Raw genomic sequence first — 57671 nt, 5'->3', positions numbered from 1 at the left:
CAAAAACAAAATCATGCCAGGACGAGAGCCTTCGAGCGATCGCTTACCTAAGTCGATCGAGTCTTTCCGAACCGTGTAGCTAGCATTTTTCTCAATCAATGCAGCGAGGTGAGGATTGCGAAGAAGAACCATACCGATTCCTATTGGCAAATAGAGTTGCTTGTGACCGTCAATGGTGACAGAATCGGCATGTTCGATGCCAGCCAGCTTATGAGCGTGTTGTTCGGAAAATAGCACTGGACCACCCCACGCGGCATCCACATGAAAGTGAACTTTGGCTTCCCGCGCGATCACGGCTATTTCTGCCAACGGATCAATACTGCCAGACTCCGTGCTGCCTGCAATCCCAACAATTGCCAAAATGAGTTGCTTGCGATCGCGGCACTCAGCAACCGTTTTCCGTAGAACTTGCACATCCATATGATGATTGTGATCAACTGGAATTTTGAGTAGATTGCGATCGCCAATTCCTAACAGTCCTGCTGCTTTCTCAAAGGAATAGTGCATCAAGCTAGAACCAATGATCACCGCGCCTTTGTAGCCGTAGAACTCTAGCGCAGCCAACAATCCCTCTTGTTCAACGCCCGCAAAATCAGCTTGAGGCTTGAGGGCAGCGTTGCGAGCACACCATAGCGCTGTGATATTTGCCAATGTACCCCCGGTCGTCAGAATGCCCAGCGTACTTTCACTCGTTTGAATGTGTTGACGGTAGAAATCGTCTGAACGACCGTAAATTAATCGGTGCAACATTGCTAGAGCTTGACGCTCATAGAAGCTGAATGTTTTAGCCGTTTCTACTTTGACGACATTTTGATTCATCGCCATCATCAGCTTCCCCAGAGGACGCACGAAGTAAGGCAGAGCAGTGGTCATATGCCCAATAAATTGTGGTGAGGAAGTATGAATTGAGTGGGAAACAACGTTGGAAGTTAGTTCGTTGAAATACTGATCCACGTTACAAGCAGTTAGTGGAATTTGGCTATCTGTGAACTGATCTGCGATCGTCACTAAATCAATGTCTGTACTGATGGCTTTGGCATTAACAAATGCTTGAACGATCGCGTCAACGCGAACTTCCAATTCTCGCTCAGTTAACAAAGTAGCTTCTGAGCGAGAAAACAATGTCATTATGTCCGTCAGGCGATCAGAGGGTTCGGCAAGTTGAATATCATCACGCAGATTGTGCACCCGAAATACTCCTTGAATTAGGAAGGGCTGAGGTTTGGGGATTATGACGTCGAAATGCTCTGTGCTGTTGCTGTTTCATCCATTGCCTCTAGTTGATCTAGCAGGCGATCAAGATCGGTGGGATTGGACTGAGCAAGAATGGCATTCTCGATCGTTTCCGCCAGTTTCCGAATGGTGGCAGCAGCAAAGAAGTCAGGTAAACTTAACTCTACCTCAAACTGTTTACGCACGCGGGATACAAGCTGCATTGCCAGGAGGGAGTGTCCTCCTAAATTAAAGAAGTTATCTCCAATGCTCACTTGCTCTAACCCCAACACTGCCGCCCAAATGTTCGCTAGTTCTACTTCGATCGGGGTTTGCGGTGGCACAAACGAATGGGTTGACGCTCGTTGGTACGTTTCTGGAGCGGGTAAGGCACGACGATTAATTTTACCGTTGGGGGTAAGTGGAAACACTTCCAGCAAAATAAACGCGATCGGCACCATGTACTCTGGTAATTTCTCGCTTAAAAAATTTCGCAACACGTCGCTGAGAGAAGGCTCAACGGATTGCTGTTGCCCTAGGCGGGAAACTACATAGGCAATCAAATGAGAAGTGCCAGGAGAGTCTTCTCGCGCAATCACAACGCTTTCCTGGATAAAGGGATGCTGATTGATCCAAGACTCGATTTCTCTCGTCTCGATGCGAATTCCGCGCAGCTTTACTTGATGATCCGATCGTCCCAGAAACTTAACTTCCCCATTGGGCAGGAAGTATCCCAAATCTCCCGTTCTGTAAAGCCTCGATTGCTCATTCTGAGCCCGGAACGGGTTAGAAATAAATTTTTCGGCTGTGAGTTCTGGACGGTTCCAATATCCCTTTGCTAAACCTGCGCCAGCAATGTAAAGCTCACCAGTCACACCAATCGGAACAGGTTGCAGATGACGATCGAGGATATAAATCTGAGTATTTGCGATCGCTCGACCAATAGGAACGCAATCAGAAAAAGAATTAGTACTGGTGTCATGCCAAGTGACATCAGCAGCAACCTCGGATGAACCATACAAATTAATTAGAATATGGCGGGGCATTTGTTGGCGAAAGTGCTGACAAAGCTCGATCGTCAATGCTTCACCACTGCTGACCCAGTATTGCAATTTAGGCAAGCGATCGTGTAAATCTGGAATCGTTTCTAACAAGACGCGCAGCAGCGAGGGAACTAAAACCAAACGTGTCACCTGTTGTTCAGCCAGCATTTGCACAAACTGCAACGGGTCTTTTACGGCTGAATCTGGCAAGATCACAGAGCGAATCCCGTGCAGCAAAGGCGCGAAGATTTCCCAGACAGAATCGACAAAGTTGAGAGAGGTCTTTTGGCAATAAATATCATCCGATGTGAAGGGGTAGGGATTCCAATTCAATCGATTGACTGCACCTCGATGCAATCCCATCACTCCTTTGGGCGTTCCGGTTGAGCCAGAGGTGTAGAGCACGTATGCCAGGTGATCTGCTGTAATGGTTCGGGTGAAATTCTGTTCACCTGCTTGGCAAATCACGTCCCAGTCAGTATCGAGACACACACACTTTGCTGAATGTTTAGGTAGGGTGTTTGCTAAGTGCGATCGCGTCAACAAAACAGTTATTTGAGCATCGTTCATCATGAATGCCAAACGCTCTTGTGGATAGGCTGGATCTAAGGGCACATAAGCCCCTCCAGCTTTGAGAATGCCTAAAAGCGCTATCACCATTTCTGGCGATCGTTCTAGACAAACGCCGACCAAAACTTCTGAAGTAACTCCCAGAGTTTGTAAATAGTGAGCCAGTTGATTAGAGCGTTGATTTAATTCTCGATAGGTAAATTGTTCATTGCCATACACTAATGTAATGGCATCAGGTGTACGTTCTACCTGTGCTTCAAATAATTGATGAATACATTGATTAGGATACTCAACGTGTGTGTTATTCCATTCCATCAACTGCTGCTGTTCTGCTTTGGTTAGGATGGGCAAATCAGACAAACATTGATTTGGATGAGTAACCATCCCTTCTAGAAGAATCTGGAGATGTCCCAACATACGGGCGATCGCGTCTAAGTCAAAGCGCTGACCATCGTACAGAACTTTCAGTCCCAACTCTGATCCTGGAAATGCGATTAGCGTTAGCGGGTAATTTGTTTTCTCAAAAGCACGAATATCTCGGATTTCTAAATGCGTTTGCGTTTGTAGAGCAGCATCGATCGGATAGTTCTCAAACACCACTACACTCTCAAATAGAGGCAAGCCGCGTGGTACATCACTCCATCCCTGCACCTCCACCAAAGGGCTGTACTCATACTGACGCGCTTCGACCTGTTGTGCCTGAAGTTGCTGAAGCCAGGGTAACAAATTCTCTGCTGCCTGCACTTGCACCCGAACAGGCAACGTGTTGATGAATAGCCCAACCATTGCGTCAGATCCCGCTAGTGTGGGTGGACGACCAGAAACCGCTGCACCAAATACAATATCATCCTCGCCACTATAGCGGCTTAGGAGAAGTGCCCAAGCTCCTTGCACCAAAGTATTCAGCGTTAGTTGATGCTGACGCGTGAACGACTGGAGAGCTGTAGTTGTGGCAGTTGATAGTTGAATGTGCTGTTCGTCGTAGCTGACTTGAGCATCAGCGGCGTCTGAATGAGTTGCAATTTTCTTTAAGAGGATTTGCTCGATCGTCGTTGGTGTTGAGAAACCCTGAAGGCGTTGCTGCCAAAATGCTTTAGCCTTTGATAAATCTTGCTGCTGTATCCAGGCGATGTAGTCTCGGTAGGGTCGAGGACGAGGCAAGGATGAGGATTGTTCTTGGCAAAGGGCTTGGTAATCTGCAAAGACTTCCTTGAGCAGCAATGGAGTAGACCAACCATCGAGCAACACATGGTGATGGCTCCAGATAAAGCGGTAGCTCTGCTGCTCTAGACGAATCAGCGTGAAGCGCATCAAGGGAGCTTGGGTGAGGTCAAATCCTTGTTCTTGGTCAGTTTTGAGGAAGTGTTCTAATTGCTCTTGCTGCTCACGAGGAGAGAACGCTTGCCAGTCCAGTTCTTGCCAAGGTAGTGTCACTTGTCGATGCACGACTTGCACAGGTTCCTTAATTCCTTCCCAAACAAAAGCAGTGCGTAAGATCGAATGACGATCGCACAAAGCTTGCCATGCCTGTTGGAACAATTCTATGTTCAGGTTGCCGTTCAACGTACAGCTTAACTGTTCGTAGTACATCCCCGATCGAGGTGCACACAGGGTATGAAAGAGAATGCCTTGCTGCGTCGGCGAAAGTGGATAGAAGTCTTCAATATTGCGGTTGCCCATTTCAAGCGTCTCCAATTGCGGTCAGAATATCGTTCAGATCAGTCTGGCTCCATTGACTCCACTGAAAATCTGAAAAATCAGAGGGGGTATAGTTGATCGTGTTTTCAGACGGGTTGTGCGCAATCAGCGATCGTAGAGCTTCGATAAATCTCTGTGCCAAGCCTTCGACTGTAGAATGTTGGTGTAAGGCTTCGCTATACGTCCAGTTGAAATGCAATTGTTCGCCTGAAACAAAACTGTTGATTTCAAGCAAATGGCTACGATGTCCTCTGGGGCTAAAGGCTAAGCCGCTAGACGCTTGAGATAATCGAAATAACCTTCCCTCTGATAACCCTTGATCAAACTGACCAAGATAGTTGAAACTAATGTCTGCGGTTGGTAAGGCTTGCAGTTGTTCAACAATTTGGCGATCGCGGCTGAGATAGTGCAGAATGCCATACCCAATACCGCGATTGGGAAGCGATCGGAGTTGTTCTTTCACGGCGTTGAGCGTCTGACTGAAAGTTGCTGTTTCTTCTAGATGCAAACAGACCGGAAACTGCGTGGTAAACCAACCGATCGTGCGGGATAAATCAACATCCGCAAAAATTTCTTCTCGTCCGTGTCCTTCTAAGTCTATTAGTAAAGTGGGCGAGCCTGTCCACGGCGCAACTGCCTGCACTAGAGCAGTCAGCAATACCTCATTGATTTGGGTGCGGTAGGTTTTAGGAATGTCGTGTAGCAACGTTTGAGTTTCTGCTGCACTAAGAGCAATCTCGAAGGTACGAGACGTGGCGATCGTGTTTGCTCCGCCAAGATAATCAACGGGGAGTTGAGCCGTTGGATGTTGTAGAGCAGTCAACCAATCGTCGAGTTCTGCTGCCACTGATGGCGCATATTGGTTTAGGCGTTCTGCCCATTGTTTGTATGAGGTGGTTTTCGCAGGAAATTGAATAGACTCACCTCGCTGAAGCTGTTGGTATGCGGTCTCAAAATCCTCCAGCAAAATTCGCCACGAAACACTATCGATCGCTAAATGATGGATCACAATCAACAATCGATCGGGTCGGTTCTCGCCTAAATTGAAGAATGCAACTCGCAACAAGGGTTCTTCAGAAAAGTTCAAACTTGCCTGTAGTTCTGTCGCCGTTGTTTCTAGTGTAGAAAGTTGTCGATCAAGTGGCAGTGTTGACAGGTCAATATAGCTGAACGGAATAACATCATCTGGCTCAACATTGCGCTGCTGCCAGCCCAAGGCATCACGGGTAAACCGCGAACGTAAAGCGTCATGGTGCACTAGTAAGTGTTGCACTACACGTTTTACCAACGAGGGGTCTAACGTTTCATGCACTTCCAACAATACTGCTTGATTCCAGTGGTGCGGTTCTGCAAAGTCTTGCTCAAAGAACCATTGTTGAATCGGTGTAAGAGGAACTCGTCCGGTCACTACACCTTGTTCAGCCTGAATTAGTTGATTTGCGTGAACAACGGCTGCTAATTCCGCGATCGTTTGATGCTGGAAAAGTTGTTTAGGCGTGATGTGTAGTCCTACTTGATTCGCTTTGGCAATGATTTGAATACTGAGAATTGAATCTCCACCCAATTCAAAAAAGTTCTCATGAATATCAACTTGCTCAAGCCCTAGTACTTCAGACCAAATTCTCACAAGCTGCTGTTCAGCCTGGGTTAAGGGAGCAAAAGTGGTGGGGACGGGGCGAGTTTGGTCTGGAAGGGGAAGCGATCGACGGTCAATCTTACCGTTGGCAGTCAAAGGCAGAGCATCCAACACAACAAACGTTGCAGGCACCATATATTCCGGCAATTTTTCTTTCAAAAAGTGTCGGAGTGCGTTGAGATCAAGCGTTTTGCTTGACTCTGACACTGACTCTGTCACCAGGTATGCAGCCAACCGTTTTTGCTCAGGATGATCTTCCCGCAGCAGTACCACGGCAGTCTGCACCATTGCGTGGCTATTGAGTGCCAGTTCAATTTCACCCAGTTCAATCCGAAAGCCGCGAATTTTGACTTGATCATCAATGCGTCCCAGGTACTCCAGGTTGCCGTCAGGGAGGTAGCGCACCCAGTCTCCTGTTTTGTAGAGCCGTGCTTCTGGGTCAGAGCTAAAGGGGTTGGCGATAAATTTTTCACGATCGAGATCTGGACGGTTGCGATAGCCCCTCGCAAGACCAACACCTCCAATGTGCAATTCACCCGGCACTCCCACGGGTACGAGTTGCAAGAACCGATCTAATACATAAGCCTGAGCATTCGGAATCGCTGAACCGATCAATAACGTTGAGTATGTATTCTCGTTGGACTCCCATTGGGTTGAAACGATCGTAGCTTCCGTTGGACCGTAAGTATTCAGAAGCCGTACAGAATGGTTTACATGCTTTTGCCAAAGGGCAAAGCGATCGCACTGCGCTTTTTCGCCTCCAATAATCACCAGACGAACAGAAGCTGGCAGCGCTAAGCGATCGCGCTCCAAACTAGTCGTTAGTTCATGCCAGTAGGCGGTTGGCAAATCTAATACAGTAATGTTCCAGTCCTGGCAGGCTTGCAGAAACTCAGCCATCGACCCTGATAGAGCGTCTGTTCGTAACACCAGAGTTGCACCACACGTCAGACAAGGAAAGATTTCTTCGGCACTGGTATCGAAGCTGAAAGAGGCAAATTGCAGAATGCGATCGTTATGTACCAGTTTCCAATTCTCTACCGCAACTTGAGTGTAATTGACGAGCGATCGATGCTCAATCATCACGCCCTTGGGCTGTCCTGTTGAACCTGATGTGTAGATGACATAGACCAAATGGTTTGGGGTTGAATGCCTAACCGGATTGGTTTTCAGCTCCTGAGCGATGCGTTGCCAATCTGTATCCAGACACAACACGGTAGCATGTGTAGCTGGGATGCGATCGCGCAGATGCTGTTGTGTGAGCAGTACCGGAACTTGGGCATCCGCTAGCATGAATGCTAAACGACTTGCAGGGTAAGCCGGGTCCAAAGGAACGTAAGCACCCCCTGCTTTCAGAACGCCGAGAATACCAACGATCATGTCGAGAGAACGATCGACGCAGATTCCCACTAAAACATCTGCACCCACCCCCAATGTTTGCAAATAGTGGGCAAGCTGATTGGCACGCTGGTTTAGTTCCTGGTAGCTGAGTTGTTGGTCTTGAAAGATAACAGCGATCGCGTCTGGTGTAAGTTCTACCTGAGCTTCAAATTGCTGATGAACACATTGCTCTAAGCAATAATCAACATGTGTTTGATTCCATTTCAGTAATTGTTGTTCTTCTGTTGCTGTTAGTAATGGCAGGGTGGATACAACTTGATTTGGATCTGCCACAATTTCGGTTAGCAGGGCTTGAAAATGCCCTAACATCCGAGTGATAGTGCTGGCATCAAACAAATCTGTGCTGTATTCAATTAATACCTGTAACCCATCTGCCGCTTCTGTCACATCCAGGCTCAGATCAAATTGAGTGGTGTCAGTTTCAATTGGCAGCACGCTGAGGGTGACACCCGGTAGTTTCAAATCTGGCATCAGCGCATTGCGGAATTGGAACATCACTTGAAACAGCGGATTATAGCTGAGGCTACGATCGGGTTGCAGTTCTTCCACCAACTTCTCAAACGGCAAATCCTGATGAGCATACGCTTCTAAAGTTATCTGTCGCACTCGTTCCAGCAAAGTGCGGAAGCTGGGATTGTCTGAAAGATCAGTCCGCAAAACTAACGTATTGATGAAAATACCAATTAACCCTTCAACTTCAGCCCGATTGCGGTTCGCGATCGTGGTTCCTACCACCAAATCAGCTTGATTGGTGTAGCGATACAACAAGATCTTGAATGCTGCCAACAGCGTCATGAACAGCGTCACATTCTCTTGATGGCTGAGATCTTTCAGCGCTTCACTCAATGACTTGGGTAGCAGCAAAGACTGAGTTGCGCCTCGAAATGTCTGTTCTGGGGGGCGAGGTCGATCGGCGGGAAGTTCTAAAAGCGGAGGCACATCCTGAAGCTTCTGTTTCCAGTAGGCAAGCTGCGTTTCTAGCATGTCTGTCTGTTGCTGCTGCCAAACTGCAAAGTCAGCATATTGGATAGGCAGGTCAGGCAGATTTGGAGGTTGTCCAATCGAGAACGCTTGATAGAACGCTGCTAATTCTCGAATCAGCACACCGATCGACCAATCATCCGCAACGATATGGTGCATTGTGAGGAGTAACACAGACTCCGTTGCACCCAGTTGCAGTAATGTCGTTCGCAGCAACGGACCACGCTCTAGATCAAACGGTTGTTGAGCTTCTTCGAGGGCGAGTTGCTGTACCTCTGCTTCTCGTGCAGCTACAGGCAATTCTGGCAAATCTATTAACGATAGAGGAATAGAAAACGCAGAATTAGCAGGGGTGTTTGTCTCCGATCGGCTTTTTGCGATCGCTTGAACAGGTTGCCCGTTTACTTGCTTAAACGTAGTTCGCAACGCTTCGTGGCGCTGAACAATGGCATTAAAACTCTGTTCCAGAACACCCACGTTCAGATGTCCTTGTAGGCGAACCGCTGCTGAGAGATTGTAGAACGGTTTTTCAGGTTCAAACTGATCTAAAAACCACAGTCGCTGTTGAGCAAAGGAGAGCGGAGCCGTATCACTGGCAGGTTGGGCAGGAATGCCTTGTGTAGGGGCTTTCATCCCTTGTTCACGCAGCAACACGTCCAATAGCGCCCGTTTTTGAGCAGAAAATTTGAAAGAACTCATAGATTACCCTCCTCAAACGCTAACTTGCAGGTGTGATCGCTTTTCTTCGAGCAAAGTTTCAACTTCGTGATCAGAAAGCTCTGCGATCGTTAACAACAATTGAGCGGTTTGCTTGACTTGCTTTGCTTGAACAGGATCTTTGAGTAAATCTGCTGCTTGCTCTGCGATCGTGGGTGAGTCAAACAAGCAGCGCAAGCCCAAGTTTACTTGCAGAGTGTCCCGAACGGCGGATACCACTTGGGTTGCTAGTAAAGAGTTGCCGCCTAAATCAAGAAAGAAATTATCGTGAATGCCAACCTGTTCAAGTTGCAACACGTCTGCCCAAATCCCTGCTAGCACCTTTTCTAGAGCAGTCTGAGGCGCAGCAAAATCTCTTTGAGATGAAATGCCATCGAGATTGGATAAGGGAAGTGCGGCGAGCGAACGACGATCAACTTTGCCGTTGGGTGTTAGAGGCAGTGCATCCAACATCAAGAATGCAGCAGGCACCATATATTCTGGCAGTTTTTGGAGCAGAAATTGACGCAGTTCTTCTACGGTGGGAGTCGCTTCTGATGCTGTGACAACGTAAGCCGCTAGAATCTGACGGTTAGGCTGTTCACCCACTGCCATCACAACGCTCGATCGCACCAGTGGATGATGATTGAGAACTGCTTCGATTTCTCCTGCCTCAATTCGTTGTCCGCGAATCTTGAGTCGGAAGTCGTCTCTACCTAGAAACTCAATGTTGCCATCGGGTAGATAGCGCCCTAAATCCCCGGTGCGATACAATCGCACACCTGTTACGGGATGTTGAATAAAACTCTCCTGCGTCTTTTCAGAATTGCGCCAGTAGCCTTGTGCTAAACCTACCCCCGCACAGTACATTTCACCGGGAACCCAGACAGGGCATTCTTCCAAGGCTTGATTCAAAATGTAGTACTGGGTATTGGCGATCGGTTTGCCGTAGGGGATACTTTTCCAGCTAGGGTCAACGGTTTCAACCGGATACCAAATGTTCCATAAAGTCGTCTCGGTCGGTCCTCCGACGCTAACGACTTGCGCTTCTGGAACCAACGCTTTAAGACGATCGGGCAACGTTACAGAAATCCAGTCGCCGCCTAAAAATGCCCACTGCAAACTCCCAGGAAGTACGTCGGAACGTTCGGCAGCATACTCTAACAGCATCTCCATCATGGCAGGAACCGAGTTCCAAATCGTTACCTGTTCGCACCTCATTAACTCTGCCCAATGCGCGGGATCGCGTCGAAGCGCTGCATTCGGGATCACTAGGGTTCCGCCTGCGGCTAACGCGCCGAAGATGTCGTAGACTGACATATCGTGATGCAGCGCTGTTAGTGCCAACACGCGATCGCGACTGCCAATCTGGAAATGCTGATTCGTCTGAACGATCGTATTCACCACACCTCGGTGAGCAATCATCACACCTTTAGGCAATCCTGTTGAGCCAGAGGTGTAAATTACATAGGCGAGATCATCGAGTTGCTGTACGGGTTCAAGTAGCGTTACTGGTTCCTTGTTCAATACATTGGTATCGACGCAAATGGATTGGGCGATTGTTAATTCTTGTAATCGCTCACACAACCACGATTGGGTTAATACAACCGCTACTTCAGCATTCTCTAAAACATACTGAAGCCGTTCTAGCGGCAATTCTGGATCAATCGGTAAATAGGCAGCTCCAGCATTGAGAATACCCATCACTGCAACAATTTGCTCCCAGCCTTTATCCATGACAATCGCCACAAGCTGATTCGGGTGTACTCCTAATTGGCGCAACCGATGTCCTACCTGATTCGATCGCTGGAATAATTCCTCGTAGGTGAGAGTGCAATCAGACGCAATCACAGCAACCTGTTGAGGCCGTTGAACAACTTGATCGGCAAACAGCGTATGCAAGAGCTTGTCTGGAATCGAAGTTTGGTTGGTACGAATTGCATTCTGTTGTACTTGCTGAACTGAAGGCAATAATTGTCGGTTAGTTTCCTGCCATGTTGTCTCTTCGGTTGCGAGCCGTTGTAGTAAGCCACAGTAGGCAGCAAACATATCATCTAACATGCCCGCTGGGAAGAGTTCTTCTACAGCATCCCAGTTCAAATACAGTGCGCCTTCTGCCTCACTAAACTGGCTATCAATCCAAACTTGGGGAGTTTGTCCGAGGATATAAATAATGTCTCCCAGTTCTTGAATCAGGGTCGCGATCGAGGAATTGGTTTCTCCAGGTGTATTTTGTGGATAAGTTGTGAACACGATCGGCATGGGAATTCCCGTCGTCTTACCATGAGCTTGCGCCAGTTCCCGCAGCACTCGCACACCACTAACATAGGGATGCTCTAAATCTTGCCAAAGTTGGGCCTGCAAGCGTTGTGCCCTAACCTCAAAAGAAGCAGGATAAGTGTGATCAACCTCTAGCAGCGTAAACGAGGCAAATTCACCAATCAAGTCATTCACCTGCGGGTGGAGTGGCAGTCGGTTAAAGCGCGGTACGTTGAGCGTAAAGCGTGGACTCTTACTCCAAGTCGCAAGAACTTCAGCGTAGACCGCTAACAAAACGCCTGTGGGAGACAGTCCGGATCGACCCGATCGAGCCTTTAACCGTTGCCAAAGTTCAGGAGCTAAAGTAGCGCTCCAACGCTTGAAGCGGGGTTGCGTGAGCGAACTCGGAGCCTTCGCTAGAGGTAGCTCCGGTGCAGGAGGTAACGTTGCTAGACGATCGCGCCAATACTGCAAAGATTGCTCGTAAATTGGGGAGTTTTGCAGATCCAGCACTGCCAAAACATAGTCCCGAAAAGAAACTTCTAGGGGCATCAATGCGGCATCTGGATTTCGGTAAAGCTGCATCAAATCCCGGAACAGAATTTGATAGCTCCAGCCATCTAAACAAATGGCATCCATGCTGATGTGCAGACGAATTCGACGATCGCTCAATCGAGACGCTCGCAGATCAAATAAAGGAAAACGATCGAGCGGTAAGACTTGATGCGACAATTCCTCTCGAATGGCTTGCAATTGCGACTCTACCTGTCCCGGTTCTTGTCCCCGCAAATCCAATACTGGAATTTCATAGGTCGGCACCTGCTGCAAAATTTGCTGGTGTCCATCTGGTGTCACGATCGCTCGCAGCATATCGTGACGTTCTACTAATCGCTGCCATGCTAGATTAAACCGTTCTAGGTCTAGCTCGTCGCTTTCAATCTCGACATAACCGTGAATCGCGACATTCCCCATTTCAAAAATGCTCGTTCTGCCTAGCCAATAAGCTTGCTGCATTTCATTCAAGGGGAACGGCTGGTAGCGTTGGCTCAGATCGGGCGCGATCGTAGGTAGGCTATTTAGGGGTTGGAGTTCCAGCAATTTTGTCTGAGCAATGGTATTTGCTAGGCTAGCGATCGTCGGAGTTTGGAATAGACAGCGCAACGGCAGTTCCACGTGCAGCGTGTCTCGTATTTTGGCAATCAGTTGGGTTGCCAGCAGCGAGTGCCCTCCTAACTCGAAGAAATTGTCATGAATTCCAACCTGTTGCAGCCCTAGCACCTTCGCCCAAATCTCAGCTAACTGTTGCTCTGTGGCAGTGCGAGGCGCAACAAAAGAGGTCTCTCGTTCTAGCTTGTCTGGTGCAGGTAAGGCACAACGATCTACTTTGCCATTTGAAGTGAGAGGCAACGCTTCTAAACATACAAAGTGCGATGGAATCATGTATTCCGGCAGTTTTGCCGACAAGAAAGAACGGAAGTCGGCAGTTGTAGGTGAGAATGCCTGATGCGGCACCACATGCGCAACCAAACTCTGGTTGTTATGTTCGTCTTCTCGAACCACCACAACGCTCGTTTGCACTGCTGGATGTTGGCTGAGTACCGTCTCAATCTCACCCAACTCAATGCGGAATCCTCGCAGTTTTACCTGAGTGTCTAAACGACCTAAAAACTCAATGTTGCCATCCGATCGATACCGCGCCAAATCTCCAGTTTTGTGGAGTATTGGACTATCATGCTCTCTCTGAAACGGATTAGGAATAAATCGCTCAGCCGTCAGCTCTGGACGATTGAAATAACCACGGGCTAGTCCATCACCGCCGATGTAAAGTTCTCCAGGAACGCCGATCGGGACGGGCTGTAGTTGAGCATCTAGGAGATAAACTTGCGTATTAGCGATCGGGCGTCCGATCGCCACAGTTGCTTCCACTTGGTCAGGTACGATCGAATAGCAGCAGGTGAATGTCGTATTTTCAGTAGGTCCATACCCATTAATTAGACGCAATTCTGGCACAGCTTGCAGCAACTTTTGCACATGAGAAACTGATAAAACGTCACCCCCGGCTAACAGTTGCCGTAATGGTTTCAAGTCCTCTAGCTGCTCATCGACCATTTGATGAAACAGCCCTACCGTCAGCCACAAAGTCGTAATTTGGTGCTGCCGAATTGCTTGACCCAACTCTTGCAGTGAAGGAACGCCAGGAGGCATCAGCACTAATCGCGCTCCGTTGAGCAAACTGCCCCAAATCTCAAACGTTGAAGCATCAAACGCGATCGATGCTAGCTGAAGAAAAACTTCTTCGGCAGTTAGGTTTGCGTAATGGTTGTTTTGAACTAATCGCACGACTCCCCGATGAATGATGCTGACCCCTTTGGGTTGCCCAGTAGAACCGGACGTATACATCACGTACGCCAAGTTATTAGGTGTCGCTGAGGATGTAGGATTTTGATCCGTCTCTTCAATAATTTCCCAATCCGTATCTAAGCAGAGCAATTTTGCTTGAGTTTCGGGCAATTGGTCTAACAACGGCGATCGCGTCAGCACAACGGGCACTTGTGTATCGTTTAGCATGAATGCCAAACGCGCTTGAGGATAGCTTGGATCAATCGGTACATAAGCTCCTCCAGCTTTGAGGATGCCGAGGATACCAATAATCATTTCAGGAGAGCGATCGATGCAAACCCCAACCGGAACTTCTGGTTTGACCCCCAGCTTTTGCAGATAATGGGCAAGCTGATTTGCTCGTCGGTTTAATTCTTGATAGGTTAATTGCTGCTCTGCACATACGATCGCAACTGCATCAGGTGTTTGTACAACCTGTGCCTCAAATCGCCGATGAATACATTGATCATGAGGATAGTCTGTCTGAGTTTTGTTCCACTCAACTAACAGTTGGTGCCGTTCATCAGAGGTCAATACGGGTAGATCAGACAGCCGTTGATCAGGATTGGCGGCAATGCCTTCTAATAGGGTTTGGAAATGCTCGATGAAACGCGCGATCGTGGTTGCTTGAAATAAATCAGCGTTATATTCCAGCGTGCCGACGAGTCCCTCAGCCGTTTCCTCTACAAATAACGTCAAATCAAATCTTGCAACTTCTGTATCGACCTCCTTCAGACTCAGCGTCAGATCGGATAGCGACAGAGCTTGAGTTAAAGCATTTTGCAGAACAAAAGAGACCTGAAACAAGGGTGAATAACTTAAGTCGCGCTCTGGTTGTACTTCCTCTACCAGCTTCTCAAACGGCAAATCCTGATGTGCGTATGCTTCTAACGCAACTTGTCGAACTCGGCTCAATAACTCTCTGAAAGAAGGATTGCTTGCCAGATCAGTCCGCAGCACCAATGTATTTACAAAGAACCCAATCAAGCCTTCTAGCTCAGCCCGATTCCGATTCGCGATCGGTGTTCCAACTAAAATATCTTCCTGCCCAGTGTAGCGATGCAGCAACGTCTTGAATGCGGCTAACACTGTCATGAACAATGTCGTGTCTTCCTGTTGACTCAGTTTGAGCAGTGCTTGGTGCAACGGCTGAGACAGAACAAACGCTCGTCTTGCCCCGTGAAATGTTTGCATCGGTGGGCGGGGAAAATCGGTTGGCAAATTGAGAACAGGTAAACTACCCGAAAGCTGCTGTTTCCAATACGTGAGTTGAGCGTCTAAAATCTCCCCCTGCAACCACTGACGCTGCCAGGTTGCAAAGTCGGCGTATTGAATTGGTAAAGCGGGAAGAGGTGAGGGGGTTTGATCGAGAAACGTTTGGTAAAAAGATGCGAGTTCTTGGAGGAAAACATCAGTTGACCAACCATCAAAAATGATGTGGTGAGCGCACAGTAATAGGACATGCTCATGCTTACTCAAGGACACCAGTTGACCACGTAACAAAGAACCCTGCTGAAGGTCAAACGACGATCGCGCCTGCTCTAACGACAATCGACGGACTTCAGATTCTTGTTCTGTGGATGAAACGTTGCTCAGATCAATGATGGGTAGATCAACACGAGCAGCCGAAATGATCTGAATTGGCTGACCATCCACAATGTCGAATCGCGTGCGTAAGATTTCGTGCCGTTCAACTAGCGCATTCAAGCTTTGATGGAGGGCTGCAATATTAAGATGTCCCACCAATCGAACTGTCGCTGCAAGGTTATAGAACGGATTGCCTGGTTCTAACTGATCCAGAAACCATAGTCGCTCCTGCGCAAAAGATAGCGGTAGGGTGCGATCGCGCGCGACTGGCGTTAGGGGCAGAACGGGTGCGGCAGTTTCAAGCTGCGCGAGAATCTGCTGTGCTAATTGAGTAATGCTTGCACCACTAAAGAAACAGGTCATCCCAATCTCAATTCCCAAATCCGTCTCAATCTGATTTTTGAGTTCAACGATCTTGAGAGAATCTAATCCCCAAGCCGCTAGCGATTGGTGAAGGTCAGGAGAAGCCGCTTTTAAGACACGGGTAACTTGGTGCTGAAGATACGCTTCTAACTGGGTTCGGCGGGCTTCTGAAGACGTTGCCAGTAGAGTTTCACGGTTGAGATGACGATCGTCACTATCAGTCTCGGTTACTTCTAGAATGCTGCTCCCCAACACTTGTAGCTTGCCTACAAGAAACTCCGATCGACACGCACGACGCTGAATTTTACCACTGGAAGTTTTCGGGATGGTTCCTGGCTTGATCAGCACAACGCCGTAGGCTTGTACCTCATACGCTTCTGCGATCGCTTGACGAATGGCCGCTGTCACCTCTGCTACATCTGGTTTTTGGCGAAATTCGACCTCTTGCACCACGACCAATTGTTCTTCAGTGCCAACTTCAACAGCAAACGCCGCACTACTGCTTGCTCTCAAAGCAGAATGACTTTGTTCTGCTACAAGTTCAAGGTCTTGTGGATAAAGGTTACGTCCCCGAATGATGATTAAATCTTTGGCTCGTCCGGTAACAAATAGTTCCCCTTGATACAAGAAGCCTAAATCACCAGTCCGTAAAAAGGGACCCTCGTGGGCATCAGATAAATAGGCTTGAAACGTGCTAACTGTCTCCTCAAACCGATTCCAGTAGCCTCGACCTATACTCGGACCTGATACCCAAATTTCTCCAATCTCATGCTCAGCACAAAGAGTCCCACTTTCAGGATGAGCAATCGCAATTTGCTGTTCAGGAACAGCCTGACCACTACCTACTAACACACACGAAGCTGTCTGATTTTCAGATACAGTATCTACAATCCGGTTTTGCTCTAATGCAACTGCGTCTACAGTCTTACTAACAGGTCGATCGGCTTTGCAACTGCCTGACACCATTAAGCTAGCTTCAGCTAACCCATAGCAGGGATAGAAGGCTTCAGGTCGAAACCCACATTCAGCAAAGGTATCTGCAAATCGCTGTAACGTAGACTGCCGAATCGGTTCAGCCCCATTGAATGCGACACTCCAACTGCTTAAATCCAGGGTTTTCCGTTGTTCGGGCGTGATCTTCTCAATGCAAAACTCATAGGCAAAATTAGGACCTCCGCTGGTTGTTCCTCCGAAGCGGGAGATTGCTTGCAGCCAGCGATAAGGACGTTGAAGAAACGAGGCAGGCGACATCAATGTACAAGGAAACCCACCATAGAGCGGCTGTAAAACTCCGCCAATTAATCCCATATCGTGGTAGACCGGTAACCAAGAAACAAACTGGCTCGCGTCGGAGTGCTCCATGCAGTGGTAGGTGATGGCAGCATTGTGCAACAAGTTGCCATGACTTAACATCACTCCCTTGGGCGTTCCCGTTGACCCAGAGGTGTATTGCAGAAATGCCAAACTATCTGCCGCGATCGCGGGAGCCTGCCAATCTTCAGCAAGGCGATCATCCAAAGTGTCGGTTGCCAGCCATTGGAGGTTGTTTAATTCTGTTTTGTCTGCAAGCAGGAATTGAGTTCTGTCTTGGATAGTGCTGGTTGTTAGCGCGATCGCAGCGTTAGCGTCTGCAACAACTGCCCGAATTCTAGGAGTGTTGCGCTGATTGTGTGGAGGATACGCTGGAACCGCAATCACGCCAGCATACAGACAGCCAAAGAAAGCAGTAATGTAATCTAATCCTGGTGGATAGAGCAGTAACGCTCGTTCGCCCCGCAAATTGAATGCTTGCAGTTGCGCTGCAATAGCTCGACTGCGCCGATCCAATTCTTGGTAAGTGAGGCTAGCAGTCTCTGTCTCTCCATCACCTAGAAAGCGATACGCTGTTTGGTCGGGCTGATGCATCGCTCTGTGACGCACAAGGTCAACCAATGTACAGCGATCGAGAGGTTGTTTGAGAAAATGATGATGAGGGGCGAACATTGAAGTCTTCCTGCTTGATGAACCCAGAACTTTAGAAGCAGCCAATCTGGCTATCGGTAAGAAATAGTTGCCAAATCTGATATCAACTTTGAAGCAGTTTGCTCGTGCATATAGTAGCGATCGCGCGCGCTGCTACATCAGAAGGTCAGCCCTACTCGCTATGAGGGCATTTGCTTTGAAGCGTTTCTGCTTAAACTTAATGACTAAACCATGCAGTCAACTAGTTGTACTGGCTACTAATCTCCACATAATTGCTCACCAGCATTAGAGCAGAGTTGCACTGTGATGACATTGCAAAAGTAGTGACTAACCAAAAATACAACAAATGCCAGTTATTCTCAACAAGGGTTAAGAGATTTGCTAAATTTACTGGTAATTAATAGAGAATAGTTATCAATACACAAATGGGTTGAGTTGAACTAACAGAGCAATGCATTTCAGGTTGTTCTACCCGCAAAGACCTATCAATTAAGAGCGGTAGACAGAAATTTCAAAAACATTCGACTCACTAGACGAGGATGATCAGCAAAACTTCAACAAGAGCAACCCACGCATATCAATCTTGATAAGCTTGACAATAACAGTATTTATCCCGCCTAATAATGATTGGAATTCTCATTTGAGTTTGTCAGTGATTCAATCAATGACTAAAAAATTTGTTATCTAGATTCCTGTTGTAACGCGCACGAGCAGCAGCAAGGTGGCACTCGTTCCGAGCCAATGACTCACGGGGTTTAAATCTGTTGTGTTATTGATTTGCAAAAAATTGGTTTTCCTGTTGTGTGTAGCATTTGAGTTCACCATTTGAGCTACGTTTATGTCATTTATGCGATTTAAGCCGCCTCATCTTCGGAGTCGCCTACTCTCAAGTTGCCTAGCTGTACTCGATTCTGTATTCGTCCCGATCTCTGATCTCAACAAACAGGCGATCGGGCAGACCGAACTACTGTGGGATACCTATGGCGTTCCCCACATCTATGCGCAAAATTCAAAGGGTTTATTTCATGCCTTTGGTTGGGCACAGATGCACAGTCATGGCAATTTGCTGCTGCGTCTTTATGGTCAAGCGAGAGGACGAGCAGCAGAATATTGGGGAGAGGACTACTTAGAATCAGATCAGTGGGTGCGAATGATGGATGTTTCAGCCCGCGCACGTCAATGGTATGCGGCACAGACTCCCAGATTTCGTCGCTATCTTGATGCTTTCGCCGATGGAATGAACGCCTATGCTCGACAGCATCCTGAATCGATCGATGATACATTTAAAGTCGTGCTGCCAGTCACCGCAGTAGATGTTTTGGCACACACTCAGCGGGTGCTCAATTTCACGTTTATAGTGAATCCTGAAAAAGTTGCAGGAATTATCGAGCAAGAGGAAGTCGTTAGCGAGCATGTACCTGGCTCTAATGGCTGGGCGATCGCGCCATCTCATTCCAAAAGCGGCAACGCTATGCTGCTAGCAAATCCACACTTATACTGGTCTGACTTGTTTCTCTGGTACGAAGCTCAACTCACTGCTCCTGGAATTGATGCCTACGGAGCCGCCTTAGTCGGTACACCCGTTTTAGAGATTGCCTTTAACAATTCTCTGGGGTGGACTCACACCGTCAATACTCACCATGGTTGGACTGCTTATGAACTAGAACTAGCCGAAGGTGGTTATCGCTGGAATGGTAAAATTTGCGACTTTAAAGCCAAGCAGCAAACTCTAAAAATTAAACAAAGCGATGGAACCATTCAGGAAAAATCTTTTCCAGTCCAACACTCGATTCATGGCCCAGTGATACATACACCAGATGGTCGCGCGATCGCAATTCGAGTCGTTGGACTGGATCAACCAAGAGCCTTAGAGCAATGGTGGAAGATGGCACGCGCCAATAACCTATCTCAGTTTGAGGCTGCCTTGAAACGACTGCAAATTCCCATGTTTACGGTCCTATATGCCGATTGTGCCGGACATATTATGCATCTGTTTAACGGTCGAGTTCCGATTCGTCCTCATGGAGATTTTAAATTCTGGAAAGAGTTGATTCCTGGTAATACCTCCGCAACACTGTGGACTAAAACTCACCCCTACCGCGACCTGCCTAAAGTGGTTGATCCCGCTAGTGGGTGGGTGCAAAACGCGAACGATCCACCCTGGACAACCACATTTCCTGCACCACTCAAGCCCACGGATTATCCGCCTTATATCGCTCCTAACGGCTCAATGAATTTTCGAGCGCAACGTTCAGCCCGAATGCTGCAAGAAAATGCCAATCTTTCATTTGAGGATGTCATTGAGTTGAAGTACTCCACTCGCTCAGAACTAGCAGACCGTTTGCTGGATGATCTGATTCTGCTAGCACAGCAACAAGAGGATGAATTAACTCGTCGAGCGGCCGAGGTGTTAGCCAACTGGGATCGACATACAGAGCCAGAAAGCCGAGGCGCAGTCCTGTTTGCGGCTTGGGTACAAGAGCTTGACTTGTCCAATTTTTTTGCAACATCTTGGCATCTAGATTCACCACTTAGCACACCCAATGGCATTGCTGATCCTGAAACCGCGATCGCTGCCTTGACAGCCGCTGCTCAGAAAATTGAGGCAGACTATGGTTCTCTCGATGTCCCGTGGGGCAAGGTCTTTCGGATTCAACATGCAGGTAAAGATTTGCCCGCAGATGGTGCAGAAGATCCCCTAGGAATCTTTCGCAATCTCTGGTTTGTACCCACTGGAGATGGACAATTTACGAACATTGGTGGCGACTCATTCATTGCAGTCGTGGAGTTTTCTAACCCAGTGAAAGCCAAGGTACTGAACACCTATGGCAACTTGACTCAGCCTAATTCGCCGCATCAAACCGATCAGTTACCATTTGCGATTCAAAAACAGTTACGTCCCGTTTGGCGATCGCGACAAGACATCGAAGCTCATCTCGTATCCCGCCAGGTATTTTGAGGGGGAATCGTCAACTTATCGACGCCGACCAACGGGAATGCAAAGCGGTGTTCCGGCAACCGGATCTTGAATAATCCGGCTCTCTAGCCCAAACACCTCTCGCACTAACGCTTCCGTCATAATCTGGGCAGGTTCTCCCTGAGCTACAACCTGTCCTTGCGCGATCGCAACCAAACAATCGGCGTATCGGCAGGCTTGATTCAAGTCGTGCAGCACCATCACGATCGTTCGTCCTTGGGTTTGATTCAAATCGTAGAGCAAATCTAGAACTTCGATCTGATGTGCTAAATCAAGGAATGTAGTTGGTTCGTCGAGCAAGAGAATATCTGTGTTTTGCGACAGCGACATAGCAATCCAGGCTCGCTGTCGCTGACCTCCAGAAAGCGTGTCTAACGATCGATCGGCTAGCTCGATCATGTCAGTAATTGACAAAGCTTGCTCTACCATCCACTCATCTTCTTTTGACCACTGTTGTAGCCAATTTTGATGCGGATAGCGTCCCTGTGCTACTAATTCTCGAACTGTCAAACCTTCGGGAGCAACGGGTCCTTGGGGCAAAATACCCAACCGTTTCGCAACTTCTTTGGTAGACAGCTTAAAGATAGAAGCACTATCGAGGTAGACAGTACCATGACGAGGTTTAAGCAACCGAGCTAAGCCACGCAGCAGCGTAGACTTACCGCACCCGTTTGAGCCAACGAGAACGGTGATTTTTCCGGCTGGAATCGCCAGATCCAAGTCTGAAATTACAGATGCACCATCGTAAGCTAGAGTGAGCTTGCGAGTAGTGAGTGCGATTCTTTGCGAGAGCGCTTGCGCAGTTACTGCGGAATTTTCTGCATTCATTGATGACGATTTTGGTATAGCAAGTAAAGAAAATAGGGTGCGCCGATCGTGGCGGTAATCACACCACAGGGTAGCTCAGTTGGAGCAAACAGCGTCCGCCCAAGCAAATCAGCTAGAACTGTGATCATGCCCCCCATGAGGGCAGCCGTGGGCAATAATCCCTCATAAGCGGTTCCGACTAATTGCCGAGCTAGATGAGGAGCCATTAGTCCAACAAATCCAACGGTGCCTGCTGTTGCTACCGAAGCACCCGTGAGCGCAACACTTGTAATTAACAACAGGACACGCTGCCATTCAACTCGGCTCCCCACTCCCCGCGCCACATCGTCTCCTAAATGCAAAACATTCAAATCGCGAGACAGCAACAGCGCCAGCGGAATAAGGACGATGAGCCAGGGCAAAAGCGGCAAGAGATGCTCCCAACTGCGTCCGTAGACGCTTCCCGTTATCCAAATCCACGCTTGGCTAACGCTATTGATCTGTCCAAACGTGAGCATAACTGAAATAACAGCATTGGTAAAAGCCGCAATGCCTACACCGATTAAAATTAAACGAATCGGTGAACTTCCTCCATCCCATGCGAGCAGATAAATTAAAATTGCAGCTACAAATGCTCCTGCAAATGCCGCGATCGGGAGCACAAACCCTGGAACAGATGGAAATAGCACAATGAAGCTAACGGCGACTACGCTCGCGCCTGCATTAATGCCAATTATATCTGGAGCGGCAAGTGGATTGCGTGTTATTCCTTGTAGGATTGCTCCAGAAATCGCAAATCCAACCCCAACCAGAAAAGCAATCAATGCACGCGGCAACCGCAACGTGTGAATAATGAAATCGTAATCAGCGTTATCTGTCTCAATTTTTAATAATGTCTTTAATACATCAATAGGCGAAATAGGATATTCACCTTGTCCCAAACTTAGAAGCACGATCGCTAAGGTTATCAGCCCCAATACGACTAAAACAATGGGAACACGCCGATCAATGCGAAACGAAATCTGCCGAGAACGAACCGTAATCCAATGATTCATCGTTTCACCCGCGATCGCGCTAAATAAATAAAGAACGGTGCTCCTAGAAGACTGGTCATAATCCCAACCGGAATCTCTTGAGGTTTGAGGATTAAACGAGCACCAATATCTGCTAGCAGTAAGAGAATGCCACCGAGACAGGCGGAATAGGGAAGCAACCAACGATAATCAGTACCAATCAAAAACCGAGCAACGTGCGGAACAATCAGCCCAATAAACGAAATGGGTCCTGCGATCGCGACAGCGCTGCCTGCCAATAGCACCACTACAACTATTGCCGTCACTTTTACCCACCCTGTTTTCAGTCCTAATCCCGTTGCGACATCTTCACCTAACGCTAACGTTGTTAACGGTTTACCCATTGCAAACGCCATGAGTAGACCAACAACCATGCAAGGAAGCACCTGCAAAAATAAGCTCACATCTCGTCCTGCCACTGATCCCGCTAACCAAAAACGAATTTCATCCAGCGTTTCTTGATCGAGAATCAGAATGCTTGTCGTGAGTGAAAAGAGGAGATAAGTTAGAGCAGACCCCGCTAATACAAGCTTCAATGGGGTCATACCGCTTCGACCCAAAGATCCCAATAAATAGACTGCGATCGCCGTGAGTCCTGCACCAAGAAAGGCAAATCCGACATAGACCGGAGCAGAGACACCACCCAGGAGGAACAAAACTAGCACCATTGCAAATGCTGCACCACTGTTGATGCCCAAAATATCTGGTGAAGCTAGAGGATTGCGAGTCAGTCCTTGCAGAATGGTTCCAGCAACTGCTAACGCTGCCCCGACCATCAACGCAATCAGCGATCGTGGCATTCTTACCGTTCGGATAATTAGATGCTCGGTAGAACCATCAAACGCCGTCAAAGCAGCGAAGACAGTATTTGGGTGAATCTCTGCTGCCCCAAAGGTAATACTCGTTATCAAACAGATGAAGAGAACTAGCAAACATAACGCAAGTCCTACCACGAGTAAAGCCTGCGATCTTCCTATAACCTTCTGAGGAGATCGCGCCTTTTCTCTGATTAATGAGGATGGTTTGACCACTCTCTTCATCTCCTAGCGGGTTTGCAAGAATTGGGTTTGCAAGAATTGACTGTGATGACGAGCCAGAGACGCTAACCTGGCAACAGAATTAAACACGGGTTGAATAAGCTGAGAGGGTTTCTCAATAAGATTAAACGGTCAGTTGCTACATTGCAAGTAGAGTTGAAACAAACTTTCAAGTAGCTAGGTTCACAGCAAGTCGTTTAGCGATTGGAACCTGGATCGAAGCGAAATTAGCAGATCAGATCCTCAATGACTCTGATAGCACGAAATCTGACTGGTTTTATCGATGAAGCAAGAAGTTAACATCCTCAATAGAACACGGTTGACAGGGGAACCACTTCACTGCTTAATGATAAGTTATGTCATCTGCTTGACATGATTAGCAGAATTGTTCAAGCGACTAATAAAAAGCTTTCGCGTTTAAAGCTGTCATTCCTTTGGGGTTGAGCTTTGGCGCAACTCGTGGTTTTGCCTCTAGCGTTCGTTCTGTAGAGGCTGTTTAATCATGCCAATTTGTTATCCCATTCCAATGTTTTCGTGCGAGGAGAGATGTTGAAAGCGCAGTCATTTTCAGGCTTTACTTGTTTAGGCGTTGCAGGTCTAGCATCCGTCGTGATGGCTCAGCCAGCTTGGGCTGAGGTTACACAAATCACAGCTGTGCAGGTCAAGCCAACATCTAAGGGGATTGAACTAGTTCTAGAGAGCACAAGTAACCAGCAACTTAAAGTCTTTACAACCCGCTACGGTCAAACGCTGATTACAGACATTGCTAACGCGCAATTGCTGGAGGGCAAAACTTTTCGCCAGGACAACCCAACTGACACGATCTCTAGTATCACGGTAACGCCCTTGGGGGCTAACACGGTGCGAGTTACGATCGCAGGCAAAGCCGGGTTGCCGTCTGCCCAAGTTGTTGAAAACACGCCAAGACTGGTTCTAAGTGTTACTGCCCCAGCGACAACTGCCACAACGCCCCTGCCTCCTTCTGAATCAACCCCTAACCCAGCTCAAACAAACCCTAACCCGTCAACCCAGTCTAACCAACCTGAACCGTCTGCCGATGAGGAAGAGGTCGCTCGGCCCAATCCATCTGCACCTGCCGGTCGCGCATCAGATCAGTCTGAGGAAGAATCTGCCGATGAGGAAGAGGTTGTTGTCACAGGCGATGGAGAACCAGGGTATCGTGCTCCTAGTGCCACAACTGCAACCAGAACAGATACACCTCTGCGAGACATTCCTCAGTCCATTCAAGTCGTGCCTCAGCAAGTGATTCAAGATCAGCAAGTCACTCGCGTTGGGGAAGCGGTTCGCAACGTTAGTGGTGTGACGGTCTTGCAAGGGTACGGTGGCTCGACTGATAACTACACGATTCGCGGTTTGGCCGCGTCTAGCAACCTGAGAAACGGGTTTAGAGACGATGGATTTCTTGGGTTTACTGATCCCGCCAACATCGAGCGGATCGAAGTGCTCAAAGGTCCAGCTTCGGTACTGTATGGGCAGTTTGAGCCGGGTGGCGTGGTGAACTACGTTACGAAAAAACCGACGAGCAATCCCTTTTATGCAGGTGAATTGGCGATCGGTAGCTACAGCTTCTACCGTCCATCGATTGATTTTTCAGGTCCGCTGACGCCAGATAAGTCAGTGCTGTATCGCTTAAATGTTGCCTACGAAAACTCAGGAAGTTTCCGCGATTTCGTCAACAGTGAAGTGTTTGTTGCAGCTCCAGTTTTGACGTTTAAGCTCGGTGATGCGACGGATTTGACGTTGGAGTATGAATACGTCAACGTAGACCGAACCTTCGATCGCGGCTTTCCTGCTGAACCAGAAATCTTCAGACTGCCGATTGGCCGCTTTTTGGGAGAACCTAGCGATCGCTATCGCTTGACAGGTAACAAACCTAGCTTGACTGTAGAGCACCGGTTCAATCCAAACTTGCGGGTGCGGAGTGCATTTATGGCTCAAATTTTTGATGCCGATCGTTCCAATGCTCAAGCCCGCACGTTTCGGCTGAACGAAGATCGTGAAACGTTGCGACGCAGATACACCGTTTCTGAGGAGAAAGCCGAGGATTACGGGCTACAAACAGATTTGATCGGTAACTTCAATACTGGGTCTGTTAAGCATGAATTGTTAGCAGGATTTGAATTGAGCCGAAACACTTATGATGCTGTGTTGCGACGTACCGAGTTTACTCCAATCAACATCTTCAATCCGGTTTACGGTTCTCCAATTCCGACTGATCTCGATACTGTGTTTGATAACGATCGACGCAGCGACACATTAGGTATCTATTTACAAGATCAGATCACGTTATTACCCAATCTCAAACTTCTGGTCGGTGCTCGTCTCGATTTTATCGATTTTGAGAATGAAGATCGATTGACAGATACGACTTCTAGCCGTAACTACACCGCATTCTCTCCTCGCGTTGGGATTGTTTATCAACCGATCGAACCCGTTTCGCTGTATGCCAGTTTTAGCAAATCGTTTAAACCGAATGTTTTGGCTCTCACAAGTGGCGGAGATCTGTTAGAGCCTGAAAAAGGGACACAGTACGAAGTCGGAGTTAAAAGTGAACTCTTCGGCGGCAGGCTCTCTGCAACCCTAGCAGCTTATAGCATTACAAAAACCAACGTCGCCACTACTGATCCCAACGATACGGAGGGTCTCTTCTCGATCGCGGCGGGTGAAATCAAAAGCCGAGGCATTGAGCTAGATGTGGTCGGAAGACTCGCTCCTGGCTGGAATATCATCGCCTCGTATGGGTACAATGACGCCTTTGTAAGTGAAGATAACAGCCTCGCTGTAGGCAGCAGATTGGTCAACGCACCTCAACACAGCGCGAGTTTGTGGACAACCTATGAAATTCAGAGCGGCGGTCTGAAAGGACTAGGGTTTGGTGGAGGGATCTACTTTGTGGGCGATCGTGAAGCCGAACTGCCAAGCAGCATTGAGTTACCTTCATTTGTGCGCGGCGATGCCACCATCTTTTATCGACGAGATAACTATCGGGCTGCACTCAACTTCAAAAATCTCTTCGGCACTCGATATTACGAGGCGCAAGGCACTCTAGTGTATCCAGGTTCGCCTTTTACAGTGGTCGGTTCTCTCTCGGTTGAATTTTAGGGATGTGTTCTAATGGTAGACAGTTTCTTTTGCACCGAGGAGTCCCAGGAGGCGGGTGAAGACCTGATCGGCTCTGCTGTAGCTGCTCAAATCTACGTTCTTGTAGAATGCCCTCCACCGTGGTCAGCGAATGCCTTTGATTCCAAAGACATTCCAGCCAGTTTGCGAACCCTGGTTCAAGAACTCAAGCAAGATAAACGGTCTATCAGACCTTTGCTGATTCACCGCGATCGACCGAAGCAAGAGCATACCAGCGTCCTGATTTTTCGTCAGCAAGACGGACTTTCAGGGGGATACAGCAAGCAAGAGTTTCAGGTTTCTAACCTTGAAGCAGTAGCACCGCTTGTAACCGATTACTTGTCTAGCGATCGCTTGAGCGATGAACCTGTAGAAACCCAAACCAGAGACATTCTCGTTTGTACGCATGGCAGCCATGATAAATGCTGTGCGAAGTATGGTCACTCGTTTTATCGCCAAGCGATCGCGACCGTTGCTCGTTTGGCACTGAATCCAGAGGTGCGAATTTGGCAAGCCAGTCATATTGGCGGACATCGATTTGCGCCGACTGCGATCGCGTTTCCTGATGGCAGATATTACGGCAGGCTAGACCAAGAATCGCTGACAGCAATTCTGACCCAAAGCGGCGACATTCAATGCTTTAACCAAATTTACCGAGGTTGGGGTATTCTTCCTTGGGCAGCGCAAGTTTTAGAGCGAGAACTGCTTCTGAAACACGGCTGGGATTGGTTTAACTATCAAGTGATGGGTCGCATGATTGATCACAACGAAGACGAAAGCCAGAATCGGGTTGAAATTACCTTTGCAACACTCAATCAAACCCTAGAAACTTATCAAGCGAATGTCGTTGAGAGTGTCAGCAAGGCTTTGCAGTTGCGGGGTAGCTGTGGCAGCACAGATACTTACGCCATGTCTCAATACACCGCTGAAAATCTCGTTAGGCTCTCTTGCTCAGACATGCGTTGAAGGTATCAAATCGGATGCGAACACTTTTGCGATCGTTGTTAAACGGTTCTTCGTCAGCCAATCAACCATACTCGATCCCCCCTGTCTCTCTAAATAAAGACGAGGGGATTTCAGTCGCTTTGAATGTAGTCAAGCGATCGCTACTCATTCCCCTCACAGTTCTGCTGTTGTCAGCCTGCAATTCGACAAATAGCAATAAGCCTAGCGCTCCGACTGCAACAACGCCCTGCCGAACCGTAAAACATGGCATGGGCCAGACCTGTGTTCCGCCCAATCCGAAACGAGTGGTTGTGCTGAGCAATCTTGATAATGTTTTAGCTTTGGGAGTGAAACCAGTTGGAGCAGTTACGCTCGACAACGGCAAGTTTATCGACTATCTCGCCAATCAAACTCAAGGCATTGAAAATGTCGGAACGTATAGCCAACCTAACTTAGAAAAAATCCTTCTGCTAAAGCCAGATCTGATTTTGGGATCAACTTGGGATGGCAAAGAGGTCTACGACAAACTAGCTCGAATTGCGCCAACAGTTTTTGTTCAAACTGATGACAACCGTTTGTGGAAAACATGGTTGAAAAAAGAAGCGGAAGCGTTGGGTAAAACTCCAGAAGCAGAAAAGCTGTTGCAAAACTACGAACAACGAGTGCAAACTTTCAAGAAATCGATGGGCGATCGTCGACCCCAAACCCAGATCTCGGTTGTTAATTTCTGGCAAAACAATGTTCGTATCTATATGAAACAGTCCTTCAGCGGACTGATTTTGCAAGAAGTGGGTTTGCCCCGTCCTTCTGCTCAGAATAAAGACAAACTGTGGGAACGCATGTCTTTAGAGCTAATTCCTCAAATGGACGGGGATGCCATTTTCTTGCTCTTGGGAGATCACAACGAATCGAACCTAACGCAGTTTAAGCAGCATCCACTGTGGTCACAGTTGAAGCCTGTTAAAGAGAACAAAGTGTATGAAGTAGATGGTTATATTTGGGTTGCCGGATGGGGAATGATTGGGGCAAACCAAGTGTTAGATGATCTCTTTCAGCATTTAGTCGAGCAGAAAAAGCAGTAGCGGTGGAGAACAAGTAGTGGCACCAACGGCTCAAAGGATCAAGAAAGACTGGCTTCATGCACAAGTTGCTAACAAGTCGCTCTTGCTCGCGACTCTGACACTCTTCTCGATCGCAGGCTGCGGTAATCCGGCTTCTCAGAAGGGCGTAGATACCTCGTCTGTTGGCTCAGAGGCATCTTGTCGAAGTATCCAGCACCGATCGGGAGTCACGAGGATCTGTGATCAAGCTCAGCGTGTTGTTGCGCTTGATCCCCATGCGCTTGATCTGCTCCTAACACTAGGAATACAACCCGTAGGCTATGCAGAAGACAGACGCGCTTTAGTCGGTTCTCCAAATTCAGGAGAGCCAACAGTACAAATTAAGTATCTTGGCGATCGCGTGACTCAGCCTCCAATTCATGTCGGCACATGGCAAACTCCTTCTCTTGAAGCCATTCTGAAACTAAAGCCTGATTTGATCTTAGGACGGATCGAACCCTCTCTCTATCCGCCGCTTGCAAAAATTGCGCCCACCCTACCCCTAGAGCCATCTAATCAAGAGCGTTGGCAGGACAGCCTTTTGAAGTTGGGCAAGGCGCTGAATCGAGAGGTTCAGGCTCAACGAAAGATCGAGCAACATCAGCAGCGAATCGCGATCGCTAGAAATAAGCTCAAACCGATTACTCAAACCTCGAAGCTCCTTTTAGTAGCAGTTTCGGCAACAAATCAGATTGAAGTCTTTACCGACACCACATATGCAGGTGGATTGCTCAAAGATCTTGGCTTTCAGCTTGTAGTGCCTACAACGAATTCTGGCGAAATCAACATTTCTCTAGAAGCCTTGCCTCAAATTAATGCTGATACCATTATTGTGATGGCAAGTGGCAACAGTACCGTAGAGCAAGTTCAGAAAGAATGGAGCAAAAATCCCATTCTTCAATCGCTGCCTGCGAGTCAAGCCAAACGAGTTCACTTTGTCGATTATCAACTTTGGAGCCGCATTGAAGGACCGATCGCGGCTGAACTGATCCTGAAGCAAGTTCAAGAGCTTCTGCTGCCCGCTAAAGCACTGCTGCCTAACGTAGAGACTGAAACTTAGTCATTACATCCCCATGCGTACTTTTCTTATCATTTGGCTAGGTCAGCTTGTTTCTACCTTTGGTAGCCGCATGACCAGTTTTGCGATTCAGATTTGGGCATGGGAACTCACAGGACAAGCAACCGCACTGGCATTAGTGGGATTCTTTTCTGCCCTGCCTAGCATCTTCGTCATGTTTTTTGCCAGCCTGATTATAGACCGTTGGAATCGCAAATGGCTGCTGCTGATTGGGGATACTATGGCTGCGCTCTCGACGCTGACGATTCTGTGTCTGTTTCTCACTCAGCAGTTACAACTTTGGCATATCTATGCGCTGGGAGCGATCGAAGGAATTTTTATCGAAATTCAGGCGCTTGCTCACTCGGCTTCGATCGCTCTGCTGGTTCCTAAACATCAATATGGGCGCGCAAGCAGCCTCAATGCCTCGATTCATTATGGAGCAATTGTTCTCGCGCCGGCTTTGGCGGGTGCGTTCTACGCCGCGATCGGGCTAGGAGGGATTGCCATTATTGACCTGATCGCTTTCGTCATTGCGTTGATAACAGTCCTGCCCATGCGGATTCCTCAACTCGAATTCAGCCAGAAAGACCACCAAACGGCGACCACAATCTGGCATCAACTTGTTTTTGGCTTTCGCTACATTGCCGCACGTCCTGGCTTACGGGCGATGGTTATCTTAATGTCTCTATTTTGGTTTGCTCATGATGTAGGAGGTGCCGTCTACGCCCCTCTAATTCTGGCCCGCACCGGAAATGATGCCCGGATACTCGGCACGATCGCGTCTGCGGCAGGGTTAGGTGGGGTGACTGGAGCATTGATTTTAAGTGTCTGGGGAGGACCGAAACGGCGCATTCACGGGGTATTGTTGGGAATGATCGGGGCGGGCTTGAGCAAAACGATTTTTGGTCTGGCTCGGATGCCGTCGGTCTGGTTTCCTGCTCAATTCTGTTCTTCGCTCAATTTTCCGCTGCTCACCAGTTCTGAACAAGCCATCTGGATAGCAAAGGTGAACCCCGATGTCCAGGGACGGGTTCTTGCGGCGCGATCGCTAATTTTACAGCTCGTTTCCGCGATCGCGCTGCTGATTGCTGGACCGCTTGCCGATCGAGTGTTTGAGCCTGCAATGATGACTAGCAGCGGGCTAACATCTATTTTTGGTAGCATCGTTGGCACTGGAAAGGGTGCAGGAGTAGCGCTTCTGTATATCATCACCTCGTTAGGACTCGTTCTAGTCGGCTTAGGTGGGTATGCGTTCTCCAGCGTGCGTCGGGTAGAACGCACTTTACCCGACCATGATGCAACTTCAACAAAATGAAACTGACGACCTAGACTAAATATCGATAGGGTTGTTGACAAAATAGGGTTGTTGACAAAAATAGGGTTTTGACCAAGGAGATGCCAGTGACAACTGAGCCAATGAATGAGCCAATTAAACAGAGAGATACTCAAGCGGGGCTTGCTCATGGCTCTCTCCTTTCAGTCGTCAATTTAAGCCGACAATTGCAGGGACAGTGGATCTGGCAGGGTATTAGTTTTGATGTTTTTCCAGGCGATCGCATCGCTGTTGTGGGGCCTTCAGGTGCTGGAAAAAGCTTATTACTGCGGGCGTTAGCAGGTCTTGATCCGGTTCAGGCAGGGCGCATTATCTTCGATGGGCAACCGATGGAGCGTCAGTTTATGCCACGCTATCGATCGCACGTGATTTATCTTCACCAACGCCCTGCACTCACAGAAGGAACCGTTGAAGAGAATCTTCAGCAGGTGTATCGATTGGCAATTCATCGCGATCGCACTTACGATCGCAATCAAATTTTGCATTATCTCAAGCTCTTAGGACGGACAGCAGATTTTTTGCAGCGACCCAGTGCAGTCCTCTCAGGTGGAGAAGCTCAAATTGTTGCCTTTTTACGAGCCTTACAGCTTTCGCCGCGCATTCTTCTACTCGATGAGCCAACAGCTTCGCTGGATGTGGAAACCGCTCGACGACTCGAAGCATTGGTGCAAGCTTGGCAGGCTGAGACTTCACAAACAGCTTATCTTTGGACGAGTCACGATCCAACTCAGCTTCAACGGATCACCGATCGTCAAATTACCTTGAATGGAGGAGGGTGATGGAGCAGAGCTACATTCAGATCAGCAATGGACAACTCGCTTTAGCGGCGGCGTTGATTTTAATTAACGTGATTCTGTCTGTTGTTCTCCAATTAGGGCTTGAGCGTCGTTTAGCGATCGCTTCAGTGCGGATGATCGTTCAACTTTTGCTTGTGGGATATGTCTTAGAATGGGTTTTCACGCTCCGCAATCCGCTCTGGGTTCTGCTGGTGGCGCTGGCAATGACAGCTATGGCGGGTGCTTCTGCGGTCGATCGGACTCGAAGACGGTTTAAACGCATCTATTGGAACAGCTTTTTCTCAATTCTGACCTCTTCGTTTTTGGTGACTGGGCTAGCAGTGAGTGGCATTATTCGTGTTGAACCCTGGTACGACCCTCAGTATATAATTCCGCTTCTGGGCATGGTGTTAGGAAATGCTCTCACAGGCATTTCTCTAGCGCTCGATCGCTTCACTGAGGACTTGGTGAGCCGTCGGGAGCAGATCGAAGCGTTTTTGGCGCTAGGCGCAACCCGATGGGAGGCAGCCCACAAGCCGATTCAAGAAGCACTGCGGACGGGGATGATTCCGACGATCAACTCGATGCTGGTGATGGGATTGGTCAGTTTACCAGGAATGATGACAGGGCAGATTTTAGCAGGAGCAAGTCCGATCGATGCTGTCCGCTATCAGATTGTCATCATCTTTATGATTGCCTCTGGTACTGCGCTAGGAACGATCGGCGTTGTATTGCTGACGTTTCAAGTGCTATTTAGCCAAGAACATCAGCTTCGTCTAGAACGATTGAACAAGGTTAAATAGATGAAATTCTGCTGCATTGAAGCGGGCACAATCGAACGTTCTCAGAAACTCAAAACTGAGTTTTCAATTTGTACTTGTAATTTTCTGCTTTCTGAACTGATTTAGCAGTTTAGCGATCGCTATCTGGATATGTCGGCCGCGTTAGATAAGATGCCAATGCGAAGATGAATACAAGTATTAATGGATAGAGACACTGATATTGATAAATTTGTTCATACCTCTGCTAATCGCCCAGATCTTTTAGACATCAAAGTTGTTATAGGAGCCGTTATTTCTTGCGTTTTCGTTTTCCTTGGATCGTCTCCCTATCAGTAAGTCTATTGTCATAGAATCCGTGTTGGAGTTGCGTTTAGCACTAAACTCAACTCCAAAGAAACTGTTCGCTAATTTAGATACAGCCTTATTGACCTGGAGGTGCTGCTTCTGCAGGAGGTGCTTCGGCAGGGGGTTCTACAGGTGGTGGTGCTTCCACAGGAGGCGGTTCGACGGGTGGTGCTTCTGGAGGTGCTTCGACGGGCGGTGCTTCGGCAGGGGGAGGCTCCACAGGAGTCACTTCTGGAGGTGGTTCCGCAGGCGGCGGTGCTTCTACAGGAGGCGCTTCAACGGGTGGTGCTTCTGGAGGAGGCTCCACAGGAGTCACTTCTGGAGACGGTGCCACCGATGGAGGTACAGTCGATTCTACGGGCGGTGCCGATGCTGGAGGTGTAGTTGGTTGTGAAGCGGCGGCAGGTGGACGGCTCTCCTGCGCCTCACGCTGAAGCCGCTCTTGCTCTAAGCGCTCCTGTGCAGCGCGTTGGGCATCCTGCTCTGCCCGTTGCGCTTCCTCGGTTCGACGGCGTTCAGCATTTTGGCGCTGGAAATCAGAGTTTTCCATCTCTGAAGTTACGCGAATGCGCTGTCCTTGATAACCATTTTCGGAAGCTTCATACCGACGACGTTCGATCGCTTCTTGCGCTTTACGATCGACCTCTGCATTGCCGCTCGATGTTCTCAACCGAATGTTTGTTGGCTTGCCGTCTTTATCAACATCAAAATCAAACCGAGCCGATCCTTCTGCCCCTAAGTATTCATCTAAACTACAGTTGTCTTTGCATTTGGGCTTGTTCTTGCGCGATCGCGGTGGATCAGAATCCTCTCGTGGCGGAGCTTGCCGAATTGCTACGGGAGAAGTTTGCGGCTTGGGCGCATCCGGTTTTCGACCTTGTTGCCCTGCCCCGGTTCCATTCCCAGTGCCGCTCCCGTTTCCGTTTCCAACACCATTTCCGGTACCACTATTACCGATTCCGTTTCCAGTACCGTTTCCAACACCGTTTCCAGTGCCATTTCCACTACCTGTGCTAGTTCCGCTTGCAGCATTTTCATTTTGACCTGCGCCGTTCTGATTCGCACTGTCAGCGGTACTATTCTGGTTCTGCTGATTATCAGCATTATCTTGAGCGCCGGAAGCCGCTGCAACTGAGGTCGGTGAAGGACTCGGCGAAGGGGTTGCGGCTTGAGGAGTCGGTGAAGGACTTGGACTCGGCGGCGCATCGGGATAAGGCGTTGGAGTCGGAAATGGACTTGGTGAAGGGCTTGGTGTGGGGCTAGGGCTTGGTGTGGGGCTTGGAGTAGGAGTCGGACTAGGGCTTGGTGTCGGACTAGGGCTTGGTGTAGGAGTTGGAGTTGGTGTAGGAGTAGGGGTTTCTTCAACGACCTCCGGCTCTTCGATGGGTGGAGGTGTCTCAATCGGGTCAAGAGGGACTACTGGAGCAACTGCAACCTCAATAGAATCACTAGTAGGCGGCGGAGCAGGATTTGGATTAAACAAAGAGAACTGCTCGTCGCCGCCGCCGCTGCCGCCTGCATCTTCACCTACTGGAGCGTCTAGCGGCTCTTCGATTGGCTGATCGTCGGCGATAATCTCAATCTCATCCTGCGCCTCAGCCACTTCTGGCAACGGACGCCACGCAAACGCAAAGAGAACGAGTAGCACAATGTGCAGCGCGATCGCACTCGGAAATCCGCGTGACAGGAATCTTTTTAGCAGGGCGGACTCTTTCTCCCGCTGCTCAGAGGCGATTTTGGAGAAACTCATGAGCTATTGATAAATAGTTGCAGTTGACAATTTCCTCCTTGTCAGATTAGTTCAGTCGATGATCCCTGTCAATAGATCGTTTTTCAAAAGCTGTTGCTCAAATTGTAATGCTTGGTTTTTTGCATAAGTGATCAAAAGCGCTGAGCCGATTAGGGTTTAGGGAGCAAAAGAGGGTTGTTCAGCCCGTATTTAGTTTGTTATTTGTGAGTAAACTCTTGACAGGGATGACCGCTAGATTTACGCTCACTTGAGGAGTCGATATTGAGAAGCAGTTGCATTATGTGATGCTCCTATCTGCTACCTCTATTTTCTGTTGTGCCGAATCGCTGCTGGAGCAGACTCATGCTAGAAGTTTTGTCAAAGATGCCCTTAAGCGGGCAGTTGGTTATTTTCATTCTTTTTGGCTTTTTGGTTATCGCCACGGCATTAATTGCTGAACGAGTTCGATTTTGGTCAAGAGTTGTCAAGCGGCAGCCCCGCTTTGCAAAAGAATTGGTTGAGTTATACCGACATCAGCCTGAACTTGTAGAAGAGAAAGTTAAGCGCAATATTGATTTACCGATCGCACGCATTTTCTCAGCTGCCTTTACCCTAGAAAATCCCTCACCTGAGGAGTTTCGCCTTGCTATGGAAAGTGAGCTACAGGCAGAAGTTCCAGTAATGAAGCGATTTGGGAGCATTCTCGAAATGTTCGTTGGCTTAGCGCCATTGCTCGGATTGCTAGGAACAATCACGGGGCTAATCACTGCCTTTGGTTCACTAAATGTTGGTGACATTGGTGGAACAAAGACCGCAGGCGTTTCGGCGGGAATTAGTGAAGCTCTGATTACGACGGCAGCGGGGCTGGTAGTTGCAACAGTCTGTCTCTTTTTTGCCAGCATTTTTAGAAACTTGTATCAGCAGCAAATGGCGGTGATTCAGGAATATGGCGGACAACTGGAACTTGTGTATCGCAAGCGCTGTGATCGGCGGAACCAAACGGTGGGAGATCACGATGTCGATCAGTCGTTGATTAATCAGCTATCGGCAGCAATCCGTCACCTCGCCTCAAATGGCGGACAGTCTACCTATTCATAACAGCCACCTACTTATAGAAGTTGCTCCAGCAATTTCTGCTCATCTGAATTTCTGCTCATCTATCGTCCAAACCCTACCCTATATCCTTTATGCGTGCGCCTGAAGAACAAGACTCTCCCCTTGAGTTAAACATGACTCCAATGCTCGATGTGGTCTTTTCGATTCTGACATTCTTTATTATGTCAACGTTGTTTCTGACGCGATCGGAAGGACTCCCGCTCAATCTTCCGCAAGCCACAACCGCGAAAAGCCAGCAGCAGACTCGAATTGCGGTGAGTATTCAGCCTGACGGTCAAGTTGCGCTAAACCGCAAACCGATCCAATTAGAGCAACTTGAAACGGGTGTGAAAACACTAGTGCAAGCAAATCAGCAACCTGTTGTGGTGATTCATGCAGATGAGAAAGTAGGTCACGGTCAAGTTGTTGCCGTGATGGATGAGGTTCGCAAAATTGACGGTGTGAAAATGGCGATCGCAACGAAAAAGAAATAAAACGTTCACATTGACCAAGCAAATCCTTGAATAGCTCGAACAATTCAGCGATCGCAAACTAATTTAAGGAATCTATATCAAGTAGCGTACTGCTCTATTTTCAACCTTGCTCTATTTCCAACCTTTGGATGTTGTGAAAATCTTGGCTCCACCTATATGGTCAGACTGGCCACTCATCCTCTTTAGAGGTTTTGACATATGGTGTTTACGCCGCTTGATTTTCTATTTCGGTGGATTGGAGGACTGATTTCGATCGCCCTGCTTGGTAGCGGCATCTACATACTTCACGAGTGGTACGAGCAAGACTTGCTTGACCGCGCCTGGTTGATTTCGGGATGGGCACTGGTTATTTGGTCGTGCGTGGGTTTTTTGCCGATCACCCTTTTACTGCGGCGCTTTGGTCAGGATGAACCCAAGATGCAGCGCAGTCATAAGACACAGCGAATCTCACGTCCCGATGGCAGCGAAATTCACGTTGAGTTTTACGGTTCACCGGATGCACCACCGCTGATTTTGACCCATGGTTGGGGACCCAACAGCACCGTTTGGTACTACGCCAAGAAACAGCTTGCAGAGCAATTTCATCTGATTGTTTGGGATTTGCCAGGATTAGGCAAATCTACTAAACCAAAAAATCGCGACTATTCGATCGAGAAGTATGCCCGTGATCTCGAAGCGGTGTTATCTTTAGCCGGAGACCAACCTGTCCTGCTGTTGGGTCACAGTATGGGTGGCATGATCCTGCTCACCTTTTGTCGTCTGTTTCCAGAGCATTTAGAACGACGCGTCGCTGGGCTAATCTTAGCCGATACGACCTACACGAATCCGCTTAAGACTGCAATTCTCCATCGAATGCTCACTCCGTTACAGAAGCCGTTGATTGAGCCGTTGCTGTATCTAACAATTGCTCTATCACCCTTGGCTTGGCTCATCAGTGGATTGAGCTACCTCAATGGTTCAATGTACCTGACAACAGAACTGTCTGGCTTCACCGGGCGAGAGACGCGGGGACAACTTGACTTCGCAACTCGTTTAGGATTGTTAGCTTCTCCAGGCGTGCTGGCAAGAGGTATGCTGGCAATGTTGAAGTTCGATGAGACCCAAACGCTATTGGATATTGATGTTCCGGTGCTAGTTATTGCGGGTCAGTCTGACATTGCTACTCTCTTGTCGGCTCATCGTCGTCTCAGTCATGATATTCCTAAAGCAGAGTTGCTTGTTCTGCATCCTGCTGGACACATGGGCTTGATGGAGCGCAATGCTCAGTTTGCTGAAGCGGTGCGATCGTTCGGAGGATGGCAGCAACGGTAGCTTATGCGATCGCGGCGCTTTCCATCGGGATTCAATAGCGCGAGTGGCACTCTGCACAACTCTGTAGACGATCGCCCTGTTCAAGAGCATCAATACCCGCTAACGCAAAAGAAGCTCCTTCAGAAGAGTAATCAATTGCTCTGCATCTTCCATATAAATCACATATTCATTCTTACCAACCTGAATTGTCCTGCCTTCTAGCTCCTCGCTAAAACCTTCTGCCATAATGATGACTGGAGTTGGCAGCAAGTTTAGCGATCGCTGAATACGCAGTCCTACATTGATATAGTCTTCGATTGTGAATCCAACTTGGTTAATCAGAATTAGGTCAATCTGACCACCAACGTGAGAGGTGTGTGCAATGGCGTCCTTCTCATCCACCGTGGCGATCACTTGGTAGCCCCAACCCCGGAGGTTAGCTTGCAATAAAGGGCGAGTCTCATCATCGGACTCGACTAGCAAAATGGTCTGATTTATTTTCTCACTCATAATAAAAGTCACGGCTCAAAAATCTTGCTTAGCGATGTTCTTACCTTCAGTAGGGGTATAGACCAGTGGTTGGGCGATCTCATCGCCCTTTAAAAGACGCTATCACCACTGATCAAAAGGTCTACAACACTAAATCTTGCCTTCCTCCCAGCAAGCGATTGTACTCCTTTCTAAGACAGCTAAAACATTCACAGGCAGAGGATTCTAGCCCCTGCTGATCGATGATCTGGATGTGTCCACGCCCGTAGCGAATCAGCCCTTTTTCTTTAAACTTTTGAGCGGCTTGCGTCACTCCGGCTCGCCGCACGCCTAACATATGCGCAATAAATTCCTGCGTTATTTTCAGATCGTTCGATTCACTGCGAGATCGTACCTCTAAAAGCCAACGTGCAAAGCGTTGCTCTAGCGGGTGCAGACTATTACAAGCAGCAGTTTGAGAAACCTGAGCAATCAGAGCTTGAGTGTAGTCCAGTAGCACATCCCGCAGTTCCTGACTCTGGTTAAATTCTTGACGCAAAACTTTAGCATCAATTTTAAGCACACTGCCTTCTTGCTGAACCATATAGGTTGTCTGGGTTGTTGTCGGTCTTTTGCTAAGAACGGCGTTGATGCCCACAACCTCGTGCTTCCCTAGCAAAGCCGTTTCAGCCGTCGCGCCGTTGTTCATCGAGATTGTGACCGACACGAGACAATTAAGCGGGAAATAGACCTGCTCAATCGTCTCACTTGGATAATGAAGCACAACTCCCGTCTCAAAGAAGACTTCTTTGAAAGAAGGACTAAGTTTTTCGTAAAGTTCTTTGGAGAATAGATTAAGCAGATAATTTTTAGCAGGCACGAGAAAAGCTTTAGAAATGGGGAGTGTCTTCAGAGTCTGTTTTAAGAGAGGAACAGCCCTCACAGCAGAGGGCATAACTGGTTCCGCTAGACCCTATCGGAACGCGATGGTACTGAGTTAAATCAATAACGATTTCTAGAAGTTCGTCCAAATTACACGGCTTTGAAACGTGTCGAGAGAAGCCAGCAGCGATCGCCTCTTCACGATCGCACTTACTTGCATGGCAAGTAAGTGCGATCGCTGGAATCTCAGCATGTGCCGCTCTACCTGTGTTGGGCGCTGTGCTAAACGCTGCTTTCACCTTCTGCATAAGTGAGTAGCCAGATTCATCCGGTAAGCGGAGTTCGCTAATCAGAAGGTCGGGCGGCGTTTGATTCAAGATACTTAGAGCTTCTTTTGCGCTGGCTGCTTCAACCGTGGTGATGTCATACAAATCGAAGAACATCGACAACAATCGTCTGGAGTCAGCGTGAGCATCAACTACTAGAATCTGTAAACCCCTAAATAGCGAAGAGAACTTAGCCATTGTAGTAATAAAGAATTTTATGACAATGGAGGTTACCAAGCATCCAACTCACGTTTGCAAAATATTTTATGAGTAAATAAAACTGAGATGAATTTCCATATAACGCCCATATAACGGTCTATATTCCAAGAGTAATTATGCCCCGCAGAAATTACAGTACGATTGCGTACTAAGGATTTTCTAATTAAAAAAGCAAGCTCGGAAGACGCTTTTCTTTTGTAGCGATCGCAACAGGTAAACTTAACCCTACTACAAAAACTAATCAAAGCTATGCGGATCGACGTCTACGAGCGTAAATACCTTTCCAATTGCTCCACTCGTTGCTGCTCTTATGTTCTGCCCGTTGCTACTCTTATTTAATCTGCTATTCATGCTTTTCTTTTGTAGCGATCGCAACAGGTAAACTTACCCCTATTACGACATTTATTACAACATTATTTAATTTAAAGGCGATGTGGCTCGACGCCCTGCGATCGTAGGTACTCTTCCAATCGCTCCACTCGTTGCCGCTCTTGTTTAATCTGCTGATCCATCTCGATCGAAGTGAGAAATCGCTGACCATCAGGGTGATAAATCACAAGTTCACCCTGTCCCGTCTCAAAGCAAATTCATAAATGAGAACTGACCCACTGATCTAACTGGCACAATTTTGCTAAATGTGCAGTCGCTGACACCAGCCGTCAAACCGAAATCTGTAAGGATAAGATCGAAATTTGCTTTGGAGAAGGGGGTCATCGAATTTATTTTCGATTTTTCTATTCTGCGGAGTAGGAAGTCTATGGGATAGCAAGAATTGAGCGCTATTGAGCCAATTGATGTAAAAAATTCGCTACAGTCTTTAGAGTACGTACTTCTAATGAGTACTGTACTTTGAAATTCAGGTGTTGAGTGAACGGAGTGCAATATGCAACTGGAGAATCGGACGGTCGTCTCTCCTCTAGAGCGTGCCATTAGCGCTAGTCAAAATTATTTATTATCAATTCAGAAACCCGAAGGGTATTGGTGGGCAGAACTCGAATCAAACGTGACGATGACCGCAGAGGCAATTCTGCTGCACAAAATTTGGGGCACAGATCAAACTCGTCCATTGCACAAAGCTGAGAAATACTTGCGATCGCAGCAGCGTGATCATGGCGGTTGGGAACTTTACTACGGGGATGGAGGCGATCTCAACGTCACGGTAGAGACCTATATGGCGATGCGATTGTTAGGCATTCCTGCCAGCGATCCGGCATTACTAAAGGCAAAAGCATTCATCCTCTCGCGGGGTGGCGTCAGCCAAACTCGCATCTTCACGAAGTTTCACCTCGCGCTGATTGGCTGCTATGACTGGCGCGGGCTGCCGTCGATTCCGCCGTGGATTATGCTGCTGCCATCGCTGAAGGTCGAACTGCCCAATCCGTTTGGCTCAGAGCCATTCTTCTCAGGGCATACCTTCAGCATTTATGAAGTGTCGAGTTGGGCGCGAGGCAGTACAGTTCCGTTGTTAGTTGTGTTCGATCGCAAGCCGATTTTCATTACCAATCCAACAATTACCCTGGATGAACTCTATGTCGAAGGCGTATCTCAAACCAAGTACGAACTGCCAAGCAATTCTGATTGGTCGGATGTGTTTCTCGGTTTAGACAAGGCGTTTAAGGTCGCTGAAGAGTGGAACTTAGTTCCGTTTCGTGAAGAAGGGCTAAAAGCGGCTGAAAAGTGGATTTTAGAGCGGCAAGAAGCAACAGGCGATTGGGGCGGCATTATTCCGGCGATGCTGAATTCGATGCTGGCATTGCGCTGTCTTGGTTACGATCCATCTGATCCGATCGTCGAACGCGGACTGAAGGCGATCGATCACTTCGCGATCGAGACGGACGATACCTATCGGATGCAGGCATGTGTCTCCCCGGTTTGGGATACGGCGCTAGTGATGCGATCGCTGGTCGAGTCGGGCACCGCTAACGATCATCCTGACCTAATCAAGGCTGGACAGTGGCTCTTAGACCAGCAAATTCTCGACTATGGGGATTGGGCCGTCAAGAATCTTGATGGAAAACCCGGCGGATGGGCCTTTGAGTTTGACAATCGGTTTTATCCCGATGTGGATGACACGGCAGTAGTAGTGATGGCACTGAGCGCGATCGCAATGCCAAATGAGCGATCGAAGGCACAAGTGATTAAACGTGCCGTCGATTGGATCAGCACTATGCAGTGCAAGCCCGGCGGATGGGCAGCGTTTGATCTCGATAACGATCAAGATTGGATCAATGCAGTGCCATATGGCGATCTCAAAGCCATGATCGATCCCAACACAGCCGATGTGACGGCGCGAGTATTAGAAATGCTCGGACGATTAGAAACGTCGTTCATTGATCCAACCCTCATAGCAGCATTGAATCCTCAACGAATTCAGCGCGCCCTTGATTACCTAGAGCGTGAACAAGAACCCGATGGATCATGGTTTGGGCGTTGGGGCGTCAACTACATCTACGGCACGAGCGGTGTTCTGTCTGCTCTGGCGCTCGTTGCTCCGACGACACATCAGCACACCATCAAACGAGGAATGAATTGGTTAGTTCAGTGCCAAAATTCGGATGGCGGCTGGGGTGAGACCTGCGCTAGTTACAACAACAAGTCTCTTAAAGGCAGAGGAGAAAGTACCGCATCTCAAACGGCTTGGGCTGTAAGCGGATTGCTCTCGGCTGGAGACGCAGTCGCGGATTATGCTTGGAATGCCATCGATCGCGGGATTGAATTCTTAATCAAGACGCAGCGCGATGACGGCAGTTGGAATGAAGAGTGTTTCACCGGAACCGGGTTTCCTGGTCACTTCTACCTGAGATATCACCTCTACTATCAACACTTTCCGTTAACTGCACTGGGACGCTATCGATCTGCGGTGGCGGCTCGCCACTCACAGTCTTTAGAGACGAGCGATCGCGGCTAGTTGAGCAGAGATCTCCGATTTCTTTAGATTGGAGATCTCACAACTTAGAACCGTAGACCTACGCCACCCTGCAAGGAAGTTGCGGCTCCGCCATTTTTGTAACCCCCAACCGAAATTACGGCATTACCAAACACAACCAAATTGCTGTTTGGTAATGTGTAGTCAATTCCAGGCTGAAGCGCAAAGCTTGTTTTGCTACCTAAAATTGTGTTGCCCCCAATTGGAATCGAGGCACCCGCACCCAAGTAGACATCGGTTTGCCAGTTGAGTGGGTAATCGTAAGAAACGGTAGGCACTAGCGTGACTCCATTGCCAACAAACGCTTGGGCACGGGCTGAAATTGGGGCTTTCAGAAATTTGTAGCGACCCGCAATAACCCCGGCAACTTTTCGATCGTCCTCATCTCGATTCCCTTCGGTAATGCCAAACGCCGGACCTACCCCGATATAGCTGCCGTAAGCGGCTTGGGCAGACGCAGATTTCTGACCGATGCCAACACTTAGCCCCACAGAGGCTAATAGGGCCGCATTCGCCAAAAGTATTTTGATTAGAACGGGTTTGTATGACGACTCAATCTGTTTCATGGCTCAACTCCTCTTTCACCCATTAGCATCATGTTTAGACTTTTGAATGCGACTACCCGAAGGGAAACTTGCTTAGCAAACCGCGCTTTACAATTCACTCAAAAATATCTAAAACTTAGTACTTATGATACTCAAACTTTGTAATGTTTAGATCGTAAATTCACAATATCTAAAAAACAGCAATAGATTGATAGGGCTTGTGCGAAAAGATTGAGAAAACCAGTTTGAAACAGAATTTTAGAGCGTTAAATTTACTACTGGGTTGCAAATAACACAGCCTTAAGAAAGGCTACTGAATTATGGTTAAAATGCTTGTAAGGCTCCTGTCAAAGCCGTTTCACTCAGAATTAGCGTCTGTCAAGCTGGCAAACTAGCCTTCATTCCCAGCACTTTGTTTGACTTTTATAGAATAGTAGAAGGTCATTCATTCTAAAAGACGAAACCTATGCCTGAACAAGCCCTGCGCGATCGCTATAACGACCTGATCAACCAGATCATTCAACAAACCCTCAAAGGTAACATTCGCTCTAAAGAGCAGGTCTATCAACTGCTCGTGCAGGACATTGAACCCGATAGCGGCGATAGCTTTGAAGCCAGTCTGCGCGATCGCACGACCACTCTGGAACAGGATGCTAAATCAGGCGACGAACTAAAACAAGCGAAAGCCACCCGGAGTTTGCGGGCGATCAAAACAATTCAGGGCGAGTGGGAACGCTGGCAAACCGAGAATCAGACTCGCGGCGCGATCGCGGCATCCGTCAATCAAATTCTCCAAACTGACCCGTCAGAACGCTTGCTTGCCGTCCTCAAGGTTACCGACCCCAATCGTCCTGAAAGCCTCAACGCGGATCAACTGAAGCAACTCGCGATCGCGCTGCGTCAATACCCGGTTTCAGATCCAGATACCCAGCAAGAACTCGCTCAAATTTCGGACGGCATCAGTCGCGGCTTAAAGTCTTGGTCGGGGCTACAGCCGCATCTGATCAGTTGGATGTATGGTGGTCAGCAACTGGGCTTTGGCAGCAGTGCCCCAGGCGTCAAACCGTGGGAACTGTGGTCGAAACAGCAGATTGGAGCCTTACTGAAATCCTTGTTTGCAGCGTTGGATCAAGAAGAATCTGCGATCGCGTGGGCTGCCCATCAGTCTAATGTCACGTTAGCCGATTGGATTGAAGCCGCGATCGCGCTGCAAACGCTGCAACGGGGTTTGGTCAACTGGTCAGAAAATCAGGCGTACAGTGCCAAAATTGGCACCCAACTTTCGGTTTCGATCTTTCTGACCTTTGGCATTCTTTGGTCGCAGCTTGCAAGTGGCTTTCAACAATCTACCTTGCTCAATTCGATCAACCGCGATCGCCTGGCAGAAGCTTCGTTTCGCATGACCATTCAAGGACTGCGAGTATTCGCCCAACGCGATTACTTTCCGCTCTACGGAACCTTCTTTGCATCGTTCACAGGTAACTACTTTCGCGACGCGATGAATTACCTCAGCGAACCGCTCAAACGCGCCGAAGGCACTCAAGAACAAGCTAGAATCTTGACCTTACTTGGTTCGACTCAGCGCGTCGTTGGAGCCTTGGATGCTGCTAGAGAACTACACGCCACTGCAAAAGATATCGCTCAAGAAGCGGGCGATCGCAAGTGCGAGATTGCGAACTTAAATCACCTCAGCCGCATCTACGTCAACGAGAAAAACTACGCTGAAGCGATCAGCTACGCTCAACGAGCGCTAGTCCTGAGTCGGCAAACGGGCGATCGCATGGGAGAAGCCAACGCACTTGCTAATTTAGGCTATAGCGAAGTGTTTCAAGCTCAGCAACTAGAGGCTGATGCCGATCGATATGAAGTTGCCATCACCTATCTAGAACAAGGGTTAGATCTGTCTGACCGATTGGGAGATGTCCAAAGTAAAGCACTCTGCTCCATTAGTTTAGGCAGTGCCTATGTGACGTTAGACAATCCAGAAAAGGCAATTCCTCATTTAGAAAACGGTCGGCAACTCGCCTCAGCATCGGGAGATGCCTATCTTTATGCCGTCAGTCTTGCCGCCTTTGCCGAAGCCTTTTACCAACTCAAAACTTACGACAGCGCCATTCTCTGCGGCGCAGTATCGATGTATCAACTAGAGCAACTCGGCTCGTCTGAATGGCGACAAACCGCAGGCTTACTCAGTATCTTACGCGGGCAGTTGGGCAAGCAGTTTCAGAACAGCCTCAAAGATCAGCGATCGCGGCTGATCGCAGAAATCGGAGTCGATGGGTACGACTATTTGAGCGAACTTCTCGACCGTTACCAAACGTCTTGATCTCTATACCTCTTATCCCTTTTGGTGCGTGCCACTTGAACAAGATAACCATCGCGTCAATAGGTCGCTTCAGTAACTGTTCATACTGAAAGTGTCTTTACGCTACCCCCGGTGACAGGTATGAAAACTTCTTTAAGATGGTCTATTATTCCAACCGCGATCGCGACCGTATTCGCCCTATCCGGTTTGGCGACGAGCCAACCTGTCTCGATTTCACCCAATTCTCAATCGATTTCCTTAAGCGGTACGTCTGGCGGGCCTAAGAAAGATAGCGGCTGTGCGGGCTATATTTCCCAAACCCCAAACCACAGTATTGAAGTCACGGCTGACAGCAATCTCCGCTTCAGCTTGCAAGGATCAGGTACGCCAACCTTGCTCATCACCGGATCTCAAGGACAAAACATTTGTCTACAAGCGGACAAGCTTTCTAATGGCAAAATTGAGATTCCGGGACGGTGGACAAAGGGAAGCTACTCCGTCTTTGTTGGCGATCGCGCTCAAGGACAGAACCCCTACACGCTCTCTATTGCGCCGCAAAACCAATAAAAAACGCAAGGATCGATGTGATCCTTGCGCTTTCTAGCAATCCAATAATCTTCATTGATCCTCGCTTTGATCAGCGTGATTGCCAAGCTTATTTATCATCGCGATGAGTTCTTTGATTGCTGTATCTTTCTTACAGAAAGCGTCTACTTTCGCCGTCTGCAACATCACTTCCGTCTGCGGGTCTTCCAAAGAAGAATAGGCAAGAATTCGAGTATTGGGATAGAGGGTCTTGATCTCTGTCGAAGCGCTAAGCCCATCCAACACTGGCATTTGCAGATCTAGAATAATCACGTCGGGTGAGTAACGAGTCGCCATTTCCACGGCTTCTCGACCATTACTTGCCAAACCTACGAGTTCAATATCAGTTTGGCTTTGAAGAGCCAGCTTCAGGCTGAAGCGGGTTAGCTCATGATCATCGACAACTAAAACACGCAACACTTTTTGCTCACAACACAACATGGGACATAGGTAAACAAGACTGCTGAATCTAGTAACAGAGTTTAAAGCTTGATGCTGCTAAAGTCCTCTACCAAAGGGATTACGTTGATTTTGCTGGTAAGGTATAGAGTTATTAACAACAGTAAGAGTACGTAATTTAACTTAGAAAGTTAAGTTAAATTTGCTCTTACACAAACTATTTAGCCAGTCAAGTTTAATTGAGTCATTTGGAGCAGTCAAGGTTCCTAAGCGGGGTCGAAAGTATCAAACCTCTTGCGATTTTGCGAGTAAGGTATTCAGAGGCGACTGGTAGAAGCGAACGGCTGAAACAAAGTACGTCAATCCAAAAAACTATGCATCGGCATCTCCGATCTCTATAAAGGATCGGAGATTTTTGCCTAAAGAGGATGCAATTAATTTTGGCTCTCTACTTATGATTCGCAATCTCAAAAACGCTTCAAAATTACGAATTCCAAGAAATTACATCCAGTCTTTCAGCAACGCTTGACGGCGAGGATGCCGCAGCTTCCGCATTGCTTTTGCTTGAATCTGACGCACGCGCTCACGCGACAAGTCATAAATTTGACCAATTTCGCTCAAGGTATAGTGCTGACCGTCGGTTAAGCCAAATCTTAGTTTAATAATTTCGCGTTCTCGATCGCTCAAATGCTCTAAAACCGAACCCAAGCGATCGCACAACAGTTTGTGGTCTAAGTTGTCATTTGGTGCAACATTGTCTGCGTCTTCAATGAGTTGCATCAGTTCTGTATCTTCGTCCCGCCCGACCCAAGCGTGAAGTGACAACGTGCGCTGACTGACATCTAGAACCTGCTCTAGCTTGTCTTCATCCATATCCAAAGCGGCGGCTAATTCGGCCTTGTTAGGCTTTCGTCCAAGCTTCTGTGACAGCACTTGACGAACCTTCCGCACTTGATTTAGTTTTTCTACCATGTGGACTGGTAGGCGCACCGTGCGCGATTGAGATGCGATCGCGCGGGTAATGCCCTGACGAATCCACCAATAAGCATAGGTTGAGAACTTGTAGCCCCGTTCGTAGTCAAACTTTTCAGCCGCTCTCATCAATCCCATTGCGCCTTCTTGAATCAAATCCAAAAACGGCACACCGCGATTGAGATATTTCTTGGCGATCGACACAACTAACCGAAGGTTTGCTCTCACTAATCTTCGTTTTGCTTGTTCTCCCTGAATGCCACCTTTGGCAATTTCTCGTGCCAGTTCGATCTCTTGAGCTTGGGTCAACAACGGATAACGAGCCATTTCCCGTAAGAACATTCCAACGGAATCATCCGATAGCCCCATGTACTCGCTTGCTTTGCCGCGCAACGCTTTTGCTAAACCTTCGGGGGAAAGATCTTCATCGTCAACAAGCGCTTCTAGTTCAGACGGGTCAACATCGGTATCCGCAGCAAAAGGATCAACTAGAAGAGATTTAGCAGGGGATTGAGTTGTCATTTGAGGTCACGCCAAAGGGGGAATTAACGCCTTAAAAATTCGATTCCAACTGTAGCCCACTTTATCCAAGTTGTTTACAGTTTTCCCGGAGAAGATCAATCTTTATATTGTTGTTTGATTGAACCTTTCCGGTTTGGTTGCCTAAATTAATATCATGATGCTTTCAAATTAAAAATCAGTACCTCTACGGAACAAATAACGATGGGGCAATTAATCAAATTAGTTGTTTCCGCTGAGCAAGCGAAATAGCCGAAATGGGAACAGCCAGGTAGGACGCGGCTACAGTGTGAGTGGAATTACTGATAACAGCCTCCCGGAGTTGGCAATCAAATCAGTAGATAAGATCGAGCGCAAAAACATGTTTTCGCAAAATAAATTGAGAATAGAGAGTCTTTACAGGAATTTTCAAATGTTAAGTTCAATAAAAAGTCACCCACGACACGAAACCCATTGAAGAAGCTTTAGAAAAAATAAAGATTTATAGGCTAAGCAAATACAACAATCAATGTGCAGTAGGACAAACATAAGATCAGGAGATGACGAAGAGATGCTCTTTTCAAAACGGTGCAAGCTTGTAGCGAAGGGGAAACCAAACCCTTCTTCAATATTCTCTGAAAATATTTTTCTCTGTTAGCCATGTGCAGTTTTACCCAAACCTGACTTACAGCAGAAATGAGAAGGAGTTAGGCGAAAGACCCCCTAACCCCATAGCTTGTTCCCCGCAGAATGTGACAAGCTGTGTCATGGTAATTGAGAATGCCTCAAACTAGAGTGTCCAGGCATTCTCTAAAAATTGTGTTTCGTTGTTGTGTTTCGCTATGTATGAACTGGGTTTAGCTGCTCTGTCTCTACTGATTTGGATCTATTTGCTGGGGTTGCGGGGTCAATTTTGGCGTACAGACCAGCAGCTTCAAGAGGACTCGATGAATAGGCGCAATCCTAAAGCAGAAACCGCTGATTCTACGTCCTCTGTTTGTGTGGTGATTCCTGCACGAGATGAAGCAGATCTAATTTCGGTGACGGTGCGATCGCTGCTGACACAACGCTATTCTGGTTCTCTCAACGTTTTTCTGGTAGACGATCACAGCACAGATGGCACGGCTGAAGCGGCTAGAGCAACCGCGAAAGCGCTTGGTAGATCGGATCAGCTCCACATAATTGCGGCTAGCCCCTTGCCGAGCGGCTGGACAGGCAAACTTTGGGCACTCGAACAAGGTATTGAGCAAGCGATGACGTTAAAGCCTGATTACATACTCCTAACCGATGCCGATATAGAACACGATCCGACCAACGTGAGCAAGCTGGTTGCTAAAGCCGTGAATGACGATCGCGAGTTGGTTTCGTTAATGGTGCGCTTGCGGTGCGAAAGCTTTTGGGAAAAATTATTAATTCCGGCGTTTGTCTTCTTTTTTGCAAAGTTATATCCGTTTCGTTGGTCGAACGACCCCAACTCTGCGATCGCGGCAGCAGCGGGTGGTTGTAGCCTGATTCGCCGCGAAGCGTTAGTTCGGATTGGCGGAGTCGAAGCGATTCGCCAAGCATTGATTGATGATTGTGCACTGGCTCATGAAATTAAATTTAGTGGCTCTCGTAGAATTTGGCTTGGCTTGACGTCCGCCACTAAAAGTTTACGTCCTTACGATTCTTTGAATACGATTTGGAACATGGTGGTTCGGACTGCCTATACGCAGTTAAATTATTCGCCTTGGCTATTGCTCGGAGCGGTATCGGGAATGACGCTCGTTTATCTTGTTCCAATTATTAGTATTATTGTCGGTGCGATCGTTGGCAATATAACTTTAGTGTTGGTTGGGATGTTGACTTACGCGCTAATGACGGTAAGTTATCTTCCAATCATTCGATTTTATGGTTGTCCGATCGGGTTTGGGTTTTGTTTGCCTGCGATCGCAGTTCTCTATACGTTGATGACGATCGATTCTGCGGTGAAACACTGGCAGGGTAACGGGGGCGCGTGGAAGGGGCGCGTGTATGAAACGCCGGGTGGTTATTAGGATTGGCGCGTTTACCCGAAAACAGGTAGAGGCGCGATTAATCGCGCCTCTACCTCGTTGTATATTGCGTTTCGTCGTTACATGACGCGTCCCATCGTCACATCGAATCGACCCGTTAACTGACTTTCAGCAATTCCACATCAAAAATTAGGGTTGCATTCGGCGGAATCGGACCAATTCCCCGGCTGCCATATCCTAGTTCCGGCGGAATAATGAGTTGACGACGACCGCCTACCTTCATTGTGCTAACGCCTTCGTCCCAGCCCTTGATGACCTGACCCACGCCGATCTTAAAATCAAACGGCTGACCGCGATCGCGGGAACTGTCAAACTTCGTTCCATCTTCCAAGGTTCCCGTGTAGTGAACCGTCACCTTCTGACCCGATTTCGGCGAATCGCCTGTTCCTTCTACTAGATCGGTGTATTGCAGTCCAGAATCGGTTGTCACAGCTTTTTTCTCCTCAGTACTGTTGGTAGGGGCACTTACTGGCTTCAAATCGGCGGCTTGAGCAACGATGGTTGCAGGTTCGGTTGTGGGGAGGGGAGATGCAATGGCTTCACTACGATTAGTGAGCTGTGCCACAACAATCACCGTACAACACGCTATCATCAGGCCCAAGCTGATCAGAATTTCTCTCACAATAGATCTCCTGAAATGTGCTTTCCCATTGTGCCACCGAACCCCAACCTTCAGCCCTGATTCCTACTTCCAAAGCTTATTCTCTAAATCTCGCATCTGACGCTCCAAGCGATCGAGCCGTCCGCGCAACTCATCCATTTCCGCTTGACGGGGAACGCCCAAATCCAGCAGGACATTCCGCAGTTGACGCTGCATTTGCACCTCAAAGCCGCCCTGCTCAGTCTTCATTTGCTTCATCAAATCATCGACAAAGCCCTTTGCCTGATCGGGATTCAGCTTGCCGTCCCTCACCCACTGATCGCTCACTTCCTTCAGCTTTTCTGCCATTAGAGACGTTGTCCCAATTCCCAGCATGACTAGCTGAGTTAGCCAATTATTGTTTTCCATAGTGTTCGATTTGCAGCCCAATATATTCAGCCTACTGCACCTATTTTGACAAATCCTAATGGTTTTCTGAAATGCGTAGAAACCGTCCGTAACCATATTGTGTTTTCCTCGCGCTCCCCGTTAGCAGACAGAACTACCCAACCAGTGCGACACTAGATCTACTCCCGCTGTCAACCCTGTGTGTCATGTCAGATTCTCAAAGCATTAGCGCTGCTGTCGCAGAACTCTACAATACCTATCCATTTCCGCCCGAGCCACTGTTAGATGAACCACCTCCGGGCTACAATTGGCGCTGGAACTGGACGGCTGCCTACAACTTCTGCACCGGTCAAAAGCCACAGCGACAAAATATTCGGATTCTTGATGCAGGATGTGGAACAGGGGTTGGAACCGAGTATTTGGTTCACCTCAATCCTTCTGCAACGGTCGTTGGCATCGATCTCAGTCCTGGAACCTTGGCAGTCGCGAGAGAACGGTGTCAGAGATCGGGGGCAGATCGCGTTGAGTTTCACAATCTGAGTCTCTGCGATGCAGATCAGCTTCCGGGTAAGTTTGACCTGATTAACTGTGTCGGTGTATTGCATCACTTACCCGATCCGATTCGCGGCATTCAGTCACTAGCAACGAAACTTGCGCCTGGTGGAATTTTGCACATTTTTGTCTATGCAGAATTGGGACGCCAGGAAATTCAGTTAATGCAAAAAGCGATCGCGCTGCTGCAAGGCGATCGCAAGGGCGACTACCGGGATGGCGTTTCGGTTGGTCGTCAAATTTTCGCCACGCTGCCAGAAAACAATCGGCTCGTCCGGCGAGAGCGAGAGCGCTGGGCAATGGAGAATCAGCGCGATGAGTGCTTTGCCGATATGTACGTTCATCCGCAGGAGATTGATTACACCATCGACACGCTATTTGAGCTGATCGATGCATCAGGTTTAAAGTTTCTCGGCTTCTCCAACCCGCGCTTGTGGCAGCCAGAACGCTTGCTCGGTAAGAATCCCGAACTGATGGAGCGAGCCAAAGAACTCAGTGATCGTCAGCTCTATCGCCTGATCGAACTGCTTGACCCCGAATCGGTAACGCATTACGAATTCTTCCTTGCTCGTGGCGGACTGCCTCTCTTGGACTGGTCCTCTGATCAAGCGCTTTTGAACGCAATCCCTGAACGCAGCCCCTGTATGGATGGCTGGGAAAGTCGCTCCTTGTTTAACTACGATTATCAATTCGTCAAGTTGTCAGAAGAGGAGTTTCAGTTTATCCGGGCGTGCGATGCAAATCAGGATCAGCACCGGACGGTGCAAGAGCTTTTAAAGGAGGCTCCGCTTCCGTTAGAAGAAGTGCGTGATCTGCAAGCGCAACAACTGATTCTGTTGAGTCCACAAGCCTAGAATTGGTGATGATGAGCAGATGTAGCAGACGCCCTTGGCCGCGTTCTGCAAGGAGCGAATTTTTATGAACTGTTCATCTGCTACATCTGTTACAACTGATGCTAACGAAGTTAAGCATGAAATCGTTCTGACAAGATTGCTCGTCAGTTAGCCTGCCAATTTTGCCTTTACGAATGCCTGCACTTTCTTTCCGTCTGCTTTACCTTTTAGCTGCTGCATTGCAGAACCAATCACTTTGCCCATGTCTTTAGCAGACGAGGCTCCCATTTGGTCGATGATCTGGTCGATCACTTGAGCAACTTCGTCGTCTGAGAGCTGTTGTGGCAGAAATTCTTCTACGATCGCTAACTCTTGGGCTTCTTGCTGTGCTAAATCGTCTCGTTTCGCAGAGGTGTATTGCTCAATCGAGTCGCGCCGCTGTTTTGCGACTTGAGAGAGCACTTCCAGTTCTTGAGTCTCATTCAACTCCGTTTGACCAGAAGGACGGACGCTCACTTCTTTCTCTAACAAAACCTTCTTAATGCTGCGAAGCGTTTCTAGACGGGTTTTGTCTTGAGCCTTCATCGCCGCTTTGATGCCTTCTGTAATGGTGTCTTTTAGGCTCATAGGGTCACTCCTTAAAAACGGCTGGAATGTTATAGGATACCGCGCCAGAACATTAGCTGATCATCAGAACCATTGGCTGATCAAATGTTGCTAATCGACTGCACCCAACACCTTTAACGTTACTTTCTGTGCTTCTGTAATGCCATCGACGCCTGAGATGATCATTCCATCATAAGGTCGAGGCTTGTGCAGCACTTGCAGACACTCCCCAGTCTGCCGATCCCACAATCGGATTGTTTCGTCTTCGCTGCCGCTTGCCACAAGGCCGCCGTCAGAGCTGCACGCTACTGACCAAACGCGATCGCGGTGTCCGTCTAACACCTGCACCGCTCCCGTGCTCACATCCCAGAGTTTGACCGTGTGTTCGATGCCGCTACTGACAAAGGTACGTCCATCAACGCAAAACGCCACAGACGACAAGCGATCGCAATCTTGAAATGTCTTTAAACACTGTCCTGTTTTCACATCCCACAGTTTCAGGGTGTGATCCTCGCTGGCACTGACTAGGGCCTGTCCATCGGGACTGAAGTCAATAGAGGTCACTCTGCGATCGTGATCTTTTAGCGTCTGCAAACATTGTCCGGTGTCTGGATTCCACAGTTGAATCGTGCAATCTTCGTCTCCACTCGCTAATAGCGCTCCATCGGGGCTGTAGGCGATCGACCAAATTCGGCTTTGGGCTGTGATAATTCGACAGCATTCACCGCTCAACGTCCAGAGCCGAATGGTTTGATCAAAACTGCCGCTGGCCAAGATTTGCCCATCGGGACTAAACGCCACTGACAGCACCCAGTTGGTATGTCCACGCAACACTTTGGTCGGTTCGCCTTCTAATGTCCAGAGATGAACGGTGTGATCTAGACTGCTGCTGGCGATGCGCTGCCCATCGGGACTAAAGACAACTGACCAGACCCAGTTGGTGTGGGCTTGCACTGTGTTGAGACATTGACCAGAGACGGTATCCCACAGGTTCACCGTGTGATCGGTACTCGTGCTAGCAAGCAGGCTATGCTGTGGACTAAATGCCACCGACAAAACGAAATTGGTGTAGCCTTGCAAGGTTTTGCGGCAGTCTCCAGAACGGCTCCACACCCGAACTGACTGGTCGGCACTGCCACTTGCCATCCACACTCCACATGGACTAAACGCTACCGATCGCACGGGGGCACGATGCTGGTGCAGCGTCTTGACGCACCGCTCAGTTCGCCAATCCCACAATTTCACGGTTTCGTCATAACTGGCGCTGGCGAGCAGTTGCCCGTCGGGACTAAAGGCCACGTCCCGCACTTCGCCGATATGTCCTGACAAGGTTGTCACTGTTTCCGTGGCGAGGTTCCACAGTTTTACCGTTTCGTCTTCGCTCGCACTTGCCAAGATGTCACCAGATGGATGAAAGGCAACGCCCCGGACTGCGCTACTGTGCCCTTCTAACGTTTGGATGCATTCTCCGGTCGAGATGTCCCAACGTTTGATCGTGCGATCGTCGCTGCCGCTCACTAGAGTCTGACCATCAGGACTAAACGCGATCGCGCAGATCCAGTGTTGATGTCCGCTCAAAATCTGAACGCATTTTCCCGTGCGAGCATCCCAGAGGCGAATCGTGCGATCGGCGCTACTGCTGGCCACAACAGATTGAACCGGGGATTGAGCCGGACTAAACGCCACCGCAATCACCCATTCGAGATGCCCCTGCAAGGTGTGTAGGCAAGCTCCTGTTGCCACATCCCACAGTTTGACGAGCGTATCGGCACTGGCACTCGCCAAGGTTTTGCCATCAGCACTAAACGAAATGTCACACACCCAATGCCGATGTCCTTGCAGCGTGACCCGCTTTTGTCCGTCGGCAACGCTCCAGAGATGCACCTCTCCCGCCGTATCGCTAGCGGCCAGTAGGGTTCCATCGGGGCTGTAGGCGACCGACCAGACGTTGCCCAAGGTATCTGAGAATAGCGATTTGTTTAAGCTGGCGTTGGTGAAATTGACGTGATGCAGCGTTGCACCTTGAAGATACGCTTGCCAAACGGCTAACTCGGAAAAGTCGTATCTAGTCAGATCAACCTTGGCACAACACAAGAGATTGAGAACGTTTCCGGCTCCATAGCCAGGAGCGCAGCCAAATTCTTGCCGCAGCGATCGCAGCACTTGCCGCAGCTTGTCTTCAAAATCACCATGACAATGAGATGGAGCCGTGAGCCGATCCAGCAGAGGCTGCACAATCATCCGGCTCTGACTTTCTCGGATGTAGTCTTCTGCACTCGCTTTCATCAGCGCGTGAGTCATGAACAGATTGAATTCACCCGTCAGAATTTCCTCATAAATCCGGCTGATCAGTTGATCGATCACATACTCCATGACCACGGGCTGTTGCGTGAAATTGGCTCCGCGTTTTTCAACTAACGGCCTACGGGCTAAAGATGCGAGCGCTTCTAGTAATTGACGTTTTGGTACCGGAGGAACAATGTCGTCTGCCAGTTCCGCGATCGACACGCCATTCCGGTTGATCGCAATCCAGTACATCATCTGCTTCTCTAAATCAGAGAGCCGATCGAACTGTTCGTCTAGCAGCTGAGAAATATCGCCAAACACAGCGGTTTCTTGGTTCAAAAACTCAGCCACATTCCCATCAAACAATTCTTGAATCGTGGCAGCCGCGATCTTCAGCGCTAACGGATTCCCAGCATACAGATCGGTTAAATCTTCAAACGTTTGCTCAGTGGCTGTGAGAGATCTGGGCTTCAGTAATTGGTGAACGTCAGACGCGGCGAGTCCTGTCAGCCGGAAAGAACGAATGGTGTCTCCTTCAAGCGCGGCAACTTCTCGCGGCTTTTCTCGACTGGTAATCACTAAACAGCTTTGATGCACCGTTTCACTGATTCGTCGGAACAGCGCTCCGTAAGCTTCATACCCGATCGGGTACTGTCCGGTCTGCTCACCGCTCCCTAGAATAGATTCGGCGTTATCTAGAATCAGGAGGCAGCGCGACGATCGCAGGTAGTGCATTAACCGCCCAATCTTACCGTCCACGGTTTCGGGGAGTTCAGTTTCCTGCTGTCTTGAGAGAAATTGAATCACGTCAGCCAGAATGTTCTCGATCGGAGGGGCGTCTCGCAGCGATCGCCAGATCACCTGCTCAAACTGGTCTTGTAGCGCTGTTGCCAATTTTACAGAAAGCACCGTTTTACCCATGCCGCCCATGCCTAGGATGGTCACTAAGCGGCAGCCATCTTGGGCGATCCAGCGTTGCAATTCTGCAAGCTCATGGGAGCGCCCGCAAAAGCTGGAAACATCGATCACTTCACCCCAGTCATAGTGAGAGGCGGGATGGGGAGAATGGGGTGTAACGCCGTTAGGCGGAGGCGGCGAAACAACGGTTAGAAGGTCGTTATCTTCATCTCGGACTCGACCCGACCCCCACTGCCTGAGGACAACTCGAAAGTTACTCTTGGTCACTCGCTGCCCAACGTGTTCTGAGAGTGTCTGCCAAAGTTGAGATCCGACTAGCTTCACATAGTCCGGATCGTAGCCTTTGGTGATTGCCATTTGTTCGTAGGTTTGCCCTTCACACGCAAGACGAAAGACCGTTTCTTGTAGATCGGTCAATCGCTCTCGTTCCAAAATGCTGTCTAGCACCTTTAGTGCTTCATCGATATTCATAGTTGATTGCACCCTACACCCAGATTGACCTACACCCAGATTGACCTACATCCAGATTGATTACAAGGAGCGGTTTAGATTCCAGAGCATTCATCTGAACCAGCGGGTTCGCGGTTCTGGCAAAATTCTGCGCTGGTCGCTTCAAATGGTGTGGATGTCAACCTGCCTCAGGGAAATTACGGAGCTTTTTTCATTGTGGAACAAACCCTAAGGATTCACAACTAACGTTTTATAACGTTTGTGTTGCTGCAAGTCCTAACTTTTTCCCACAGACCTACTAGACCTGTTTGTTTTATTGTCTTGAATACAGACGGTCGAGGAAGGCAATAGATTATGGATTCAGGACTTCTCAGTCTACATCCTTCACTTTCCATTCCCCTCCCCCTGCATAATACGGTTTGCTCAACCGTAATAAGTCAATAACCGCCGTTCATTCGCCCCAAAACAATGATGAACCTGAACTTCTCACAAATCGCGAATCGGTTTTTATTATCTGTACTAGAAGGTTTAGTTGATGGCATTTTGATGATTAACGTTGATGGTGATCTGATGTACGCAAACTCGTGCGCCACAGAAATCTGTCAGAAGCTCAATGCTGAGGCTAATCATCTTCCTGCGGAGGTCTGGCGTTCTTGCAAAGCGCTAATTGAAAGCCGGGATCTCTATGGCGATCGCCCGTTGGTGATCGAATCAGAACTGACGACTCCAGAGGGTCAAACCTATCGAACTCGCGCTCAGTGGCTCACGCTCGACGAGTTCGAGCAACCCTGTCTACTAGTTCGACTCGAAGATCAGCAACAGTCTCTTCAAAGCCTTGTGTTTTCTGAGACAAGGCTGTTTGGCTTGACGCCTCGTGAGGCGGAGGTGTGGTTTCTGCGCCGTTGTAATTTGTCTCGCAAGGAAATTGCGGCGCGACTGTTCATTACAATCGACACGGTAAAGAAACACTTAGGCAACATTCAGACGAAGCGCCAGGCTAATCAGGAGGGATGGTGCTGAGAGAAAAGATAAATACTAGGTTGTGTTGATAATTATGTGAAGTTGGGCTGAATAAGCTAAAAGGCGAT

General features: G+C 48.5%; 36 protein-coding genes (1 of these 36 running past the window's edge). 17 read left to right on the top strand and 19 right to left on the bottom strand.

Annotated elements, in window-relative coordinates; translation table 11 throughout:
* The 4 genes in view from panP to AC5JLB_RS09115 are tightly spaced (at most 41 nt apart) and all read right to left on the bottom strand, a layout consistent with a single transcriptional unit that may run on beyond the window.
* On the bottom strand, positions 1–1188 hold the 5' portion of the coding sequence (panP, locus tag AC5JLB_RS09130) for a pyridoxal-dependent aspartate 1-decarboxylase PanP (protein ID WP_495873517.1). It extends 471 nt beyond the left edge of the window; the window shows 1188 of its 1659 coding nt (coding positions 1–1188); its start codon is at positions 1186–1188; the stop codon falls past the left edge of the window.
* A gap of 41 nt (positions 1189–1229) precedes the next feature.
* On the bottom strand, positions 1230–4505 hold the full coding sequence (locus AC5JLB_RS09125) for an amino acid adenylation domain-containing protein (RefSeq protein WP_495873516.1): 3276 nt from the start codon (positions 4503–4505) through the stop codon (positions 1230–1232).
* 1 nt (position 4506) lies between these two features.
* Positions 4507–9240 (bottom strand): amino acid adenylation domain-containing protein, encoded by a 4734-nt coding sequence (locus AC5JLB_RS09120; RefSeq protein WP_495873515.1) that lies wholly within the window; start codon positions 9238–9240, stop codon positions 4507–4509.
* A 12-nt stretch (positions 9241–9252) separates the two neighbouring features.
* Entirely contained in the window at positions 9253–17808 is an 8556-nt protein-coding gene (locus AC5JLB_RS09115; RefSeq protein ID WP_495873514.1) for an amino acid adenylation domain-containing protein, read from the bottom strand.
* An 817-nt stretch (positions 17809–18625) separates the two neighbouring features.
* On the opposite strand from AC5JLB_RS09115, the gene AC5JLB_RS09110 reads away from it, so the two are divergent.
* Positions 18626–20746, top strand: coding sequence for an acylase (locus tag AC5JLB_RS09110; RefSeq protein ID WP_495873513.1), 2121 nt, complete (start codon positions 18626–18628; stop codon positions 20744–20746).
* Between the two features lie 15 nt (positions 20747–20761).
* Here AC5JLB_RS09110 and AC5JLB_RS09105 read toward each other — a convergent pair whose 3' ends face one another.
* From AC5JLB_RS09105 to AC5JLB_RS09095, 3 genes are read right to left on the bottom strand one after another with little or no spacing between them, the layout of a single operon-like run.
* Entirely contained in the window at positions 20762–21592 is an 831-nt protein-coding gene (locus tag AC5JLB_RS09105) for an ABC transporter ATP-binding protein (protein WP_495873512.1), read from the bottom strand.
* On the bottom strand, positions 21589–22626 hold the full coding sequence (locus tag AC5JLB_RS09100; protein ID WP_495873511.1) for a FecCD family ABC transporter permease: 1038 nt from the start codon (positions 22624–22626) through the stop codon (positions 21589–21591). Before AC5JLB_RS09100 ends, AC5JLB_RS09105 begins: the two co-directional genes overlap by 4 nt.
* The gene (locus AC5JLB_RS09095) at positions 22623–23555 is read right to left on the bottom strand and encodes a FecCD family ABC transporter permease (RefSeq protein WP_495873510.1); all 933 of its coding nucleotides are present in this window, start codon (positions 23553–23555) and stop codon (positions 22623–22625) included. The genes AC5JLB_RS09100 and AC5JLB_RS09095 overlap by 4 nt, the downstream gene beginning before the upstream one ends.
* Positions 23556–24227: 672 nt before the next feature.
* Between AC5JLB_RS09095 and AC5JLB_RS09090 the strand changes: the two genes are divergently transcribed.
* The 7 genes from AC5JLB_RS09090 (at position 24228) to AC5JLB_RS09060 (ending at position 32839) form a co-directional block, all read left to right on the top strand.
* A complete protein-coding gene (locus tag AC5JLB_RS09090) occupies positions 24228–26804 on the top strand; it encodes a TonB-dependent siderophore receptor (RefSeq protein ID WP_495873509.1) in 2577 nt (858 codons plus the stop codon).
* A gap of 12 nt (positions 26805–26816) precedes the next feature.
* Positions 26817–27788 (top strand): ferredoxin family protein, encoded by a 972-nt coding sequence (locus AC5JLB_RS09085; protein ID WP_495873508.1) that lies wholly within the window; start codon positions 26817–26819, stop codon positions 27786–27788.
* 14 nt (positions 27789–27802) lie between these two features.
* Entirely contained in the window at positions 27803–28849 is a 1047-nt protein-coding gene (locus AC5JLB_RS09080) for an ABC transporter substrate-binding protein (protein ID WP_495873507.1), read from the top strand.
* A gap of 16 nt (positions 28850–28865) precedes the next feature.
* Entirely contained in the window at positions 28866–29927 is a 1062-nt protein-coding gene (locus AC5JLB_RS09075; protein WP_495873506.1) for an ABC transporter substrate-binding protein, read from the top strand.
* 13 nt (positions 29928–29940) lie between these two features.
* On the top strand, positions 29941–31242 hold the full coding sequence (locus AC5JLB_RS09070) for an MFS transporter (protein ID WP_495873505.1): 1302 nt from the start codon (positions 29941–29943) through the stop codon (positions 31240–31242).
* A gap of 86 nt (positions 31243–31328) precedes the next feature.
* Positions 31329–32039, top strand: a complete 711-nt coding sequence (locus tag AC5JLB_RS09065) for an ABC transporter ATP-binding protein (protein WP_495873504.1) — start codon at positions 31329–31331, stop codon at positions 32037–32039.
* On the top strand, positions 32039–32839 hold the full coding sequence (locus tag AC5JLB_RS09060; RefSeq protein ID WP_495873503.1) for an ABC transporter permease: 801 nt from the start codon (positions 32039–32041) through the stop codon (positions 32837–32839). The genes AC5JLB_RS09065 and AC5JLB_RS09060 overlap by 1 nt, the downstream gene beginning before the upstream one ends.
* Positions 32840–33239: 400 nt before the next feature.
* On the opposite strand, the gene AC5JLB_RS09055 is transcribed toward AC5JLB_RS09060, so the two are convergent.
* A complete protein-coding gene (locus tag AC5JLB_RS09055) occupies positions 33240–34913 on the bottom strand; it encodes an energy transducer TonB family protein (RefSeq protein WP_495873502.1) in 1674 nt (557 codons plus the stop codon).
* Between the two features lie 342 nt (positions 34914–35255).
* On the opposite strand from AC5JLB_RS09055, the gene AC5JLB_RS09050 reads away from it, so the two are divergent.
* From AC5JLB_RS09050 to AC5JLB_RS09040, 3 genes are all read left to right on the top strand, one after another.
* Positions 35256–35990, top strand: a complete 735-nt coding sequence (locus AC5JLB_RS09050; protein ID WP_495873501.1) for a MotA/TolQ/ExbB proton channel family protein — start codon at positions 35256–35258, stop codon at positions 35988–35990.
* Positions 35991–36079: 89 nt separating this feature from the next.
* Positions 36080–36481: an ExbD/TolR family protein gene (locus tag AC5JLB_RS09045; RefSeq protein WP_495873500.1), complete on the top strand. Its 402-nt coding sequence runs from the start codon at positions 36080–36082 to the stop codon at positions 36479–36481.
* A 198-nt stretch (positions 36482–36679) separates the two neighbouring features.
* Positions 36680–37792, top strand: a complete 1113-nt coding sequence (locus tag AC5JLB_RS09040; protein WP_495873499.1) for an alpha/beta fold hydrolase — start codon at positions 36680–36682, stop codon at positions 37790–37792.
* 99 nt (positions 37793–37891) lie between these two features.
* On the opposite strand, the gene AC5JLB_RS09035 is transcribed toward AC5JLB_RS09040, so the two are convergent.
* From AC5JLB_RS09035 to AC5JLB_RS09020, 4 genes are all read right to left on the bottom strand, one after another.
* On the bottom strand, positions 37892–38281 hold the full coding sequence (locus AC5JLB_RS09035; protein WP_495873498.1) for a response regulator: 390 nt from the start codon (positions 38279–38281) through the stop codon (positions 37892–37894).
* A 121-nt stretch (positions 38282–38402) separates the two neighbouring features.
* Positions 38403–39119, bottom strand: coding sequence for a Crp/Fnr family transcriptional regulator (locus AC5JLB_RS09030; RefSeq protein WP_495873497.1), 717 nt, complete (start codon positions 39117–39119; stop codon positions 38403–38405).
* A 10-nt stretch (positions 39120–39129) separates the two neighbouring features.
* Positions 39130–39645 carry a response regulator gene (locus tag AC5JLB_RS09025; protein ID WP_495873496.1) on the bottom strand — a complete coding sequence of 172 codons (516 nt, stop codon included), beginning with the start codon at positions 39643–39645 and terminating at the stop codon, positions 39130–39132.
* Positions 39646–40088: 443 nt separating this feature from the next.
* The gene (locus tag AC5JLB_RS09020) at positions 40089–40223 is read right to left on the bottom strand and encodes a hypothetical protein (RefSeq protein WP_495873495.1); all 135 of its coding nucleotides are present in this window, start codon (positions 40221–40223) and stop codon (positions 40089–40091) included.
* Between the two features lie 326 nt (positions 40224–40549).
* Between AC5JLB_RS09020 and shc the strand changes: the two genes are divergently transcribed.
* Entirely contained in the window at positions 40550–42574 is a 2025-nt protein-coding gene (gene shc, locus AC5JLB_RS09015) for a squalene--hopene cyclase (protein ID WP_495873494.1), read from the top strand.
* Positions 42575–42618: 44 nt separating this feature from the next.
* Here the strand turns inward: shc and AC5JLB_RS09010 are convergent, their stop codons facing one another.
* Positions 42619–43158: a hypothetical protein gene (locus AC5JLB_RS09010; protein ID WP_495873493.1), complete on the bottom strand. Its 540-nt coding sequence runs from the start codon at positions 43156–43158 to the stop codon at positions 42619–42621.
* A gap of 445 nt (positions 43159–43603) precedes the next feature.
* Between AC5JLB_RS09010 and AC5JLB_RS09005 the strand changes: the two genes are divergently transcribed.
* Positions 43604–45463 (top strand): tetratricopeptide repeat protein, encoded by a 1860-nt coding sequence (locus AC5JLB_RS09005; RefSeq protein ID WP_495873492.1) that lies wholly within the window; start codon positions 43604–43606, stop codon positions 45461–45463.
* A 120-nt stretch (positions 45464–45583) separates the two neighbouring features.
* Positions 45584–46009: a hypothetical protein gene (locus tag AC5JLB_RS09000; protein ID WP_495873491.1), complete on the top strand. Its 426-nt coding sequence runs from the start codon at positions 45584–45586 to the stop codon at positions 46007–46009.
* Positions 46010–46060: 51 nt separating this feature from the next.
* Here AC5JLB_RS09000 and AC5JLB_RS08995 read toward each other — a convergent pair whose 3' ends face one another.
* Positions 46061–46468 carry a response regulator gene (locus AC5JLB_RS08995; protein ID WP_495873490.1) on the bottom strand — a complete coding sequence of 136 codons (408 nt, stop codon included), beginning with the start codon at positions 46466–46468 and terminating at the stop codon, positions 46061–46063.
* Between the two features lie 459 nt (positions 46469–46927).
* Positions 46928–47920: a sigma-70 family RNA polymerase sigma factor gene (locus AC5JLB_RS08990; protein WP_495873489.1), complete on the bottom strand. Its 993-nt coding sequence runs from the start codon at positions 47918–47920 to the stop codon at positions 46928–46930.
* Between the two features lie 818 nt (positions 47921–48738).
* Here AC5JLB_RS08990 and AC5JLB_RS08985 point away from each other — a divergent pair.
* Positions 48739–49932 (top strand): glycosyltransferase, encoded by a 1194-nt coding sequence (locus AC5JLB_RS08985; protein WP_495873488.1) that lies wholly within the window; start codon positions 48739–48741, stop codon positions 49930–49932.
* A 115-nt stretch (positions 49933–50047) separates the two neighbouring features.
* Here AC5JLB_RS08985 and AC5JLB_RS08980 read toward each other — a convergent pair whose 3' ends face one another.
* Both AC5JLB_RS08980 and AC5JLB_RS08975 read right to left on the bottom strand, forming a co-directional pair.
* Positions 50048–50572: an FKBP-type peptidyl-prolyl cis-trans isomerase gene (locus tag AC5JLB_RS08980; protein WP_495873487.1), complete on the bottom strand. Its 525-nt coding sequence runs from the start codon at positions 50570–50572 to the stop codon at positions 50048–50050.
* 63 nt (positions 50573–50635) lie between these two features.
* Positions 50636–50959 (bottom strand): phasin family protein, encoded by a 324-nt coding sequence (locus AC5JLB_RS08975; RefSeq protein WP_495873486.1) that lies wholly within the window; start codon positions 50957–50959, stop codon positions 50636–50638.
* A gap of 185 nt (positions 50960–51144) precedes the next feature.
* Here AC5JLB_RS08975 and AC5JLB_RS08970 point away from each other — a divergent pair, with 185 nt between their 5' ends.
* Entirely contained in the window at positions 51145–52344 is a 1200-nt protein-coding gene (locus AC5JLB_RS08970; RefSeq protein ID WP_495873485.1) for a class I SAM-dependent methyltransferase, read from the top strand.
* Between the two features lie 147 nt (positions 52345–52491).
* Here the strand turns inward: AC5JLB_RS08970 and AC5JLB_RS08965 are convergent, their stop codons facing one another.
* Together AC5JLB_RS08965 and AC5JLB_RS08960 are read right to left on the bottom strand one after the other, a co-directional pair.
* Positions 52492–52950: a GatB/YqeY domain-containing protein gene (locus tag AC5JLB_RS08965; RefSeq protein WP_495873484.1), complete on the bottom strand. Its 459-nt coding sequence runs from the start codon at positions 52948–52950 to the stop codon at positions 52492–52494.
* A 90-nt stretch (positions 52951–53040) separates the two neighbouring features.
* Positions 53041–56604 (bottom strand): WD40 domain-containing protein, encoded by a 3564-nt coding sequence (locus AC5JLB_RS08960; protein WP_495873483.1) that lies wholly within the window; start codon positions 56602–56604, stop codon positions 53041–53043.
* Positions 56605–57051: 447 nt separating this feature from the next.
* Between AC5JLB_RS08960 and AC5JLB_RS08955 the strand changes: the two genes are divergently transcribed.
* Positions 57052–57603: a helix-turn-helix transcriptional regulator gene (locus AC5JLB_RS08955; protein ID WP_495873482.1), complete on the top strand. Its 552-nt coding sequence runs from the start codon at positions 57052–57054 to the stop codon at positions 57601–57603.
* Positions 57604–57671: the final 68 nt, after the last annotated feature.

The sequence above is a fragment of the Myxacorys chilensis genome (assembly GCF_059505265.1).
Note: the sequence above shows the minus strand (reverse complement) of the source record. Positions and strands in the feature narration are given on the sequence as shown.

Bases quoted from the DNA above. Each gene is read 5' to 3' on its own strand.
- AC5JLB_RS09125 (WP_495873516.1), bottom strand. From the start codon at position 4,505: ATGGGCAACCGCAATATTGAAGACTTCTATCCACTTTCGCCGACGCAG.
- AC5JLB_RS09120 (WP_495873515.1), bottom strand. From the start codon at position 9,240: ATGAGTTCTTTCAAATTTTCTGCTCAAAAACGGGCGCTATTGGACGTG.
- AC5JLB_RS09115 (WP_495873514.1), bottom strand. From the start codon at position 17,808: ATGTTCGCCCCTCATCATCATTTTCTCAAACAACCTCTCGATCGCTGT.
- AC5JLB_RS09110 (WP_495873513.1), top strand. From the start codon at position 18,626: ATGTCATTTATGCGATTTAAGCCGCCTCATCTTCGGAGTCGCCTACTC.
- AC5JLB_RS09105 (WP_495873512.1), bottom strand. From the start codon at position 21,592: ATGAATGCAGAAAATTCCGCAGTAACTGCGCAAGCGCTCTCGCAAAGA.
- AC5JLB_RS09100 (WP_495873511.1), bottom strand. From the start codon at position 22,626: ATGAATCATTGGATTACGGTTCGTTCTCGGCAGATTTCGTTTCGCATT.
- AC5JLB_RS09090 (WP_495873509.1), top strand. From the start codon at position 24,228: ATGTTGAAAGCGCAGTCATTTTCAGGCTTTACTTGTTTAGGCGTTGCA.
- AC5JLB_RS09085 (WP_495873508.1), top strand. From the start codon at position 26,817: ATGGTAGACAGTTTCTTTTGCACCGAGGAGTCCCAGGAGGCGGGTGAA.
- AC5JLB_RS09080 (WP_495873507.1), top strand. From the start codon at position 27,803: ATGCGAACACTTTTGCGATCGTTGTTAAACGGTTCTTCGTCAGCCAAT.
- AC5JLB_RS09070 (WP_495873505.1), top strand. From the start codon at position 29,941: ATGCGTACTTTTCTTATCATTTGGCTAGGTCAGCTTGTTTCTACCTTT.
- AC5JLB_RS09060 (WP_495873503.1), top strand. From the start codon at position 32,039: ATGGAGCAGAGCTACATTCAGATCAGCAATGGACAACTCGCTTTAGCG.
- AC5JLB_RS09055 (WP_495873502.1), bottom strand. From the start codon at position 34,913: ATGAGTTTCTCCAAAATCGCCTCTGAGCAGCGGGAGAAAGAGTCCGCC.
- AC5JLB_RS09050 (WP_495873501.1), top strand. From the start codon at position 35,256: ATGCTAGAAGTTTTGTCAAAGATGCCCTTAAGCGGGCAGTTGGTTATT.
- AC5JLB_RS09045 (WP_495873500.1), top strand. From the start codon at position 36,080: ATGCGTGCGCCTGAAGAACAAGACTCTCCCCTTGAGTTAAACATGACT.
- AC5JLB_RS09040 (WP_495873499.1), top strand. From the start codon at position 36,680: ATGGTGTTTACGCCGCTTGATTTTCTATTTCGGTGGATTGGAGGACTG.
- AC5JLB_RS09035 (WP_495873498.1), bottom strand. From the start codon at position 38,281: ATGAGTGAGAAAATAAATCAGACCATTTTGCTAGTCGAGTCCGATGAT.
- AC5JLB_RS09025 (WP_495873496.1), bottom strand. From the start codon at position 39,645: ATGGCTAAGTTCTCTTCGCTATTTAGGGGTTTACAGATTCTAGTAGTT.
- shc (WP_495873494.1), top strand. From the start codon at position 40,550: ATGCAACTGGAGAATCGGACGGTCGTCTCTCCTCTAGAGCGTGCCATT.
- AC5JLB_RS09010 (WP_495873493.1), bottom strand. From the start codon at position 43,158: ATGAAACAGATTGAGTCGTCATACAAACCCGTTCTAATCAAAATACTT.
- AC5JLB_RS09005 (WP_495873492.1), top strand. From the start codon at position 43,604: ATGCCTGAACAAGCCCTGCGCGATCGCTATAACGACCTGATCAACCAG.
- AC5JLB_RS09000 (WP_495873491.1), top strand. From the start codon at position 45,584: ATGAAAACTTCTTTAAGATGGTCTATTATTCCAACCGCGATCGCGACC.
- AC5JLB_RS08995 (WP_495873490.1), bottom strand. From the start codon at position 46,468: ATGTTGTGTTGTGAGCAAAAAGTGTTGCGTGTTTTAGTTGTCGATGAT.
- AC5JLB_RS08990 (WP_495873489.1), bottom strand. From the start codon at position 47,920: ATGACAACTCAATCCCCTGCTAAATCTCTTCTAGTTGATCCTTTTGCT.
- AC5JLB_RS08985 (WP_495873488.1), top strand. From the start codon at position 48,739: ATGTATGAACTGGGTTTAGCTGCTCTGTCTCTACTGATTTGGATCTAT.
- AC5JLB_RS08975 (WP_495873486.1), bottom strand. From the start codon at position 50,959: ATGGAAAACAATAATTGGCTAACTCAGCTAGTCATGCTGGGAATTGGG.
- AC5JLB_RS08970 (WP_495873485.1), top strand. From the start codon at position 51,145: ATGTCAGATTCTCAAAGCATTAGCGCTGCTGTCGCAGAACTCTACAAT.
- AC5JLB_RS08965 (WP_495873484.1), bottom strand. From the start codon at position 52,950: ATGAGCCTAAAAGACACCATTACAGAAGGCATCAAAGCGGCGATGAAG.
- AC5JLB_RS08960 (WP_495873483.1), bottom strand. From the start codon at position 56,604: ATGAATATCGATGAAGCACTAAAGGTGCTAGACAGCATTTTGGAACGA.
- AC5JLB_RS08955 (WP_495873482.1), top strand. From the start codon at position 57,052: ATGATGAACCTGAACTTCTCACAAATCGCGAATCGGTTTTTATTATCT.